General features: G+C 69.2%; 51 protein-coding genes (1 of these 51 running past the window's edge). 24 read left to right on the top strand and 27 right to left on the bottom strand.

Annotated features, from left to right (window positions below; all coding sequences use genetic code 11):
- From QTN24_RS06585 to QTN24_RS06560, 6 genes are all read left to right on the top strand, one after another.
- Positions 1–74 carry the final stretch of an ABC transporter permease subunit gene (locus QTN24_RS06585; RefSeq protein WP_313835956.1) on the top strand. Its footprint begins 811 nt before the window's first position, so only the last 74 of its 885 coding nucleotides appear in the window; its start codon lies off the left edge, out of view; the stop codon is at positions 72–74.
- On the top strand, positions 67–1,125 hold the full coding sequence (locus QTN24_RS06580) for an ABC transporter ATP-binding protein (protein WP_313835954.1): 1,059 nt from the start codon (positions 67–69) through the stop codon (positions 1,123–1,125). The genes QTN24_RS06585 and QTN24_RS06580 overlap by 8 nt, the downstream gene beginning before the upstream one ends.
- Positions 1,122–1,979, top strand: a complete 858-nt coding sequence (locus QTN24_RS06575) for a phosphodiesterase (RefSeq protein ID WP_313835952.1) — start codon at positions 1,122–1,124, stop codon at positions 1,977–1,979. The genes QTN24_RS06580 and QTN24_RS06575 overlap by 4 nt, the downstream gene beginning before the upstream one ends.
- Positions 1,980–2,094: 115 nt before the next feature.
- Positions 2,095–2,790, top strand: coding sequence for a dipeptidase PepE (gene pepE / locus QTN24_RS06570; protein ID WP_313835950.1), 696 nt, complete (start codon positions 2,095–2,097; stop codon positions 2,788–2,790).
- 275 nt (positions 2,791–3,065) lie between these two features.
- Positions 3,066–3,719: a response regulator gene (locus QTN24_RS06565; protein ID WP_124686372.1), complete on the top strand. Its 654-nt coding sequence runs from the start codon at positions 3,066–3,068 to the stop codon at positions 3,717–3,719.
- A 24-nt stretch (positions 3,720–3,743) separates the two neighbouring features.
- Positions 3,744–5,543 (top strand): hybrid sensor histidine kinase/response regulator, encoded by a 1,800-nt coding sequence (locus tag QTN24_RS06560; RefSeq protein ID WP_313835948.1) that lies wholly within the window; start codon positions 3,744–3,746, stop codon positions 5,541–5,543.
- A gap of 18 nt (positions 5,544–5,561) precedes the next feature.
- Here QTN24_RS06560 and QTN24_RS06555 read toward each other — a convergent pair whose 3' ends face one another.
- The 9 genes from QTN24_RS06555 to QTN24_RS06515 form a co-directional block, all read right to left on the bottom strand.
- Positions 5,562–5,729 (bottom strand): hypothetical protein, encoded by a 168-nt coding sequence (locus QTN24_RS06555; protein ID WP_172966180.1) that lies wholly within the window; start codon positions 5,727–5,729, stop codon positions 5,562–5,564.
- A 317-nt stretch (positions 5,730–6,046) separates the two neighbouring features.
- On the bottom strand, positions 6,047–7,162 hold the full coding sequence (locus QTN24_RS06550; protein ID WP_313835944.1) for an NADH:flavin oxidoreductase/NADH oxidase: 1,116 nt from the start codon (positions 7,160–7,162) through the stop codon (positions 6,047–6,049).
- A gap of 110 nt (positions 7,163–7,272) precedes the next feature.
- The gene (locus tag QTN24_RS06545) at positions 7,273–7,911 is read right to left on the bottom strand and encodes a CDP-alcohol phosphatidyltransferase family protein (protein WP_313835942.1); all 639 of its coding nucleotides are present in this window, start codon (positions 7,909–7,911) and stop codon (positions 7,273–7,275) included.
- 48 nt (positions 7,912–7,959) lie between these two features.
- Positions 7,960–8,250 carry an antibiotic biosynthesis monooxygenase family protein gene (locus QTN24_RS06540; protein ID WP_124686368.1) on the bottom strand — a complete coding sequence of 97 codons (291 nt, stop codon included), beginning with the start codon at positions 8,248–8,250 and terminating at the stop codon, positions 7,960–7,962.
- A gap of 88 nt (positions 8,251–8,338) precedes the next feature.
- On the bottom strand, positions 8,339–8,800 hold the full coding sequence (locus tag QTN24_RS06535; RefSeq protein WP_124686367.1) for a DUF2127 domain-containing protein: 462 nt from the start codon (positions 8,798–8,800) through the stop codon (positions 8,339–8,341).
- A 128-nt stretch (positions 8,801–8,928) separates the two neighbouring features.
- A complete protein-coding gene (locus QTN24_RS06530) occupies positions 8,929–10,413 on the bottom strand; it encodes an efflux transporter outer membrane subunit (RefSeq protein ID WP_313835937.1) in 1,485 nt (494 codons plus the stop codon).
- An 11-nt stretch (positions 10,414–10,424) separates the two neighbouring features.
- On the bottom strand, positions 10,425–13,616 hold the full coding sequence (locus tag QTN24_RS06525) for an efflux RND transporter permease subunit (protein WP_313835935.1): 3,192 nt from the start codon (positions 13,614–13,616) through the stop codon (positions 10,425–10,427).
- Between the two features lie 96 nt (positions 13,617–13,712).
- The gene (locus tag QTN24_RS06520) at positions 13,713–14,960 is read right to left on the bottom strand and encodes an efflux RND transporter periplasmic adaptor subunit (RefSeq protein WP_313835933.1); all 1,248 of its coding nucleotides are present in this window, start codon (positions 14,958–14,960) and stop codon (positions 13,713–13,715) included.
- 228 nt (positions 14,961–15,188) lie between these two features.
- Entirely contained in the window at positions 15,189–16,061 is an 873-nt protein-coding gene (locus QTN24_RS06515; protein WP_124686363.1) for an alpha/beta hydrolase, read from the bottom strand.
- Between the two features lie 371 nt (positions 16,062–16,432).
- Here QTN24_RS06515 and QTN24_RS06510 point away from each other — a divergent pair, with 371 nt between their 5' ends.
- The gene (locus QTN24_RS06510; protein ID WP_124686362.1) at positions 16,433–17,359 is read left to right on the top strand and encodes a LysR family transcriptional regulator; all 927 of its coding nucleotides are present in this window, start codon (positions 16,433–16,435) and stop codon (positions 17,357–17,359) included.
- 162 nt (positions 17,360–17,521) lie between these two features.
- On the opposite strand, the gene QTN24_RS06505 is transcribed toward QTN24_RS06510, so the two are convergent.
- Positions 17,522–18,775, bottom strand: a complete 1,254-nt coding sequence (locus QTN24_RS06505) for a M20/M25/M40 family metallo-hydrolase (RefSeq protein ID WP_313835931.1) — start codon at positions 18,773–18,775, stop codon at positions 17,522–17,524.
- A 107-nt stretch (positions 18,776–18,882) separates the two neighbouring features.
- Entirely contained in the window at positions 18,883–19,614 is a 732-nt protein-coding gene (locus QTN24_RS06500; protein ID WP_124686360.1) for a BON domain-containing protein, read from the bottom strand.
- Between the two features lie 378 nt (positions 19,615–19,992).
- Here QTN24_RS06500 and QTN24_RS06495 point away from each other — a divergent pair, with 378 nt between their 5' ends.
- The 5 genes from QTN24_RS06495 to QTN24_RS06475 all read left to right on the top strand — a co-directional run bounded on the left by QTN24_RS06495 (position 19,993) and on the right by QTN24_RS06475 (position 25,266).
- Positions 19,993–20,487, top strand: coding sequence for a spore coat U domain-containing protein (locus tag QTN24_RS06495; RefSeq protein ID WP_124686359.1), 495 nt, complete (start codon positions 19,993–19,995; stop codon positions 20,485–20,487).
- Positions 20,487–21,251, top strand: coding sequence for a molecular chaperone (locus QTN24_RS06490; RefSeq protein ID WP_313835927.1), 765 nt, complete (start codon positions 20,487–20,489; stop codon positions 21,249–21,251). Before QTN24_RS06495 ends, QTN24_RS06490 begins: the two co-directional genes overlap by 1 nt.
- Positions 21,248–23,575: a fimbria/pilus outer membrane usher protein gene (locus QTN24_RS06485; RefSeq protein WP_313835925.1), complete on the top strand. Its 2,328-nt coding sequence runs from the start codon at positions 21,248–21,250 to the stop codon at positions 23,573–23,575. The genes QTN24_RS06490 and QTN24_RS06485 overlap by 4 nt, the downstream gene beginning before the upstream one ends.
- The gene (locus QTN24_RS06480) at positions 23,572–24,522 is read left to right on the top strand and encodes a spore coat U domain-containing protein (RefSeq protein WP_313835923.1); all 951 of its coding nucleotides are present in this window, start codon (positions 23,572–23,574) and stop codon (positions 24,520–24,522) included. Before QTN24_RS06485 ends, QTN24_RS06480 begins: the two co-directional genes overlap by 4 nt.
- Positions 24,523–24,600: 78 nt before the next feature.
- Positions 24,601–25,266 (top strand): SOS response-associated peptidase family protein, encoded by a 666-nt coding sequence (locus QTN24_RS06475; RefSeq protein ID WP_313835922.1) that lies wholly within the window; start codon positions 24,601–24,603, stop codon positions 25,264–25,266.
- Between the two features lie 13 nt (positions 25,267–25,279).
- Here QTN24_RS06475 and QTN24_RS06470 read toward each other — a convergent pair whose 3' ends face one another.
- A complete protein-coding gene (locus QTN24_RS06470) occupies positions 25,280–27,394 on the bottom strand; it encodes a TonB-dependent siderophore receptor (RefSeq protein ID WP_313835920.1) in 2,115 nt (704 codons plus the stop codon).
- A gap of 317 nt (positions 27,395–27,711) precedes the next feature.
- On the opposite strand from QTN24_RS06470, the gene QTN24_RS06465 reads away from it, so the two are divergent.
- Both QTN24_RS06465 and QTN24_RS06460 read left to right on the top strand, forming a co-directional pair.
- A complete protein-coding gene (locus QTN24_RS06465; protein WP_313835918.1) occupies positions 27,712–27,879 on the top strand; it encodes a hypothetical protein in 168 nt (55 codons plus the stop codon).
- A 121-nt stretch (positions 27,880–28,000) separates the two neighbouring features.
- Entirely contained in the window at positions 28,001–29,083 is a 1,083-nt protein-coding gene (locus tag QTN24_RS06460) for a calcium:proton antiporter (RefSeq protein WP_124686353.1), read from the top strand.
- Positions 29,084–29,154: 71 nt separating this feature from the next.
- Here QTN24_RS06460 and pcaD read toward each other — a convergent pair whose 3' ends face one another.
- Genes pcaD through QTN24_RS06440 form a run of 4 tightly spaced genes read right to left on the bottom strand, consistent with a single transcriptional unit; the run spans position 29,155 to position 32,386 of the window.
- Positions 29,155–29,931, bottom strand: coding sequence for a 3-oxoadipate enol-lactonase (gene pcaD, locus QTN24_RS06455; protein ID WP_313835915.1), 777 nt, complete (start codon positions 29,929–29,931; stop codon positions 29,155–29,157).
- Entirely contained in the window at positions 29,921–30,913 is a 993-nt protein-coding gene (locus QTN24_RS06450; RefSeq protein WP_313835913.1) for a tripartite tricarboxylate transporter substrate binding protein, read from the bottom strand. The genes pcaD and QTN24_RS06450 overlap by 11 nt, the downstream gene beginning before the upstream one ends.
- A 39-nt stretch (positions 30,914–30,952) precedes the next feature.
- Complete coding sequence (gene catC, locus QTN24_RS06445; protein ID WP_124686350.1) at positions 30,953–31,231, bottom strand: muconolactone Delta-isomerase; 279 nt, start codon at positions 31,229–31,231, stop codon at positions 30,953–30,955.
- A gap of 30 nt (positions 31,232–31,261) precedes the next feature.
- Entirely contained in the window at positions 31,262–32,386 is a 1,125-nt protein-coding gene (locus QTN24_RS06440; protein WP_313835911.1) for a muconate/chloromuconate family cycloisomerase, read from the bottom strand.
- 134 nt (positions 32,387–32,520) lie between these two features.
- On the opposite strand from QTN24_RS06440, the gene QTN24_RS06435 reads away from it, so the two are divergent.
- On the top strand, positions 32,521–33,408 hold the full coding sequence (locus tag QTN24_RS06435; protein ID WP_313835910.1) for a LysR family transcriptional regulator: 888 nt from the start codon (positions 32,521–32,523) through the stop codon (positions 33,406–33,408).
- Between the two features lie 151 nt (positions 33,409–33,559).
- On the opposite strand, the gene QTN24_RS06430 is transcribed toward QTN24_RS06435, so the two are convergent.
- From QTN24_RS06430 to QTN24_RS06420, 3 genes are all read right to left on the bottom strand, one after another.
- Positions 33,560–34,714 carry an OpgC domain-containing protein gene (locus QTN24_RS06430; protein ID WP_313836373.1) on the bottom strand — a complete coding sequence of 385 codons (1,155 nt, stop codon included), beginning with the start codon at positions 34,712–34,714 and terminating at the stop codon, positions 33,560–33,562.
- 130 nt (positions 34,715–34,844) lie between these two features.
- Positions 34,845–35,417 carry a helix-turn-helix domain-containing protein gene (locus tag QTN24_RS06425; protein ID WP_313835909.1) on the bottom strand — a complete coding sequence of 191 codons (573 nt, stop codon included), beginning with the start codon at positions 35,415–35,417 and terminating at the stop codon, positions 34,845–34,847.
- A gap of 57 nt (positions 35,418–35,474) precedes the next feature.
- On the bottom strand, positions 35,475–36,332 hold the full coding sequence (locus QTN24_RS06420) for a class II glutamine amidotransferase (RefSeq protein WP_313835907.1): 858 nt from the start codon (positions 36,330–36,332) through the stop codon (positions 35,475–35,477).
- A gap of 191 nt (positions 36,333–36,523) precedes the next feature.
- On the opposite strand from QTN24_RS06420, the gene clsB reads away from it, so the two are divergent.
- Both clsB and QTN24_RS06410 read left to right on the top strand, forming a co-directional pair.
- Complete coding sequence (gene clsB, locus QTN24_RS06415; protein ID WP_124686344.1) at positions 36,524–37,795, top strand: cardiolipin synthase ClsB; 1,272 nt, start codon at positions 36,524–36,526, stop codon at positions 37,793–37,795.
- Positions 37,792–38,811 carry a lysylphosphatidylglycerol synthase domain-containing protein gene (locus QTN24_RS06410; RefSeq protein WP_124686343.1) on the top strand — a complete coding sequence of 340 codons (1,020 nt, stop codon included), beginning with the start codon at positions 37,792–37,794 and terminating at the stop codon, positions 38,809–38,811. Before clsB ends, QTN24_RS06410 begins: the two co-directional genes overlap by 4 nt.
- Here the strand turns inward: QTN24_RS06410 and QTN24_RS06405 are convergent.
- The 3 genes from QTN24_RS06405 to QTN24_RS06395 all read right to left on the bottom strand — a co-directional run bounded on the left by QTN24_RS06405 (position 38,777) and on the right by QTN24_RS06395 (position 41,734).
- Positions 38,777–39,217: a M23 family metallopeptidase gene (locus QTN24_RS06405; protein WP_253700371.1), complete on the bottom strand. Its 441-nt coding sequence runs from the start codon at positions 39,215–39,217 to the stop codon at positions 38,777–38,779. The genes QTN24_RS06410 and QTN24_RS06405 overlap by 35 nt on opposite strands.
- Positions 39,218–39,405: 188 nt before the next feature.
- Positions 39,406–40,812 carry a dihydrolipoyl dehydrogenase gene (locus QTN24_RS06400; RefSeq protein ID WP_313835904.1) on the bottom strand — a complete coding sequence of 469 codons (1,407 nt, stop codon included), beginning with the start codon at positions 40,810–40,812 and terminating at the stop codon, positions 39,406–39,408.
- Between the two features lie 190 nt (positions 40,813–41,002).
- Complete coding sequence (locus QTN24_RS06395; RefSeq protein ID WP_124686340.1) at positions 41,003–41,734, bottom strand: glutathione peroxidase; 732 nt, start codon at positions 41,732–41,734, stop codon at positions 41,003–41,005.
- Positions 41,735–41,971: 237 nt separating this feature from the next.
- On the opposite strand from QTN24_RS06395, the gene QTN24_RS06390 reads away from it, so the two are divergent.
- Positions 41,972–43,708, top strand: a complete 1,737-nt coding sequence (locus tag QTN24_RS06390; protein ID WP_313835900.1) for a dipeptidase — start codon at positions 41,972–41,974, stop codon at positions 43,706–43,708.
- 283 nt (positions 43,709–43,991) lie between these two features.
- On the opposite strand, the gene QTN24_RS06385 is transcribed toward QTN24_RS06390, so the two are convergent.
- From QTN24_RS06385 to QTN24_RS06370, 4 genes are all read right to left on the bottom strand, one after another.
- Positions 43,992–44,471: a DUF1348 family protein gene (locus QTN24_RS06385; protein ID WP_124686338.1), complete on the bottom strand. Its 480-nt coding sequence runs from the start codon at positions 44,469–44,471 to the stop codon at positions 43,992–43,994.
- 126 nt (positions 44,472–44,597) lie between these two features.
- Complete coding sequence (locus QTN24_RS06380) at positions 44,598–45,674, bottom strand: alpha/beta fold hydrolase (protein WP_313835898.1); 1,077 nt, start codon at positions 45,672–45,674, stop codon at positions 44,598–44,600.
- 382 nt (positions 45,675–46,056) lie between these two features.
- The gene (locus QTN24_RS06375; protein WP_124686336.1) at positions 46,057–46,308 is read right to left on the bottom strand and encodes a hypothetical protein; all 252 of its coding nucleotides are present in this window, start codon (positions 46,306–46,308) and stop codon (positions 46,057–46,059) included.
- A gap of 272 nt (positions 46,309–46,580) precedes the next feature.
- Positions 46,581–48,335 carry an FAD-dependent oxidoreductase gene (locus tag QTN24_RS06370; RefSeq protein ID WP_124686335.1) on the bottom strand — a complete coding sequence of 585 codons (1,755 nt, stop codon included), beginning with the start codon at positions 48,333–48,335 and terminating at the stop codon, positions 46,581–46,583.
- A 356-nt stretch (positions 48,336–48,691) separates the two neighbouring features.
- Between QTN24_RS06370 and QTN24_RS06365 the strand changes: the two genes are divergently transcribed.
- The 6 genes from QTN24_RS06365 to QTN24_RS06340 all read left to right on the top strand — a co-directional run bounded on the left by QTN24_RS06365 (position 48,692) and on the right by QTN24_RS06340 (position 54,419).
- Entirely contained in the window at positions 48,692–50,218 is a 1,527-nt protein-coding gene (locus QTN24_RS06365; RefSeq protein WP_313835896.1) for an acetyl-CoA hydrolase/transferase family protein, read from the top strand.
- A gap of 270 nt (positions 50,219–50,488) precedes the next feature.
- Positions 50,489–50,761 (top strand): hypothetical protein, encoded by a 273-nt coding sequence (locus tag QTN24_RS06360; RefSeq protein WP_313835894.1) that lies wholly within the window; start codon positions 50,489–50,491, stop codon positions 50,759–50,761.
- Positions 50,762–50,770: 9 nt separating this feature from the next.
- Positions 50,771–51,295, top strand: coding sequence for a helix-turn-helix transcriptional regulator (locus QTN24_RS06355; protein ID WP_124686333.1), 525 nt, complete (start codon positions 50,771–50,773; stop codon positions 51,293–51,295).
- Positions 51,296–51,404: 109 nt separating this feature from the next.
- The gene (locus QTN24_RS06350; protein WP_313835889.1) at positions 51,405–52,361 is read left to right on the top strand and encodes a patatin-like phospholipase family protein; all 957 of its coding nucleotides are present in this window, start codon (positions 51,405–51,407) and stop codon (positions 52,359–52,361) included.
- Between the two features lie 236 nt (positions 52,362–52,597).
- On the top strand, positions 52,598–52,975 hold the full coding sequence (locus QTN24_RS06345) for a hypothetical protein (protein WP_313835887.1): 378 nt from the start codon (positions 52,598–52,600) through the stop codon (positions 52,973–52,975).
- 232 nt (positions 52,976–53,207) lie between these two features.
- Positions 53,208–54,419, top strand: a complete 1,212-nt coding sequence (locus tag QTN24_RS06340) for a BON domain-containing protein (RefSeq protein WP_313835886.1) — start codon at positions 53,208–53,210, stop codon at positions 54,417–54,419.
- 133 nt (positions 54,420–54,552) lie between these two features.
- Here QTN24_RS06340 and QTN24_RS06335 read toward each other — a convergent pair whose 3' ends face one another.
- Positions 54,553–56,496 (bottom strand): methyl-accepting chemotaxis protein, encoded by a 1,944-nt coding sequence (locus QTN24_RS06335; protein ID WP_313835884.1) that lies wholly within the window; start codon positions 56,494–56,496, stop codon positions 54,553–54,555.
- Between the last annotated feature and the right edge of the window lie 395 nt (positions 56,497–56,891).

Raw genomic sequence — 56,891 nt, 5'->3', positions numbered from 1 at the left:
TGCCTGCCGACGCCGCCGTCCTGCCGCCCGCCGCCCCGCCCGTCACCCCTGTTGCCGAACGCCGCCATGCATGAACCGACCCCCATCCGCCTGCGCCAGTGCGCCAAGACGTTTGCCGACGGCACGCTCGCGCTGCACCCGCTTGACCTGGACATCGGCGCCGCCGAGACCGTGGTGCTGCTGGGGCCGTCCGGCTGCGGCAAGACCACCACGCTGCGCATCATCGCCGGGCTGGAGCAGCCCGACGCGGGCGGCGACGTCTGGTTTGGCGACACCCGCGTGACCGACCTGCCGATCGAGCAGCGCGGCGTGGGCATGGTGTTCCAGAACTACGCGCTGTTTCCGAACATGAGCGTGGCCGAGAACATTGCCTACGGCCTGCGCGTGCGCCGCGTGGATGGCGCAACCCGCCGCCGCCGCGTGGACGAGATGCTGGCCATGATGCACCTGGAGCCGTTTGCCGACCGGCGCATCGACCAGTTGTCGGGCGGCCAGCGCCAGCGCGTGGCGCTGGCCCGCGCCATCGCCGTGCAGCCGCGCGTGCTGCTGCTGGACGAGCCGCTGACCGCGCTGGACGCCAAGCTGCGCGACACGCTGCGCGCCGACATCAACCAGCTCCTGCGCAGCCTGCACATCACCGCCGTCTACGTGACCCACGACCAGGCCGAGGCCATGGCGCTGGGCGACCGCATCATCGTGATGGACAAGGGCCGCATCGCGCAGGTGGGCACGCCGCAGGACATCTACCGCGCGCCGGCCAACGCGTTCGTGGCCGATTTCATCGGCACCATGAACCACCTGCCCGGCACGGCCGAGGCCGGCCGCTGGCGCGTGCCGGGCGGGACGGTGCCGATGGGCCCGCCCGATGACGCGCCGGTGTCCGCCAACGCGCGGCTCATGTTCCGGCCCGAGGACGTGGCAGTGGTACACGCCGATGACGCCCACGTGGAAGGCGTGGTCGTGACGGCGCTGTTCCTGGGCAACCACACGCGGCTGCTGGTGGACGTGGGCGCCGCCGCGCCGCTGATCGTCGACACCGCGCGCCGCGACGCGTGGGCAGCCGGCGCGCGCGTGGGCCTGCGCATCGATACCAACCACCTGATCACGCTCGCCGAAGCCGCATGACCCCCGCATCCTCCGCACCCGCCTGCCTGGTGGCGCAACTGACCGACCTTCACATCAAGGCGGGCGGCAAGCTGTCTTACCGGATGGTGGACACCGCCGGCGCGCTGCACGCCGCCATCGACACGCTGCTGGCCGCGCCGCAACTGCCCGACGTGGTGGTGGTCACCGGCGACCTCGTCGACTTTGGCGATCCGCACGAATACCGCTTTCTGCGCGACATCCTGCAACGGCTGCCGATGCCGGTGAAGCTGCTGCCGGGCAATCACGACCACCGTACGTCGCTGCGTGCCGTGTTCCACGACCACGACTACCTGTTCGCGCACGGCGATGCCGAGGCGCCGGTGCACTACGCGATCGACGCGGGCCCGCTGCGGCTGGTCGGTTTCGACTGCACGGTGCCCGGCCAGCCGGGCGGCCATGCCACGCCCGACGGGCTGGCCTGGCTCGACGCCACGCTGGCGGCGGCGCCGGGCCGGCCCACGCTGGTGATGCTGCACCATCCGCCGTTCCATACCGGCATTGGCCACATGGACGCCCAGGGGCTGGGCAACGCGGCCGGGCTGGAAGCGGTGATTGCGCGGCACACGCACGTGGAGCGCGTGATCTGCGGCCATCTGCACCGCCATATCACGCGGCGCTTTGGCGGCACCATCGCCATGACCGCGCCGGGCCCCGCGCACCAGGTGGCGCTGGACCTGGACCCGCAGGCCGCGTCGCGCTTCCGCATGGAGCCGCCCGGCTACCTGCTGCACTGGTGGCATCCCGCGCACGGGCTGGTCACGCACCTGGCGGCCATTGGCGACCACGGCCCTCTGCACCCGTTCTTCGACGCCCAGGGCAAGCTGATCGACTAGCCGGCCGCCCGCACGGCGGGCCCGCACCGAAGTGGCATTGCGGTACCATCCCCGGTTTCATTTTCCCGATGCCGGACCGGGGCGCCGCCCGCCGGCCCGCGCTTTTTTCCCTGCCATGGACCTGCTTCTGCTCAGCAATTCGACGTCGGACGAGGGCTACCTCGTCCATGCCCGCCAAGCCATCGAAAGTTTGGCCGATGGCCGCACCCAGGCGCTGTTCGTGCCCTACGCCGGGGTGACGCGCGACTGGGACGGCTATGCCGCGCAGGTGCGCGACGCGCTGGCGCCGGCCGGCATCGCGGTGGCGAGCCTGCACGAGCAGGCCGACCCGCAGGCGGCCGTGGCTGCCGCGACGCTGATCGTGGTGGGCGGCGGCAACACGTTCCGCCTGCTGCAGGTGCTGCGCCAGCAGGGCTTGCTGGCGCCGATCGCGGCGCGGGTACGCAGCGGCGCCGCGCGCTACATCGGCTGGAGCGCCGGCTCGAACCTGGCCGCGCCGACCATCCGCACCACCAACGACATGCCGGTGGTGGACCCAGGCGGCTTCGACGCGCTCGGCCTTGTGCCGTTCCAGATCAATCCGCACTACTACAACGTGGAGATCGAAGGCTTCCGCGGCGAAACGCGCGACCAGCGGCTGGCCGAGTTCACCACGCTGTCGCCGGACACGCCCGTGCTGGGCCTGCCCGAAGGCGACTGGGTGCGCGTGTCGGGCAACACCTTTGCGCTGCACGGGCCGCACGCGGCACGCTGGTTCCTGGGCGAGCGGCGCTGGGACGTGACCGCCGGGCCGCTGGCACTGCCGGGCTGACCCGCACGCGACGGACAAAAAAATACCCGCAGCCGGGAGGAGCGGGTACAGAAGTGGTATGGACAAGTCGCGGAATTCGTCCACGGGAAAAATGCTGTCATCGCATCATTGCGCTGCCAATAATCTTTCCGGACTAGTCAGGGGCTGTCACGTATTTGTCGCGTACCTGACACGTATGGCAGCTTCGCCACATCGGCGGTTTGGGCGCATGGACAACGCGGCGGGAATCCAGTCCAATCGAGCACTTGCCGCCCCTGCCCTGCCCCGCCTGCCCCATGTCGCGTGCCCGCCTGCTGTTGATCGATGACCACACCCTGTTTCGCACCGGGCTGAAACTGCTGCTGGCCGACAGCCCCAGCGTGGCGACGATCATCGAGGCCGGATCGGTGATGGAGGCCGTCGAGGCGCACGGCAGCCAGCCGGTGGACATCCTGCTGCTCGATATCCAGATGCCGGGCCTGAACGGCATCGAGGGCGTCAAGGTGCTGCGGCGCCACTTTCCGGCCGCGCGGATCGTGATCGTGTCGGGCACGTCACATATCGACGCCATCCCGCCCGAGGCGCGCCGCGAGATTGCCGGATTCCTGCCGAAGTCGGCCGACGCGCTCGACATCGAGCGCGCCATCGCCAGTTGCCTGGCCGGCGGCACGCATTTCTCGGCCGACGGCCTCGGCCACGGCGCGGACCCCGGCGCCAGCGGTGACCCGCCGCCGGCCTACGAGCCAAGCCAGCTCACGCCGCGCCAGCTGGAGGTGCTATCGCAGTTGAGCCTGGGGCGGTCGAACAAGGTCATCGCCTACCACATGGGGTTGTCCGAGAACACCGTGCGCGTGCATGTGGCGGCCATCCTGAACCACCTTGGCGTGGTCAGCCGCGTCGAAGCCATCCTGGAGGCCCAGCGCCGCGGGCTGGTGCAGACCCGGCGCTAGCCCGCCACCGATCCCGCCGCGACCATGGCGCTGCCCTTCCTGCCCCACTACGACGAGCCGCGGCTGCTGTCCGCGCAGATGGAGCTGATCGACCAGAGCTTCGGCATGGCGATGCTGGGCTGCACGCTGGCGGCGATCTTCCTGGGTACCGGCCTGGCGCTGACCGACGGCCATCCCGGCGCGCTGCCGTGGGCGGCGGCCGTGACCATGGTCTGCGCCATCGCGCATTTCGGCCGGCGCGCCGTGCCGGACCGCCTGAGCGAGGCGCGCTGCGGCCTGTACGCGCGCGGCATGACGGTCGTGCTGGTGCTGATCGGGTGCCTTTGGGGGCTGGCCGGCTGGCTCTACCTCGACATCCGGTCGCCGGCCGTGGTGATCTGCGTGCTGTCGCTGATCGCCGGCATGAGCGCGGCGGCGCTGGCCGTGTTCTCGGCCTGCCTGCCGGTGGCCGTGGGCTTCTTCATCCCGGCCATCATGCCGGTGTGGGCCGTGTTCATCGTCACGCACGATATCGCCTACCTGCCGATGTTCCTGGCCACGCCGCTCTACCTGTTCGTGCTGATCGTGTTCGCGCGCAACTACTCGCGCATGGCGCGCCACTCGCTGGCGCTACGGTTCGAGAACGTCGAGCTGATCTCGCAACTGCGCGACCAGACCGCGCGCGCCGGGCAGGCCCAGCGCGAGGCCGAGGAGGCCAATCGCGCCAAGTCGGTGTTCCTGGCATCGGCCAGCCACGACCTGCGCCAGCCGCTGCATGCGCTGGGGCTGTTCCTGGTCTCGCTGGCCCGCACGCCGCTCGACGCGCGGCAGCGGCAACTGCTGGACCACATCGAAGCCTCGTCGGGCGCCGCGCGCGAGATGCTGAACACGTTGCTCGATTTTTCGAAGCTGGACGCCGGCGTGGTCACGTCGCGGCCCCGCCCGTTCCGGCTCCAGCCGCTGCTGCACAAGCTGGAGAACGAATTCGCGCCGCAGGCCAATGCGCGCGGGCTGGTCTACCGCACGCGCGACACCACGGCCACGCTGTTCGGCGACCCGACGCTGACCGAGCTGATCCTGCGCAACCTGATTGCCAACGCCATCCGCTACACCCGCGCCGGTGGCGTGCTGGTGGCCTGCCGCGCGCGGCGCTTCCACGTGTCGATCGAGGTCTGGGACACCGGCGTGGGCATCCCGGCCGAGCACCACCGGGCGATCTTCCGCGAGTTCCACCAGCTCGGGAATCCGGAGCGCGACCAGCGCAAGGGGCTGGGCCTGGGGCTGGCCATCGTCGACGGGCTGGCGCGCACCATGCGCACGGTGGTGACGCTGGGCTCCACGCCGGGCCGTGGCTCGGTGTTCCGGCTGCGGATGCCGCTGGCGTGGGCCGCGCCCGAGGAAGCCGCGGAGCCGGGGCTGGCGATGCGGTGCGACGGGCTGCGCGTGCTGGTGATCGACGACGATCCGGCCATCCGCGAGGCCATGGCCGGGCTGCTGGCGGTCTGGCACTGCGACAGCCGCACGGCCGAGACCGAGGAACAGGCGCTGGCGCTGGCCGCGACCTTCGCGCCGGACCTGATCCTGGCCGACTACCGGCTGCGCGGCCATCGCACCGGGCTGGAAGCCATCGCCGCCATCCGGGCGCAGGCCGGGCGCGACGTGCCCGCCATCGTCATCACCGGCGACACGGCGGCCGACCCGCTGCGCAACGTCCATGCTGGCGGCGTGGCGCTACTGCACAAGCCAGTGGTACCGGGCGAACTGCAGGCGGCCATCGCCGCACTGCTGCACGAGGCTTCCGCCCACGCCGACGCCCCGGCCGAATGGAAACCGGCCGAACGATAAGCAGGACATGGGGGGTCGTCAGCCGATCATCCGCATCGGCAACAGCGCGTAGGCCAGCACCAGCACGCCGACGATGGCCGGCGACACGTACTTCAGCGCAAGGCTCTGCGACTGCACGCCCAGATAGGCGTACATACAGACGAGGATCATGGCGCAGCCAAAGACCAGGCCGTCATAGACTTGCATGGATGTCTCCCAGAGTGCGTTCTTCGACTACTTCTGTGATGACGGGCGTGCTCTTCGGGGGCGCCCGGGTACTGCCCACTGCAATCTATTGCGACCGATGGTCGCGCCATCGGAGGGACGCGGCAATCATGGTAATCCCTCCATTTCTGGCGTTTTAACAATGCTGCGGCGCGGGATGGGAGGCCGGGTGGATACCGCTCGGGGCGGCGGGGGAAGTCAAGGGGAATCTGGAGCGGGGGCGTTCAGGCTTTCGTATTGCCGGGGCCCCTCACCCGCGTGGCGGGCGAGGGGTTGCAGCCATCGGCGGACGGGGGTGTCTATCGCTGGCCGAAATGGGCGTCGCGGAACAGCTTTTCCAGGCCGCGCGGCTGCGAGCGCCAGTACTGCTTTGGCGCGTCGACCTGGGCGCCCAGCCTGGCGGCGGCATGCCACGGCCAGCGCGGGTCGTACAGCATCGCGCGGGCAATCGAGATCATGTCGGCCTCGTCGTTGGCGATGATCGCCTCGGCCTGCTCGGGCTCGGTGATCAGGCCCACGGCCAGCGTCGGCAGGCCCACCTCGGCCTTCACGCGCTGGGCGTACGGCACCTGGTAGCCCGGGCCGATCTTGATTGCCTGCTGCGGCGACACGCCGCCGGTGCTCACATGCACCGCCGCGCAGCCGCGCGCCTTGAGCGCATGGGACAGCGCGATCGTGCCGTCGATGTCCCAGCCATTCGGCACCCAGTCCGTGGCCGACACGCGCATCCAGACCGGCCGTTCGGCGGGATACGCCTCGCGCACGGCATCGAACACCTCCAGCGGAAAGCGCATGCGGTTTTCCAGGCTGCCGCCGTACTCGTCGGTGCGATGGTTGGCAATCGGCGACAGGAACTGGTGCAGCAGGTAGCCATGCGCGCCGTGCACCTCGATGCCGTCCACTCCCAGCCGCGCGGCACGCCGGGCGGCCGCCACGAAGTCGTCGCGGATCTTGCGCAGGCCGGCCTTGTCCAGCGCGGTAGGCGGCGCCTCGTCGGCCGCATGCGGCACGGCCGAAGGCGCCACGGTCTGCCAGCCGGCCGGCGCGTCCGGACGGATCTGCGCCCCGCCGTCCCACGGCGCCTGGCTGGACGCCTTGCGCCCGGCATGGCCAAGCTGCACGGCCACGGCAATCGGCGAGTAGCGGCGCACGGCATCGAGCACGCGGCCCAGCGCGGCTTCGTTGGCGTCGCTGTAGAGCCCCAGGTCGGCCGGCGAAATGCGGCCCTCCGGCGACACGGCCGTCGCCTCCACGATCATCAGCCCCGCGCCCGAAAGCGCCAGACTGCCAAGGTGGATCATGTGCCAGTCGGTGGCCGAACCCTGTTCCGCCGAGTACTGACACATCGGCGCAATGGCGATCCGGTTGGACAGCGCGAGTTCGCCGATCCGGTAGGGGTCGAAGAGATGGGGCATGGGGTTCCTTGTCGTCTTGCTGGCCGCCGGGACACGGCCAATGTCCCGGGGAATTGTAGGCGGCCGCGGAAATCCGTGCAGACGGCGCCGCGCCCTGCCCCGCCGCTGCGTCAGAACTTCGGAATCCTCAGCGTCTTGCTGATCATCAGGCTGCCGCTCAGCACGAACAGCAGCGCCAGCGGGTGGAACGTGCCACCGGCGATGTCCCATGCGCCGCCGGGCAAGGCGTCGCCGATCAGGCCGCGCGATGCGCACCAGGCCAGTACGCCGGTCAGCACCACGCTGGTCGGGATGGGCGTGCCTTCGAAGTACTTGACCTTACCCTGCGCGGAGCCCTCGGCCAGCGTTTCGGCCGTGACGTTGAAGCGGGCCAGGCGGCTGACGCCGCAGCAGACGAAGTAGATCAGCGCTGCGAGGTCCCAGCCGCCGCGCATGCCGGCCGCAAAGGCCAGCGTGGCGGGGCCGACGCCGAACGAGATGATGTCGGACAGCGAATCGAGCTCGCGGCCCAGCGCGGAATGCGCGTGGCGCCAGCGGGCGATGCGGCCGTCGAGCACGTCGAAGATGAACGCGGCCGGCGCCAGTGCCGCCGCGATGTAAAAATACCGGAGCGTGGGGTCCGCGACGAAGTACATCGCGTAGAAGACGGAGCCCATGCCGCACGCGGCGTTGGCAAGCGTGAAGAAGTCCGCAAGCTGCAAGTCGCGCAGCATCGAGAAATGCCTGGGGCGCTGCTGAGGGGTGGACATGCGGCGGACTCCTTTGTGCGTTGGCGCCCGGGCCGGGCGCCCGGACGGTCAGAGTACGGTGTTCACGTGATGCACGGCCGGCGGCGCGGCAAAGCAGTCGCTGACCAGCTTGCGCCACTCCTGGAACTCGTCAGATTCGCGGAAGTGGACCATGTGGTCTTCCACGGTTTCCCAGGCCACCACCAGCGCATACTGCGACGGCTGCTCGATCGAGCGCTGCAGGTTCAGGCCGTGGCAACCGCGGGAACGCAGGAACAGCGGCTTGGCCTTGGCCACGTTGGCCTCGAACTGCGCTTCCATGCCGGGCTTGATCGTGATCTGTGCAATTTCGTGAATCATGATGGGTCTTCTCTGGGTGGCTTGATATCGGTGCCTGTCTGACAGCGCGGCACGCGCGTTCTACCTTAGCAGATTTGCGCCAGGCGGCTTACTTGACCGTCCGCCGCGCCAGGCTTTGCACCAGGTAGGCCACCACCAGCGCATTGGCCACCGCCAGCCCCACATGGAGCCACGTGGGGTGGCGCACGGCCTCGTACACCTCTACCGGGATATAGATGCCGCCGGACCACACGCCGATCCAGTTGCCCCAGGCCCGGCCGTGCCACAGGCCGTAGGCTTCGGCAAAGCGCATCAGCGCGTACACGGCGGCGGAGCCACCGATGGCCCAGAGCCGGCCGTCGGCGGGATGGTTCAGCAGCGCCAGGAAGATCTTCGGGTAGTGGCCGGCGGGATTCAGGTGCAGCCGCGCGACGATGGACTCGGCCACCGCCTGAGCGTCGCTGTGCAGCAGCGCCACCAGGCCAAGACCGGCCAGGATGACCAGCGCGCCCTTGGCGGCTTCGAACAACGCAATGCTTTTGAGCCCCAGCGGGGAACCGGCGTGTGCCATGGCGGCGGGGTGGGAGTGGGGAAGCCGGTATTGTGCAGGATTGGCGGCGGCCTGCCATCGGGAAAATGGCAGGCGCCCCTCTCCCGACGGCGCGGGAGAGGGGCGAACGCGGACAGGTCAGGCCGCGCTCAGTTCTTCGCCACGGTCTCGGGCGTCGGGCCCCAGCCGCCGCCGAGGCTGCGCACCAGCGCCACCGTGGCGGCGGCGCGCAGGCCGGCTACCGCGTTGGCATCCCGCTGCGACTGCAGCACGGTACGGTCCGCGTCGATCACGGTCAGGTAGTCGACCGCGCCGGCATCGTAGCGGCTGCGCGAGATGCGCTGCGCGCGGCGGGCGCCGGCCAGCGCGCCATCGAGCGCCGTAGCCTGCTGGCTGAGCCAGCGTACGTCGGCCAGGCTGTCCTCGACCTCGCGGAACGCCACCAGCACGGTCTGCTGGTAGCGCGCCACGCTTTCCTCGTGCGCGGCGCGGGCGCCGGCCAAGTTCGAGCTGTTGCGGCCCCCGTCGAAGATGGTCTGCGCCACCGTCGTGCCCACCAGCGGCCCGAGCATCCAGGTGCGCGACGACCACTTGAACAGGTTCGACAGGTCCGCCGATTCGAAGCCGAACAGCGCCGTCAGCGAGATGCGCGGGAAGAACGCGGCCTTGGCGATGCCGATGCGCGCGTTGGCTGCCGCCATCTGGCGCTCGGCCGCCGCGATGTCGGGACGCCGCTCCAGCAGCTCGGACGGCAGCCCGGCCGGCACGGCCACCGGTGCGGTATCGAACGGCCGCGCGGCCAGTCCGAACTGCGAAGGTGCCACGCCGGTCAGCACGGCCAGCGCATGCTCCTGGTTGGCCCGGCGGCGCTCGATGCTGGCCAGGTCCGCACGCGCGGTGCCGAGTTCCGATTCGGCGCGGGCCGGATCGAGGTCGGTGGTCTCGCCGGCCTCGTACCGCTTGCGCAGCAGCGACAGCGAATCCTCGCGCAGCTTGATCGTGGCGTGCAGCAGCTCGCGGTCGCTGTCCAGCGTGCGCAGCGCGAAGTACGCCTGCGCCGTATCGGCCTGCAGCGCGAGCTGCACCGACCGGTACAGGTCTTCCGCGCCCTTCTCTTCCGCCCGCGCCGCGTTGACGCTGCTGGCCACGCGGCCGAACAGGTCCAGCTCGTAGTTGGCAAACAGCCGCGCCTTGTACACCGTCTGCGGCGACACGCGCGTGCCATCGGGCAGGCCCTGCGAGGCCGCCGACGGCTGCGTGCGCGTCGGGTCCAGCCCGGCGCTCAGTTGCGGGTACATGTCCGCCTCGGTGGCGCCGGTGAACGCCCGCGCCTGCTTCAGGCGGGCCGCCGCGGCGGCCAGGTCCTGGTTGTGGGCGTTGGCCGCGTCGATCAGGCGGTCCAGCTCGGCGTCGCCGAACACCTTCCACCAGTCGCCGCGCTGCTGGCCCTCGGCCGGCGTGGCGGTCTTCCACTGCGCACCCTCGGCGGCGGCCGCGTCGGCCTCCTTGAAGGTGGCGGCGGTGGGCGTCTCGGGCACCTTGTAGGTCGGTGCCAGCGAGCAGCCGGCCAGCACCAGGGCGGCAGCCAGCGTGGCCAGCCTCGGCAGGTAATGCTTCATCACGTTGTCTTGCATGTCGATCCCCATCACTCAGCCGACGGTACGGCGTGCGACGCCGACACATCGGTCGATACGGCCTCGCGGCGCTGCTTGCGCGTGGCCAGCAGCCGCAGGGCCACGTAGAACACCGGCGTCAGGAACAGGCCGAAGAACGTCACGCCCAGCATCCCCGCGAACACGGCCACGCCCATGGCATGGCGCATTTCCGCGCCGGCGCCGGTGGAGATCACCAGCGGCACCACGCCCATGATGAACGCGAACGACGTCATCAGGATGGGGCGCAGACGCAGGCGGCTGGCCTCGATCGCGGCCTGCACCACGGTACGGCCCTGGTGCTCCAGCTCGCGGGCGAATTCCACGATCAGGATCGCGTTCTTCGCGGACAGCCCCACCAGCACGATGAAACCGATCTGCGTGAAGATGTTGTTGTCCCCACGCGTGAGCCACACGCCGGTCATGGCAGCCAGCAGGCTCATCGGCACGATCAGGATCACCGCCAGCGGCAGCGTCAGGCTTTCGTACTGCGCGGCCAGCACCAGGAACACCAGCAGCACGCACAGCGGGAAGATCCAGACGCCCGCGTTGCCGGCCAGGATGTCCTGGTAGGTCAGCTCGGTCCACTCGAAGCCGATGCCCTTGGGCAGCGTTTCCGCGGCAATGCGCTCGGCGGCGGCCTGGGCCTGGCCCGACGAGAAGCCCGGCGCCGGGCCACCGTTCATGTCGGCGGCCGTGAAGCCGTTGTAGCGCGTCACGCTGTCGGGGCCAAAGCTCTGCTTGACCTTCACCAGCGACGACAGCGGCACCATTTCGCCGGAAGCGCTGCGCGCCTTCAACTGCAGGATGTCCTCCGCATGCTGGCGGAACTGCGCGTCGGCCTGGACCTTGACCTGGTACGTGCGGCCGAACTTGTTGAAGTCGTTCACGTACGACGAGCCCAGGTAGGTCTGCAGCGTCTCGAACACGTCGGTCACGGGCACGCCAAGCTGCTTGGCCTTGGTACGGTCAAGCTGCACGTCAAGCTGCGGCACGTTCACCTGGTAGTTGCTGAAGATGCCGGCCAGCTCGGGCGTGGCGCGCGCCTTGGTCATGAACGCGTTGGTCGCGTTGAACAACTCGTCATAGCCCAGCGCGGCACGGTCCTCGATCATCATCTTGAACCCGCCGATGGTGCCCAGGCCCTGTACCGGCGGCGGCGGGAACACGGCGATGAACGCGTCCTGGAGCGACCCGTACTGCTTGTTCAGGTCTGCCGCGATGGCGTTGCCGGACAGCTCGGCGCTCTTGCGTTCGTCGAACGGGTTCAGCGTGACGAACACGATGCCGGCGCTGGGGCTGTTGGTGAAGCCATTGATCGACAGGCCCGGGAACGCCACGGCCGACTCCACGCCCGGATGCTTGAGCGCGATGTCCGACATGCGGCGGATCACGTCTTCGGTGCGGTCCAGCGTGGCGCCGTCGGGCAGCTTGGCAAAGCTCACCAGGTACTGCTTGTCCTGCGCCGGCACAAAGCCCTTCGGCACCATCTGGAACACGCCCCACGTGGCCACCAGCATCACGGCGTAGACGCCGAACACCGAGCCCTTGCGGCGGATCACGCCCTTCACGCCGCGGCCGTAGCTTTCCGAGCTACGCCCAAAGAAGCGGTTGAAGCGGGCGAAGAACTTGCCGAACACCTTGTCCATGCCGCGCGTCAGCCAGTCCTTCGGGGCGTCGTGGCCCTTGAGCAGCAGCGCGGACAGCGCCGGCGACAGCGTCAGCGAGTTGAACGCCGAGATGATCGTCGAGATCGAGATCGTCAGCGCGAACTGCTTGTAGAACTGGCCGGTCAGGCCCGTCATGAACGCCAGCGGCACGAACACGGCGATCAGCGTCAGCGCGATGGCGATGATCGGGCCGCTCACCTCGCGCATGGCCTTGTACGTCGCTTCCTTCGGCGACAGGCCCTCCTCGATGTTCCGCTCGACGTTTTCCACCACCACGATCGCGTCGTCCACCACGATACCGATCGCCAGCACCAGCCCGAACAGGCTCAGCGCGTTGATCGAGAAGCCGAACGCGTGCATCAGCCCGAACGTACCGACGATCGACACCGGCACGGCCAGCAGCGGGATGATCGATGCGCGCCACGTCTGCAGGAACAGGATCACCACCAGCACGACCAGCGCGATGGCCTCGAACAGCGTGTGGACCACGGCCTCGATCGAATGGCGCACGAACTGCGTGGGGTCATAGACGATGCTGTAGTCCACGCCTTCCGGCATGTTGGCCTTCAGCTCGGCCATGGTCTTGCGTACGTCGTTGGAGATCTGGATCGCGTTGGAGCCCGGCGACTGGAAGATCGGCAGCGCCACGGCGGACTTGTTGTCCAGCAGCGAGCGCAGCGCGTATTCCGAGGCGCCCAGTTCGATGCGGGCGATGTCCTTGAGGTAGGTAACCACGCCGTCGGGCGACGTCTTGACGATGATGTCGCCAAACTCCTCGACGGTCTGCAGCCGGCCCTGCGCGTTCACGGAAAGCTGCAGGTCGGTGCCCGGCAGCGACGGCGACTGGCCGATCACGCCGGCCGCCACCTGCACGTTCTGCTCGCGGATGGCGCGCACCACGTCGGACGCGGCCAGGCCGCGCTCGGCGATCTTCTCCGGGTTCACCCAGACGCGCATCGAGTAGTCGCCCGCGCCGAACATCTGCACCTGGCCCACGCCCTGGATCCGCGCCAGGCGGTCCTTCACGTTGATCAGCGCGTAGTTGCGCAGGTACGTCATGTCGTAGCGGTCGTTCGGCGACGTCAGGTGCACCACCATGGTCAGGTCAGGCGAGCTCTTGACCGTGGTGATGCCCAGCCGGCGCACGTCTTCCGGCAGGCGCGGCTCGGCCTGCGAGACGCGGTTCTGCACGAGCTGCTGGGCCTTGTCGGGGTCGGTGCCCAGCTTGAACGTCACCGTCAGCGTCAGGTTGCCGTCGCTGTTGGCCTGCGAGTTCATGTACAGCATGTCCTCGACGCCGTTGATCTGCTCTTCCAGCGGCGTGGCCACGGTCTCGGCGATCACCTTCGGGTTGGCGCCCGGGAACTGCGCGCGCACCACCACCGACGGCGGCACCACTTCCGGGTACTCCGAGATCGGTAACTTGAACATCGAGATGGCGCCGATCAGGAAGATCAGCACCGACAGCACGCCCGCAAAGATCGGGCGATCGATAAAGAATTTCGAGAGATTCATCTTGGTCTCGGCGAAAGCAGTCCCCCTGGCTGTCCGCTCGCAAGCGGACGCCATACAGCTTCAGGGGGAAATTTCAGTTTGGTGCCGGGGCGGCGCTCAGCCCACCTTGGCCTTGCCCGCCTTGTCGGCACGCCCCTCGTCCGCGGCCTGCTTGCGGTCGGGGGTGGTGCCGCGCGGCTCCAGTTCGCTGCGGTACGCCATGGCCACGGCCTTGGGCGCCACGGTGTCGCCGGGGCGCACGCGCATCAGGCCGTTCACGACGATGTTCTCGCCCGGTTGCAGCCCCTTGCGGATCACGCGCAGCCCTTCGTACGTGGGCCCGAGTTCCACTTCGCGGTAGACAAGCTTGTTGGCCTTGTCCACCACCAGCACGAACTTCTTGCCCTGGTCCGTGCCGATGGCGCGGTCGTTGATCAGCACGGCCGGATGCGGCGAACCGCCACCGAGCTTGACCTTGGCGTACAGGCCCGGCAGCAGGCGGCCGTCCTCGTTGTCGAACACCGCCCGCACGCGGATGGTGCCGCTGCGCGTGTCGAGCCGGTTGTCGATCGAGTGGATCTTGCCCTTGTGCGGGTTGCCGTCCTCGTTGGCCAGGCCCAGGAACACCGGCAGGTCGTTCTTGCCGCCGCCGGCGCCCGGCGCCGTGTAGCGCAGGTAGCTCTGCTCGTCGACGTCGAAGCTTGCATAGACCGGCGAGACCGACACCACCGACGTCAGCGGCGGCGATGCCGCGCCAGCCGCCACGAGGTTGCCCACCGTGATCTCTGCGCGCGACACCTTGCCCGCCACCGGCGCCACGATGCGCGTGTAGCTCAGGTTCAGCTTGGCCACTTCCAGCGCCGCCTGCGCGCCGCGCACGTCGGCCGACATCTCGCTGGCCGCGTTGATGCGCTCGTCGAACTCGCGGCGCGAGATCGCGTTGTCGTCCAGCAGGCGCTGGGCGCGGGCCTTCTCGGTCTGCGCGTGCGAGGCGCGCACCTGCGCGGCGGCCAGTGCGGCTTCGGCGCGGGCCACTTCGGCCGCGTACGGGCGCGGATCGATCGTGAACAGCGGGTCGCCCTTCTTCACGATCGAGCCTTCGCGGAAGTGCACCGTTTCGATCGTGCCGGAAACGCGCGGACGGATTTCCACGCGGTCCACGGCCTCGATGCGGCCGGAGAACTCATCCCATTCGGTGATGGTCTGGCCCACCGCCGCGGACACTTCCACCGCCGGTGCCGGGGGCGGGGTATTGGCCTGCGCTTCCCCGCCGTGCCAGGGACGCAGTACCGAGGTTGCCACGCCCGCCCCAAGGATTGCCACGATGGCAAAGGCGATCAGCGTGCGTCGAGACTTGTGATTCATCTTTCTTCACTCCGTGTTTTCGTCGGGTTTCTTCAACTGGAAAAGCAAAACTCCGGGCCGAACGTCTCCCGCCGGCTCAAGGGGCCGGAAAAGCGGGAACAGCAAGGGGTACTCCGCCCGGGAACGGGCGAAGCAAAGCCACTACAGGGGTGCCAGCCTCAAAGGGCGCTGGCGGGAGAATCCGGCACCGTCACTGCTTTCACGGCGCCGGCCGGCGTTCGGACCGGATTACGAGGCGTCGTCGGCCTTCGCGAAACTTTCGCGCAGGAACCGCGCACCTTCTTTGACCCATGCCTGACACATCTCATGGGACTGTTCCACCCCGTCGCCACAGGCGCCGGGCATGATCAACGCCTTGGCCGGAATGCCGGCCTTGGCAAGCTTGGCGGCGAAGGCTTCGCCCTCGGCGCGCAGCGCATCCTGCTCTGCCACCTGCACCAGCGTGGGCGGCAGCCCCGCCAGCCGCGACGCCAGCGCCGGCGCCGCGTACGGGTGCACCGTGGCTGCCGGCGTGGGCAGGTAGTCGCGATAGTTGCAGGCCAGCTTGCGCAGCATTTCCATCGGCACCTGCCCGCCGGACGCGTGCTGCAGGCACGGGTCGGTCACGGGCCGGATCAGCCACTGGCCGGCCGGCTGCGGCAGGCCGCGGTCGCGCAGCATCTGGGCCGTGGCGATCGCCAGGTTGCCGCCGGCTTCCTCGCCGACCAGCGCAAAGCGCAGCTTGTCGACCTTGAGCTTGCGCGCCTGCTTGAGCACCCACGCCACGGTACTGACCGCGTCTTCGGGGGCCGCCGGGAACGGGTTTTCGGGCGCCAGCGAATAGTCGGGCGTCACCACCACGGCCGGGACCGACTCCGCCAGATCCCGCACCAGTTCCTTCGCGGCTTCCACGCCGCCGTCGACGAAGCCACCCGCGTGCAGGTAGATCATCCATGGCAACAATGGCGCACCGGCGCTCACGGGCCAATAACCTGCGGGGTAACAGACGCAGACCTTGATCTCCCGCTCGCCGCTGGACACCACGTGCTGGATCACGATGGCCTCGCCCTGTTCTGCGGCCGGTTGTACGGCGGAACTACGGGGAGTCGTGGTCTTGGTCATGGTTGTCCGGGCGACCGGCAATGGCCGTCGATGCTGTATTGCGATGCAGCGAATTATGGTGATTGACAACAACGGGATAAAGCGAGCTATTGCCAATGCACTGTTTCTGCGTTGGAATAATCGTCGAAGTGATCCCACATGGCTTGAAATGGATAGTGGAAATGTGATTCACTCCGGTCCTTCGGCATCTGCGCACTTGGGGAAACAGCGCAAACGCCGGCGCCCCAACCCTCCACCCGTCCCCGCTCCGGCCGCCACTGGCGGACCGCCGGCAGCAAATCCAGGCCGCGCACTTGACATGCAGCGGACCCGATCCCGCCAGACATCCTTCGGAACGTAGCCTCGGTCTTACTCCTTTCGAAAGCAACATCATGGATCGTCTTGTCTCAATGCAGGCATTCACTCGGGTGGTGGATGTCGGCAGCTTTGCGCGCGCGGCGGAGTCTCTTGACCTGCCCAAGGCCACGCTCACCCGGCTCATACAAAACCTGGAAACCCACCTGGGCGTCAAGCTGCTGCACCGGACCACGCGCCGCATCAGCGTGACCACCGACGGCGCCGCCTACTACGAACGCTGCGTCCGCATCCTGGCCGACGTGGAGGAAGCCGAACAGTCGCTGACGCGCCACAACAACTCCCCGCGCGGCACGCTGGCCGTGGACACCACGAGCGGGCTGGCGCAGATGGTATTGATGCCTCAACTGCACGACTTCTTCAACGCCTACCCGGAGCTGAAGCTGGAGCTGACCATCAACGGCAAGCCCATCGACCTGCTCAAGGAAGGCGTGGACGTGGTGCTGCGCGTCGGGACGCTGGACGAGGCCATGGTGGCGCGCCGCATCGGCCAGGTAAAGCTGGCGTTCTATGCGTCGCCAATCTACCTGCGCCGCTTCGGCACGCCGCGCGACCTGACGGAGCTGGCCCAGCACAAGGCCGTGAACTTCCTGTCGAACCGCACCGGACGCGAGACGCCCTGGACGCTGGCGCGCGGCGGCGAGCGCACCGAGGTGCTGCTGCCCTCGGTCATCTCGACCAACGACGCCGACGTCTACCTGGGCTGCGCGGTGGAAGGCCACGGCATCGCGCGCATCTCGCGGGCGATGGCGGAGCCGTACATCCACAGCGGCCGGCTCGTGGAAGTCATGGCTGACTGGCAGACCGACGAACTGCCGATCTCGGCGATGTATCCGCAGAACCGCCACCTGTCGGCCAAGGTGCGGGTATTCGTGAACTGGGCCGCCGAGATCTTCTCGCGGCACCCGCACTTCGGTGCGGCGCCGCAGCAGTTGGCGGCGTAGGTTCACGGGTGGCTCCCCTCTCCCGCCGCGCGGGCGAGGAGTCGTGGATGCGGGCATGGCGTTTCCATCCGCGGCCTGTCTCCTTGGATGCGCTGGCCCTCTCCCCCGGCCCCTCTCCCGCATGCGGGAGAGGGGAGCCACCCCCTTCCCGCAGCCTGTTCCCTATTCCTTCCCGATCTCCTGCAGCATCCGCGTCATCAGGTAGAGCCGCGGCACGATCGAGTCCAGTTCCACGTATTCGTCGCGTGCGTGGTAGCCGAAGCCTGACAGCCCGAAGCTTTCCAGCACCACCGCCTTGCCCGACCGGCCCGCAAAGCCCGCGTCGGTGCCGCCGCCCGTGCCCGGGATCAGGATGAGCTGGCGGCCGTCCAGTTCGGCGTAGATCTGCTGCGCGCGGGCGGCCAGTTGCCTGGAACGCGCGTCGGCCACGTAGGCGGGACGTCCCTCCTCCATCGCCACCGTGGTCTGCGTATCGGGGATCAGATGGCCGGCGGCAACCTTTTCCTGCAGCGCCGCCTGCAGCTTCTGCGCGGCGCCGCCCACGGTCACGCGCACGTCACCGGTGGCGCTGGCCGATTCGGGAATCTGGTTCAGCGGCCCCGTGGTGCGCGCCTGCGTCCAGTTCAGTTGCGCACCGGGAATCTGGCGCGCCGTGTCGCGCGTCTGCTGCATCTGGTAGGCCAGCTCCAGCAGCGCGTTGCGGCCCAGCTCCGGCGCGGCGCCCGCGTGCGATGCGCGGCCCTTGACCTGCATCGTCGCCGTGGCCGTGCCGGCGGCGGCCAGCAGCAGCGATTCGGACTTCGCCACCGACTTGGCCACGTTGGGTTCGCACGACAGCACCACGTCATGCTGGGCGGCCAGCGTGGCGATGGTCTCGCCCGATCCCTGCGAGCCGATTTCCTCGTCCGGGTTCAGCAGCACGGTGATCTGCGCGTAGTCCTTCCAGCCCTGCGCCTTGAGGATGTCCAGCGCGTGCAGGATCACGGCCAGCCCGCCCTTGTCGTCGGCGATGCCTGGCCCGTAGAGCCGGTTGCCATCCTCGCGGATCGGCTGCGTGGCCAGGATGCCGGCCGGGTACACCGTGTCCATATGGCCGATCAGCATGATCCGGCGCTTGCCGGTGCCCGTCAGCGTGGCCTTGACCATCGGCGCGGCGCTGGTCGTCATCGGCAGCCGCTCCACCTTGGCGCCCGCCGCCTGCAGCCGCTGCGTCACGTAGTCGGCCATGCGCGTCAGCCCGGCAATGTTGGCGCTGCCCGATTCGATCGACACCATGTCCTTGAGCGACTGCACGACGGCCGGCTGCGCGGCGCGCGCGGCGTCCAGCAGCGCCGGTTCGGCCTGCGCGGCAAGGGCCCCGTGGCACGCCACGGCGGCAGCAGCGGCGATGGCAAGGTGGCGAAGGGAAAGCGGCATGGTGTCTCCTGTTGTTGGTGTGGGATAGGAGGCTCCAATGTACCGCTTGCGGCATCTTGCAGGGAAGCCCGCGCGTCCACGCGCGCGGGGCGATGCCGGCCCGGACGCTAGCTGCTGAGCGTGATGTGGTTGACCACCTCCTCCACGCCATGCACGTACCAGGCGTCGCGTTCCACCTGGCGGCGCGCGCCCTCGCTCGATGCGTAGCCGTCGAGCGTCACTACCCGCCCGGCCGTGCGCACCCGCAGCCGCGATGCGTCGACGAACGGGTCGGTTTCCAGCACCAGTTGCAGCGCCTCGCTCAGTTCCTCGTCGCTGTCGGCCTCTGCCGGCGCCACCACGATGTCGTTGACCACGTTGCGGCAGCCGCGCGTCCACCACGCCAGCACGCCGGCCAGCCGCATGTGGGACAGGCTGATGACATGCCCGCTCAGCATCACCGCGCCGTCGTGGACGGCCACCTCGATCCAGCCGCTGCGCTCGCCCACGGCCTCGCGCACCGGCTCGGGCTGCCCCTTGACCTTCGCGCAGAGCTTGCAGTTGCGGAAGTCGATCGCATTGGCCAGCCGCTCGCAGACGGCCGCGCGCAGGTCGCCGTCGCCCACCACGGGCCCGGCGTGCGCAATGCGCAGATGGTCGATCACGGTCGATACGCCGTCCACCCGGCGCAGCCGGGCCACGGCGCGGGCCTTGTCCATGACGTCGGGCACCTCGCCCTCAAGGATCAGGGCGCCGTCGGACAGCCGCAGGTGGATGGTGGGATGGATCTGGTGGCCCTGGTATGGCACATGCGCCAGCGCGGCTCGCGCCTGCGTCAGCACCGCTTCGCTACTCAGCATGATGTGTGTCTCCCCCGTTGACGTGGAGATGGCTGGGAAGCGCGCCCCTGCCTGCAAGCGCGCGTGGGGGCGGCATGGCGCCGCACCACAGAGCCATTATAGGAAGGGGGCCGGCGATGTCTGCGCGCCCGGCCATCGACGCGGCGTCGATGTTTCAAACAACCGTTGCGCCGCCGGCGCCACGTGCGGCGGCCCGCGCAACACTGCATCAGGCAGCCTGGAACCCGGTCCTGGCAACGGTTTCCGGCGGTCGGACTGCATTCAATGTCGCTAATGTCTCCGACTCTGCGCGTTAAGCATTGCTGAACATCGTAAAAGCGGATGCCGGGTGACGGCGCCATCGCTAAGATCGGGGCGTCGGTTGCCACGGAGAAGCCCATGACGCCGTCTTGCCACTTTCGCGTCGCAGTGTTCGCCACCCTCGCGGCCCTGCCGGTCTGGCTGGGCGCGGCCACCAAGACCACCACCTTCGCGGTACGGCTGACGCTGACCGCCGATTGCACGATCACCGCCAGCGACCTCGATTTCGGCTCGCAGGGCGTGCTGGCCGCCAATGTCGACCAGACCTCGTCGCTGTCGGTCACGTGCAGCAACAGTGCGCCGTACCAGGTGGGGCTCGACGGCGGCACCGCCGCAGGCAGCAGCATCGCCAACCGGCTGATGGCCGGCACCGGCGCCGCGACCGTGCAATACCAGATCTACCGCGACAGCAGCCGCACGCAGATCTGGGGCAACACGCCCGGCACCGATACCGTGGGCGGCACCGGCAACGGCGCCGCGCAGGCCATCACGATGTACGGCCGCGTGCCGCCGCAATCCACGCCGGCCGCGGGCACCTACACCACCACCGTCACCGCCACCGTCAACTTCTGATGCCGATTGCCGCCCCCGCGTGGCGGCCGGCATCCTGGTCCTGGCCCGCGCTGGCGCTGGCCGTGCCGGGCTTTTGCCTGCCGGTGCATGCCACCTCGCTGCAGATCTCGCCGGTCCGGGTGGACCTGCCGGCCGGCCCGGGCGCTGCCGCGCTGACGCTGCGCAACGCCGCGGGCGCGCCCATCCACGCCCAGGTGCGCGTGTTCCGCTGGACGCAGGCCGACGGCGACGACGTACTGACACCCGCCGACGACGTACTGGCCAGCCCGCCCATCGTGCGCATCGGCGGCAATGGCGAGCAGATGATCCGCGTGGTGCGGCCCGGCAAGACGCCCGCCACGGCCGAGCAGTCGTACCGGCTGCTGATCGACGAGCTGCCGCAGCGCGACGCCCCGGCCGACCAGAGCGGCGTGCGCGTGCAGCTACGCTATTCGGTGCCGGTGTTCGCCGGCACGCCGCCCGATGGCCCCGTGCCGCGCCTGGCCGTGGCGCTCTGGCGCGACGACGGCGAATGGCGGCTGGCCGCGCGCAACGAGGGCGTGCGCCACGTGCGGCTGAGCGCTGTGACGCTGGTCAGCGGCAGCCGCCGCGCCACGGTGACCGAAGGGCTGCTCGGCTACGCGCTGCCGGGCGCCACGCGCGTCTGGAAGGTGCGCCTGCCCGCCGCGTTCGCGCCGGCTGCCGGGATGCGGCTCGAAGCCGACGTCAACGGCGAGACGCAGCGCCTGCCCGTGGCCGCCGGCCGACCCGAAGCGGGCCCATGACATGGCGACGGCGTCCCACGCCCCGCCGCGCGACGCTGTCGCGGCTTGCCATGATCGCCGTCTCGCTGACCGGCGCCGTGGCGAGCAGCCCGCTCCGTGCGCAGACGATCGACAAGGTACCCGGACACACCGCCTACCTGGAGGTCATGGTCAACGGCGAATCAACCGGAAGCGTCGCCCGCTTCGCGGACCGCGACGGCACGCTGCTGACGCCGGTGGACGAACTGCTCGACCTGGGCCTGCGCGCCGACCCGGCGCTGGCCGACGCCCAGGGCATGGTCGCGCTGGACCGCCTGCCCGGCGTGACGTGGCGCTATGACCCCGCGATGCAGCGCGTCTACCCGACCGTGCCCGACAGCCAGCGCATGCCGGCGCAACTGGGCACGCGGGCGCGCGAGCGGCCACCGGTCACGCCCGGCACCGGGTTCGTGCTGAACTACGACGCCTACGCCCAGCCCGATACGGGCCAGCAGCTCGGGCTGTACAGCGAGCAGCGCTTCTTTCATCCCGGCGGGGTGTTCAGCAACACCGGTGTCGCCACCGTGTACGACCGCAGCACGCGCTACGTGCGGCTCGACACCAGCTGGACCCACGCCGACCCCACCGGCATGCAGTCGGTGCTGATCGGCGACATGATCACCGGCGCGCTGCCGTGGTCGCGCCCGGTACGGCTTGGCGGCTTCCAGCTGCGCCGCAACTTCGGGCTGCGGCCGGACCTGATCACCTATCCCCTGCCCGCGCTGGCCGGCTCGGCGGCCGTGCCGGGCGCGGTGGACCTCTACATCAACAACGTCCGCCAGTACTCCGGGCAGGTGCCCAGCGGCCCGTTCGTGATCAACAACGCGCCGGCGCTGAGCGGCGCCGGCCAGGCCACCATCGTCGTGCGCGACGCGCTGGGCCGCGACGTCAGCACCACGGTGCCGCTCTACGTGGATGCGCGGCTGCTGGCGCCGGGCCTGTTCGACTACGCGCTCGAAGTGGGCTTTCTGCGCACGCAGTACGGCGTGGATTCGTTCCGCTACGACAGCGCGCCGGCCGCGAACGGGTCCGTGCGCTACGGCTGGACCGATAGCGTCACGCTGGAAGCGCACGCCGAGGCGTCGCGCGGTGTGGGCATCGGCGGCGCTGGCGTGCTGTTCAAGCTGCCGTTGACCGGCGTGCTGAACGTGGCGGCCAGCGCCAGCGCGGCGGGCGGCGCGCAGCTCGGGCTTGGCTACCAGTGGCGCACGCCGCGCTTCGGCATCGACGTGCAGGGCACGCGCGCGTTCGGCCGCTACGAGGACCTGGCCGCGCGCTCGGGCGCGCCGATGCCGCGGGCGCTGTACCGGGCGACCGTGTCGGTGCCCGTGGCGCGCAACGGCAATATCGCGGCCAGCTACGTGAACCTGTCGGACCCGGTCTACGGCGCGTCGCGCATCGGATCGCTGGCGTGGACGGCACAGTGGAACCGGCGCACGTCGCTCACGGCCAGCGCCTACCGTGACTTCGCGGCCGGGTCGTCGTACGGCGCGTCGCTGACGCTGACCTACCTGATCGACAGCGACACGACGGCGTCGGCCACGGTGGGCCGCGACAGCGGCAATCCCACGGTGATCGGCACGGTCAGCCACGCCACGCCGTACGAAGGCGGCTGGGGCTGGCAGGTAGCCGGCCAGAAAGGCGCGGGCATGTGGCGCGGCTTTGCGCAGGCCAACTTCCGCGGCCGCTACGGCGACGTGTTCGGCGCGGTGCAGGACCTGCAGGGCCGCGTGAGCACGCAGCTTGGCGCCAGCGGGTCGCTGGTGGCGATGGACGGCACGGTGATGGCCGGGCGGCGCATCGACCAGAGCTTTGCGCTGGTGTCGACGGGCGGCGTGGCGGACCTGCCCGTGCTCGTGGAGAACCGCCGGATCGGCAACACCAACCGCTCGGGCCATATCCTGGTGCCCAACCTGCTGGCGTACGACGCCAACCGCGTGGAGATCGACGCGCTGGCGCTGCCCGTCAACACGCGGCTCAGTTCCACGCGGCTGTCGATCGCGCCGGCGCTGCAGTCGGGCGCGCTGGCCACGTTCCGGATCGAATCGTTCCGCGGCGCCCAGGTGGTGTTCGTCGACGGCGAGGAGACGCCGCTGCCGCCCGGCACGGCCATCGTCCATCTGGAAAGCGGCGGCCGCACCGTGGTGGGCTACGACGGGCTGGCGTTCTTCGACGCCCTGGGCGACGACAACACGTTCCGCGCGGAGACCGACGCCGGCGTCTGCACGGCCCGGCTGCACTACCGCGCCAGCGCAGACCCGCTGCCCAGGCTCGGGCCCGTGCGCTGCGCGGCGGAAGCACCATGAAAGCCGGCTGGCTGGCGATGCTGCTGCTGATGGCCGCGCCGGCCGCGCGGGCCGTCTGCACGGCCACGGCGCCGTCGGCTGCGTTCGGCAACTACAGCCCGGTCAGCGGCAGCCCGGTCGACATCCAGGGCACCATCACGGTGAGCTGCACCGGCATTGCGGTGTCGGCGCGCGTGCGGGCGTGCATCAACATCGGCACCGGCTCGGCCGGCACCACCGTGTCGCCGCGCGTGATGGCCAACGGCAGCCGCACGCTCGGCTTCAACCTGTACACGGACAGCGCGCGCACGCAGATCTGGGGGTCGCGCAGCACCGGCACCACGGCGACGCCCGTGATGCTCGACTTTGGCGCGCTGCTGGGCAACGGCAGCGCGTCCGTGAGCTACTACGGGCGCATCCTGGCCAACCAGACGGCGGCCACGGCCGGCGCCTACACGTCCCAGTTCACCGGGCTCAACGCCGAGGTCACCTACGTCGAATACCTGCTGTCGCCGCCCGCGTGCAGCACGCTTGCCACCAACAGCCTGCCGATCACGTTCACCGCCAGCGCCACCGTGGTGGCCGATTGCAATATCTCGGCCACGCCGCTCGATTTCGGCTCGGTCGGCCTACTGACCGGCAACCGCGACGCGGCCAGCACACTGACCGTGCAATGCACCGCCAGCGCACCCTATTCGATCGCGCTCAACGCCGGCACCGGCAACGGCGCCAACGTCGCCGCACGCCGCATGACGCGCAGCGGCGGCCAGCAGACCGTGAGCTACCAGTTGTATTCGGACGCCGCGCGCACGGTGCCGTGGGGCGACGGATCGCGCGGCACATCCACCGTGGGCGGCACCGGCACGGGCACGGCCCAGACACTCAACGTCTACGGCCGGATTCCGCCGCAGGTGACGCCAACGCCCGGCACCTATGCCGACACGGTGACGGCGACGATCACGTACTGACCCCTGGGCCGTCCACGGTTGACCGGCGCCGGGCGTTGCGCCACGATAGGCCCACCCCAGCCACATGAGCGCCCCACCATGTGCGTCAACTACGCCCCCGTCCAGCGGAGCATCCTGCGCGAGATCTTTGGCGTCGAGCCACCGCCCGGCCTGTATCCGTCGGAAACCTGGCCCGACTACGCGGCCCCGATCGTCCGGCAGCGGACCGATGCGGATGCCTGGGAAAGCGTGCTGGCGTCGTTCAGCATGGTGCCGAAAGCGACCATCCCGCCCGGTACGCGCTACTTTCCCACGGCCAACGCGCGGGTCGAGACCATCGGCAAGCTGTCGTCGTTCGCGCGGTTCTGGAAGGCGTGCCAGCTCGCGCTGATCCCGGCCACGGCGTTTTTCGAGCCGAACTACGAAAGCGGCAAGGCGGTGCGCTGGAAGATCGGCCTGCCGGACGGCGAGCCGTTTGCGATTGCGGGGGTATGGCGGGCGTGGCCCGACGGGGCCGTGTCGTTCACGATGCCGACGGTCAACGCCGACCATCATCCGCTGATGCAGCGGTTTCACAAGCCCGGGGACGAAAAGCGCGGCGTGGTGATCCTGCCGCGCGAGGACTGGGACGGCTGGCTCGGTTGCCGCGACCCGGAGGCGGCGCGCACGTTCCTGCGCCTGCTGCCGGCCGACCGCCTGGTGGCGGAGCCGGCCCCGTTGCCGCCCCGGGGGGCGACCAAGGGGCCGCCGCCACCCTCGGACTAGCCGGCCGTCGCCGTCAGAACCCTGCGCGCGCCTGGATGTAGACCATGCGCGGCGCGCCGACCAGGCGACCCGCGTTGCTGTCGGTCGTGCGCGTGTAGTAGCGCTTGTCGAACAGGTTGTTGATGCCGATGGCGATGTCGGTGTTCTTGCGCTGCGGCACCTTGAACATCGCCTGGATGTTCCACGTGCGGAAGCCCGGGATCAGGCCGTTGGCGCCGTCCGGCGTCTCGGCCACCGTGTTGGCCAGGTCGGCGTACTGCTTGCTCTGGTGCGTGGTCGAGACGTTGAACGTCCAGCTCCGCCAGTCGTAGCGCGCGCCCAGCGTGTCGGTGGTGCGCGAGTAGAACGGCACGTCCAGGCCCGCCGTGGTGCCCGACTTCTGGATGGCCCGCGTGTAGGTGTAGTTGGCGTACAGGTTCAGGCCGCCCAGCAGGCTGCCGCGCTCGAACGTGTAGTCGATGGCCGCTTCCACGCCGTCGTGGTCGGTGGCGCCGATGTTCTGGAACGTGGCCGGGAACAGGCCCGGCACCTGCAGGATCTGGTTGTCGAACTTGATCTTGAAGGCCGTCAGCTCGCCCTTGATGCGGTTGTCCGTCCAGCGCGTGCCCACTTCGAACGTCTTGGCCACTTCGGGCTGCAGCGGGTTGTTCGGCGTCTGGGAGTTGAGCTGCGTGTTCTGCACCGGGCCGAACGACGTGCTGTAGTCGGCAAACACGGTCCAGGCGCTGTTGACCAGGTACGACACGTTGATCGACGGCAGCGCCTTGTTGTTCACGCTGTCCCACTGAGTGGCCGTGTTGCGCTGCTGGCGCGTGGTGTCGATGTGCTCGAACCGCACGCCCGGCACGATGCGCCAGTTGCCGTAGGCGATGCGGTCGTCGATGTAGACCGCGTGGGCGTCCGTGGCGTTGTCGAACGTGGTGGTCGGGCCGTTCACGCCGGTGCGGATCGTGGTGCTGAACTGGTTGTCGTCGCCGCGCTCGCGGATGTAGCGGTAGCCGACCGTCACGTCATGCGTGGTCGGGCCCAGCCCGAAGCGCTGCGTGTAGCGCGGCTCCACGCCGAACGTGGTGTAGTTGCGCGGCTGGTGCGCGATGACCGTGGCGCTCTGCTGCAGCGTGCTCTGGCGGTAGCTGTCGTTGAAGAACGTGCGGATCTCGAACTCCTGGTTCGCCGAGATCGTGTTCACGTAGCCCAGGTCGAAGCCGTAGCGGTTGCCGCTCCAGTAGTCGTTCGGGCGCGTGTTCTGGAACGGGTCGGCGTTGAACTGCGCCACGGTCAGGCCGCCCGGCGTGCGGGACTTCACGTCGTAGTACGACAGCTTGCCGTAGACCTGCGACGTGGGCGTGATGTCGTACGCGAACTTGACGGCCAGGTCGTTGACGTCGTCGTCGCTGCCCTTGCGCCATTCGCGGCCGGTCATGCCCGAGTACAGCAGCGCGATGCCCAGGCCGCTGTCCAGCGTGGTGCCGACGAACGCGCTGTACTGGGTGTTGTTGCCGCCGCCTTCGGTGAAGATGTTCTGGCGCACCGACGCGTCGCCGCTGAACACGCCCGGAATCGGCTTGGTGTTGAAGTTGATGATGCCGCCCACGTTCTGCGGCCCGTAGCGCACGGCGCCGCCGCTGCGCACCACGTCGATCGACTCGATGTTGCCCAGGCTGACCGGCGCGAATGAGAGCTGCGGCTGGCCGTACGGCGCCACGGCCATGGGGATACCGTCCAGCAGCACGGTGGAGCGCGGCGTGTAGCGGCCGGTCAGGCCCCGCACGCCGATGTTCAGCGAGATGGCGCTGCCGGCCGTGCCCGAGTTGTCGGTCGACTGCACGCCGGGGATGCGGCGCATCACGTCGCCGATGTTCTGGGCGCCGCTCTGTTCGATCTGCTGCTCGTTGACCACGGTGCGCGCGCCGGGAAAGGTCTTCACGCTGTTCTGCAGGCCGGTACCGAGCCAGTTGCCGGACACCTGGACCGTTTCCAGCATCTTTTCCGAGCCCGCCGCCGGCGCATCGGCCGTCTGGGCGGCCGCCAGTTGCGGCATCAGGCACAGCGTGGAGACGGCCAGCGCCGTGGCGCACAGCGTGAAATGGGGCGCGACGGCTGGCAGTGGTCGGCGGCTCGAACTCATGGTCAATCCCTTGTCACAAGATGCTTACGAAAGGCCATGAATGTAAGTGATAACAGTTCGCGTTTGTAGCCTTGACATCGAATGACGGCCGTAATGTATTGCGGCTGCGACAATGTGTTGCCCGGGCACGACATTTAGCAGAATCTGACCGGTTGGTTGACCGCTCAAACGGTCCGGCTGGAGCACACCCTCGCCATTCGTGCAGCCCTCGGATGGGTGATGGTTGCGCCCCTCCGATAGAGGGTGTCCGCACGATGGCCGGGCACCCATACTGACCTTCCACCGGCCAGAAGAGCCGGACCAACCGGGTCAGAACCATGCATGCAGTCTCCTTCGTCGGATATGGTGTGGCGTTTCTGGTGGTCGTCATCGTGGCGGCCCGCTGGATCTACCGGCACCACCCCGCCCTGCGCGATCTCGATCCGCCCGCGCCCCGCCGCGACAAGCGCGCCGGCGCCCCGGCGCCTGGTCCCGCCGCGGACTGATCGCGCGCCAAATCGCCCCCGGCGGGAACTGCCGCCTGCCTGCGTTGCCTGAACCTCTTGCGCCCGCGTTCCGCGGGGCGCACGCTCGCGCCTGTGAGCCACAAGAACAAAGGGAACAAACATGGCAACTTCCAACAAGCTGCCGGCGTGGACCATCTGGTCGCCGCTGGCCGCCTGGGCCGCCTTCGGCCTGGGCCTTCTGATGACGGGTCAGATCTGGACGATCGCGGTGATGACCATCGCGCTGGCCGGCGCGGTGTTCTCGGCCGTGCATCACGCCGAGGTGGTGGCGCACAAGGTGGGCGAGCCGTTCGGCACGCTGGTGCTGGCCATCGCCGTGACGGTGATCGAGGTAGCGCTGATCGTGTCCGTGATGCTGTCCTCGGGCCCGGAGAAATCGGGCCTGGCGCGCGACACGGTATTCGCCGCCGTGATGATCATCTGCAACGGCATCGTCGGCGTCTGCCTGTTCGTCGGCGCGCTGCACCACCGCGAGCAGGCGTTCCAGGCGCCCGGCGCCAACGCCGCGATGGCCATCCTGGTCACGCTGCTCGGGCTGACCATGGTGCTGCCGAACTTCACCAGCACCACGCCGGGGCCGGCGTTTTCGCCGTCGCAACTGGCGTTCTCGGGGGTGATGTCGCTGCTGCTCTACGGCTGCTTCGTGTTCGTCCAGACCGTGCGGCACCGCGACTACTTCCTGGTGGAAGGCACCCGCGACGAGAACGTCCACGCCCCGCCGCCGCCGGGGCGCGTGGCCGCGGCCAGTGGCGCGCTGCTGCTGGTCTGCCTGGTGGCCGTGGTGGCGCTGGCCAAGCTGCTGTCGCCTTCGGTGGAGAAGGCCGTGGCGGAAGCGGGCCTGCCGGCCGCCGTGGTGGGCGTGGTGATCGCCGCGATGGTGCTGCTGCCCGAAGGGCTGGCCGCGCTACGCGCCGCGCGGTCAGACCGCATCCAGACCAGTCTGAACCTGGCGCTGGGCTCGGCGCTGGCCAGCATCGGCCTGACCATCCCGACCGTGGCCGTGGTCTTCATCTCGCTGGGCCGCACGATCGAGCTCGGGCTCAACCCCAAGGAAATGGTGCTGCTGTTCCTGACGATGATCGTCGCGTCGCTGACGCTGGGCATGGGCCGCACCACGATCCTGCAGGGCGTGGTGCATATGGTGATTTTCGCGGCGTATCTGTTCTTGACGGTGGTGCCGTAGCCGCTGCGGCACGCCCGCTGCCTCTCCGCTCCCGCACGGCGGGAACGGGGAGCACGGCGGGGTTCAAATGCTTACCGCAGCCCCAGGAACCCCACCACCGCATTTCCAAACGCTTCCGGCAATTCCCAGTTCGACAGATGCGCGGCGGGCAGTGCTGCGTATTGCGCGCCCGGGATCGATGCGGCGACTTCGCGGCCCTGGGCGGGCGTGGTGGCCAGGTCGTGTTCGCCGGCGATGACCAGCACCGGAGCGTCGATGGCGCCCAGCAGGCCCCGCAGGTCGGCGTCGCGCACGGCGGCACAGTTGGCCGTGTAGCCGGCCGGGCTCGCGGTTTCGAGCATCCGCCGCACCGGCGCCAGTTCGTCGCGGCGCGTCAGCAGGTAGTGGTCGGTGAACCAGCGGGCCAGCACGCCGTCGACGATGGCCGCCATGCCGTCGCGCTGGACGGTGGCGATGCGCGTGTCCCAGACCGATGCCGGGCCGATCAGCGCGGCCGTGTTGGCCAGCACGAAGCGGCCGAAACGGCTGGCGTGGTGCCGGGCCAGCACCATCCCGGTCATCCCGCCCATCGACAAGCCGCAGAAATGCGCGCGCGCCACGCCCGCGTGGTCCATCACCGCGATCACGTCGGCGGCCAGGTCGGCCATGTCGAACGGCCCGGCCGGCAGCGCCGAACGGCCATGCCCGCGCGTGTCGTAGCGCAGCACGCGGTAGTTCTGGGTCAGCGCCGGCATCTGCGGGTCCCACATTTCCAGCGTGGTGCCGAGCGAATTCGACATGACGAGCACGGGCTTGTCCGCGTCGCCCTCGATCACGTAGTGCATCTGGCGGCCTGGCTCAATCGGCATGGATGCCCCGCTCGCGGATCAGCGCGCCCCACTTGACCGTTTCGCGCGCCAGGTGGTCCTTCAACTGCGCCGGGGAGCTGCCGATCGGCTCGGCGCCGATGCCGGCCAGGCGCTGCAGCACGGCGGGCTTCTTCAGCGCGTCGAGCATGGCCTTGTTCAGCGTCTCCACCACGGCCGGCGGCGTGCGCGCCGGCACGAACGCGGCGAACCATGGCGACAGGTCGTAGCCGGGCACGCCGGCCTCGGCCACGGTCGGCACGTTGGGCAGCGCCGACGACCGCTTGCTGGTGGTCACCGCGATGGCGGTCAGCTTGCCGCTGTCGATATGGGGCTTGGCCGACGTGATGCTGTCGAACATGTAGTCCACCTGGCCGCCCAGCAGGTCGGTCATCGCCGGACCCGAGCCCTTGTACGGGATGTGCAGCATGTCGACCTTGGCCATCGACGTGAACAGCTCGCCCGCCAGGTGGATCGACGTACCGTTGCCGGCCGACGCATACGTGTACTTGCCCGGCTTGTTCTTGGCACTGGCGATGACCTCGGCCACGGTCTTCTGCGGGTTCCGGGCCTTGTTGGTCACCAGCACGTTGGGCACCACGGCCAGCAGCGAGACCGGTGCGAAATCCTTCACCGGGTCGTAGTTGAGCTTGCCGTACAGCGCCGGGTTCACGGCCATGCCGTTGGCCACGATGATCAGCGTGTAGCCGTCGGCCGGCGCACGGGCCACCAGTTCGGCGCCGATGTTGCCGCCGGCGCCGGGCCGGTTTTCCACGACGATGGACTGGCCCAGCGTCTTCGACATTTCCTCGCCCAGCGTGCGGGCGATGTTGTCCATCGCGCCGCCCGCCGGGAACGGCACGACCCAGCGGATCGGGTGGTCGGGATACGCGGCGTGGGCCGGCGCGGCGGCCGCGCACAGCAGCGCGGCGGTCAGGGCGAGTGCGGCCGGCAGGCCAGCCGGGCGTTGCAGCAGGGTAATCATTGTCTCCGTTCCTTCTCTTCTAGGGCGCCGCGGTCCGCTTCAGCGGATCGACGACGGGTGCCGCGCCAGCGGCGTGACGTGGATCTTCATGTACGGGAACAGCGGCAGGCCGGACAGCAGCGTGTGCAGTTCGTCGTTCGACTCCACGTCGAACACGCTGTAGTTGGCGTACTCGCCCACCACGCGGTAGAGCGCCTGCCACTTGCCCTGCCGCTGCAGGTCCTGTGCGTACGCCTTTTCGCGTGCCTTGATCGCGTCGGCCGTGTCGGCCGGCAGGTCGTGCGGAATCTGCACGTCCATCCTGACGAGAAACAGCATCGTGGTCTCCTGTGTCCTGTGTATCGGGAATCAGCCCGCCTTGCGGCGGTAGTGGCGCAGCTTGTCCTCGTCGATCTCCAGGCCCAGCCCCGGGCCGTGCGGCAGGTGCAGCGCGAAATCCTTGAAGACGGGCCGCTCGGCGACGATGTCGTCCTTTACCAGCAGCGGGCCGAACAGTTCGGTGCCCCATGCCAGTTGCGGCAGCGTGCAGAAGCCATGGGCCGCCGCGATGGTGCCCACGGCGCCTTCGAGCATCGTGCCGCCGTACAGCGCGATGCCGGCGGCGTCGCCCACCGCGGCCGTGCGCAGCATGCCGAAGATGCCGCCCGACTTGGCGATCTTGAGCGCGAACACGTCGGCCGCGCCCAGCCGCGCCAGTTCCATCGCGTCCTCAGGGCCGGTCACGGCCTCGTCGGCCATGATCGGCACGACAAAGCGCGCGGCCAGCCGGGCCAGCGCGGTGCGGTGCTCGCGCGGGGTGGGCTGCTCGACGAGGTCGATGCCGGCCGCTTCGAGCATGGCGATGCCCGTGGCCGCGTCGGCCTCGTTCCACGCCTGGTTGACGTCGACGGTCACGCGCGCGCGGTCGCCCAGTGCGCGCTTGATGGCCGACACGTGCGCCACGTCGTCGCGCACGCTGCGGCGGCCGATCTTGAGCTTGAACGTGTTGTGGCGGCGTGCCTCCAGCAGTTGCTCGGCTTCCTCGATGTCGCGGGCCGTGTCGCCGCTGGCCAGCGTCCACAGCACCGGCAGCGTGCTGCGCACCGCGCCGCCCAACAGCGTGGCCACCGGCACGCCCAGCCGCTTGCCCTGTGCGTCGAGCAGCGCCGATTCCAGCGCGCTCTTGGCAAACCGGTTGCCGCGCGCCACCTTGTTCAGGCGGGCCATCGCGGCGTGGATGTTGGTGGCGTCCTGCCCGGCCAGCGCGGGCCCCAGGTAGGTGTCGATCGTCAGCTTGATGCCTTCGGGGCTTTCGTCGCCGTAGGACAGGCCCCCGATCGTGGTGGCCTCGCCGATACCCTCCACGCCGTCGCTGCAGCGCAGGCGCACGATCACCAGCGTCTGCTGCTGCATCGTCGCCATCGCCAGCTGGTGGGCGCGGATCGTCGGCAGGTCCACCAGGACGGCCTCGATGGCGGAAATCGTTGCTGTCATACCCGAAGTCATACCTTTTCCATGCAATAGCGTTCTTGCCTCGCAGTATGGACCTTGACCTTTGGCGCGTCCAAGACCGATGATGTCTCGATCGATACCTTCCGGGTATGCAACTACCCTGCTCGCTCCCCGCCATGGAACTCCGCCACCTCCGCTATTTCCAGACCGTTGCCCAGGAACTCAATGTGACGCGGGCGGCAGAAAAGCTGCACATGGCGCAGCCGCCGCTGTCGCGCCAGATCCGGCAGTTCGAGGAAGAGGTGGGCGTGCCACTGTTCGACCGGGTCGGGCGCGGGCTGAAGCTGACCGAGGCGGGCCGCTTCCTGCTGGAGCAATCGCTGCAACTGACGCAGCGGCTGGAGGAAACGCTGGAAGGGACGCGGCGCATCGGCCGCAACGAGAAGCGCTGGTTCGGCATCGGCTTCGTGCCGTCGGTGCTGTATGGGGTGCTGCCGGAGCTGATCCGCGTGCTGCGCGGCGACGACAGCGAGGTGGAGGTCGGGCTGACCGAGATGATTACCGTCCAGCAGCTCGAAGCGCTGAAGTCCGGCCGCATCGACCTGGCGTTCGGCCGCCTGACGTTCGGCGACGCCGCCATCGTCCAGCAGGTGGTGATGGCCGAGACGCTGGTGGCCGCAATGCCGGTGACCGCGCCGGCGCCGGCCGGACCGTTCGACGCCGCGACGCTGGCGCGCCAGCCGCTGATCCTCTATCCGGCCCGCCCCCGGCCCAGCTACGCCGACCACGTGCTGTCGCTGTTCCGCGCCCAGGGCCTGCAGCCGCGCGTGGTGCAGGAAGCCAACGAACTCCAGACCGCGCTGGGACTGGTGGCCGCAGGGCTGGGCATCACGCTGGTGCCGTCGTCGGTCCAGCGGCTGCATCGGGACGACGTGCGCTACGTGCCGGTCGACGCCCCCGGCTTCGTCTCGCCGGTCATCATGAGCCACCGCGCCGGGGACACGTCGCCGCAACTGGCGCGCGCCGTGGCATGGGTCAGGGCGCAGGCAGGCGATTTATCGTAGGGGAACGGTTTTCCTCCCCTCTCCCGCACGCGGGAGAGGGGTCGGGAGTGAGGGCCAGCGGTTCAAATTGCCACCTGTCGGCAAGCAGATCCTCAACGCCGTCACCCCCAGCCCCTCTCCCGCAGGCGGGAGAGGGGGGCCACACCGCCCCCTACGCCGAGACCATCTTTGCCGACGCGGCCTGCTTTGCCGCCATCTTCCGGGCGTCCTTGCGGCGGCCGTACCAGCCGCCCACCACCAGCAGCACCGCCACGGCGATCAGGTCGCCGGTCAGGGCGACGGGGCGCGTGGGCCGGCCGCCGGCCACGCCGTAGGTCAATCCTTCGATGCCCACCGAGACCACGGCGCCCAGCACGAAGCAGAACAGGCTGTGGCGGCCAATCTGCACCACCGGGCCCATGAAACGCGCCAGCCCGGCGATCCAGCCGGCGCGCACGGCCAGGTAGACCAGCCATGCCAGCCCCAGGAAGCTGACCACGCGCAGCGCCGCCAGGCTTTGCTTGGGCAGCGGAAAGGCCATGGTCGGAATCCACGCGGGCAGCCAGGCTTCGTACAGGTGCGGACGCATCCAAAGGTAGGCGGCCGCCATGCAGACCAGCGCCACGACCACGGCGCCGGCCGTGCAGGCGCGGCGTACCAGCGCCTGCTGCGGCAGCACAAAGTCGGGCCGCAGCCGGGCCAGCAGGCCCATGCCGAACATCAACTGCCAGGCGAACGGGTTGAAGCTCCAGCCGCGTGGTTCGCTGCTGGGCAGCAGCGGCAGCAGCATCGGCGACATGATCCACAGCGCCACGCTGCCGCAGATGAACGCCAGCGGCTGCGCGCGCGCCAAGCGGATGGCCAGCGGCGCCAGGCCGATGAATACCGCGTACATCGGCAGCACGTCGGACACGAACGGCTGGCGCGCCAGCCCGATCACCTCCAGCACGGTGGCCAGCGGCTGCGCCATGAAATCGAGCGCCTCGGTGGCGCGCACGGCTGGCGCGGGGATGCGGCACATCGCCAGCACAAGGCCGAACAGCAGCATCAGCACGCCGGTCAGCACGAACGCCTGGTAGATTTCCCAGCTACGGCGGCGCAGGCGGCGGCGCGCGGCGCTGGCGCCGTGGCGCGCTTCCATCGCCAGGTACGCGGCGCCGGCCGAATAGCCGGCCAGGAAGACGAACACCTCGGCGGCGTCGAAGAGCTGGAAATTGCGGATCGTGTAGTCGGCCAGCACGCTGCCATTGACGTGATCGACCACGATGAAGAGCAGCGCGATCCCGCGAATCAGGTCGATCTCGGTGCGCCGCTGGTTGTTGTTCACTGCGTTCAAGGACGGGCTTCCCAAGGCTTGCCGGCAGCCCAGGGCGCCACGCGGCAATCACGGCCCGAATCTTACCGTGACCTCAGGGTTTACCTTGTATGGCAGTGTTTCAGCGCGTTACGCGATGTTGTCAGGTGGCGTAAGCGGCATGAAGCCGGGCCAGCGAGCGTCGTCCCGCCGCCACGACCGCCGCATCGTGCGTGGTCTGGGCCCGGACGATCATGCCTTCGATGGTCAGGATCGCCTCTTGCGCCACCTGGTCGGGCTGGCGCAGTCCCAGTTCGGCCGCCACGGCGGCCACAAAGTCCTGCAGCGACGCCTTGTGCGACACGGCCTGCTCCAGCAGCCGGGGGTCGTCGCCGGCGCCGCCGCCCGACTCGGCCACCATGTTGATGAACGCACAGCCGCGGAAGTCGTCGGTGCCGAACCACTCGCCCAGCGTATCGGCCAGCACGTCGAGGTTGGCCCGCGCGGCCAGCCGCTGGCGCACGCCGGCCTCGAACCAGTCCATCCAGAACGCATGGCGCCGCTGCAGGTATTCGAAGATCAGGTCGTTCTTCGACGGAAAGTGGCGGTATAGCGACATCTTGGCCACGCCCGACTCGGCAATGATGCGGTCGATGCCCGTGGCGCGGTAGCCGTCGCGGTAGAACAGCCGCGCAGCGGTATCGAGAATGCGCTCGCGGGCGGAAGGGGTGGCCATGGCGGTCTATTCAGTAAGAGGCTGGATACCCGCCATTATAGGAGACAGGTCTGTCTTTCACGCGCGCTGGGCGACGTTCATGTCGGGCAGCCGGGGTTCAAAGCAGCGCTGCTCGATCTGGCCGCCGCGCGCCACCAGGATGGTCGCCTCGGGAATTTCCTCCCACACGCCCTGCACGTCGATCAGCGGCTCGGACAGCACCAGGAAGGCGTCGTCGCCGGCGGCGATGATGCGCGGGTCCTCGGGGTACAGCGCCCGCAACTGCCGGAACGACGTGCTGTGGAACAGCGACCGCGAATCGCGCTCGCTGGAATAGCGCGCCGCCACGATCTGCTGGCCGTCGGTCACGCAGACGGTCATGTTGAGCGGCGATGCCACGTCGTGCCGGTGGCCGACCTCCTCGATCAGGCCCGCCATCTGCTCCAGCGCGCCCTGCGGATCGCGTTCCAGCCCGAAGGTCAGCGCCAGGAAGAACATCACCTCGGAATCGGTCGAGCCTTCGATCCAGCGGAACAGGTGCGGCGCCACGGACATCATCAGGTCGCGCCGCAGCAGCGGATATTCGCGGATCAGCCCGTTGTGGGCAAACAGCCAGCGGCCAAAGCGGAACGGGTGGCAGTTGGTCTCCTGCGTGGGCGTGCCGGTGGCCGCGCGCACGTGCGCCACAAACAGCGGGGCGCGCACGGCCCGGGCGGCCTCGCGCAGGTTGGTGTCGCTCCAGGCCGGATGCAGGCAGCGGTAGCGGAACGGGAGTTCGGAATGCCGGCCGTACCAGCCGACGCCAAAACCGTCGCCATTGGTGGTGGTATGGCCCAGGCGGGCGTTCAGGCTCTGGTCGATCAGCGAATGCTCGGGCTGGAACAGTACGGCCTCTAGCGGCACGGAGCGGCCCGAATAGGCCAGCCAACGGCACATGGTGCTCTCCTCTTGTCGGGTGCGGGGGCGATGTCTTCACTTCAGGATAGCAAGGGGCCGGCCCTGCCTGCCAGCCGGGCAATTCCTACATGGCACGCCCGTTCGGGCAGCGCGTTTTCCACCACGGCGGGGCGGGAACGCCCGCCGGACGCAGGCGGCGCGGCAGGCATCAATCGTGCTAGTTGCCGGAAATGAAATACGAATGGACTACCGGAAACCGGTTCCGGCTGCTGGAAAACGGCGAGGAATACTTCCCCCGCCTGATCGCCGCCATCGACGCCGCCCGCGCCACCGTACTGCTGGAAACGTTCATCCTGTTCGAGGATGACGTCGGCAACCAGTTGGCCGACGCGCTGGCCCGCGCCGCACGCCGCGGCGTGCAGGTGGCGCTGACCGTCGACGGCTTCGGCACGGCCGACCTGTCGACCGACTACATCGCGCGGCTGACCGAGGCCGGCGTGGTGCTGCGCCTGTTCTCGCCGGGCCGGCGGCTGCTTGGCAAGCGCACCAACCTGTTTCGCCGGCTGCACCGCAAGCTCGTGGCCGTGGACGCGTCGCTGGCATTCGTCGGCGGCATCAACCTGTCGGTCGAGCACCTGGTCAAGGCCAGCCCGCTGTCCAAGCAGGACTACGCGGTGGAAGTGCACGGCCCGGCCGCGCAGGTCATCCACAGCTTCATGCTCGAAGCGATCGATGCCGGCGCCACCGGCCCCCACGCGCGCCGGCGCCGCCGCCTGCCGCGTCCGGGCGCGGGCGACGGCTACGACCCGGCGCTGGCCGGCGCGGCGCTGCTGGTCACGCGCGACAACCAGGACCACCGCAACGACATCGAGCGCCATTACCTGATGGCGATCCGCGCCGCGCGGCGCGAGGTGATCATCGCCAACGCCTACTTCCTGCCCGGCTACCGGCTGCTGGAAGCGATCTGCGCGGCGGCCGGGCGCGGCGTGGACGTGTGCCTGATCCTGCAGGGCCGGCCCGACATGCTGTGGGTCAAGCGCACGGTGGACATGCTCTATGCCCGGCTGCGCGAGGCGGGCGTGCGGATCTTCGAATACTGCGAGCGGCCGAACCACAGCAAGGTGGCCGTGGTCGACGACGACTGGGCCACGGTGGGATCGAGCAACCTCGACCCGCTGAGCCTGTCGCTGAACCTGGAGGCCAACCTGATCATCCGCGATGCGGAGTTCGTCGCCACGCTCAAGCACAACCTGCGCGGGCTGATGTCGCGGAGCTGCACCGAGGTGTCGGCGGCGGACCACGCCCATGGCCGCTGGTGGCACCGCATCGCCACGCCGGTGATCTTCCACTTCCTGCGCAAGTTTCCCGCCTGGGCGGGATGGCTGCCCGCGCATACCCCCCGGCTGGTGGCGCCCGAGGTGCCCACGCCGGCCGAACAATCCGCCGCGATGCCGGTGCGGCCCGTGCCGCCCGTGCAGCGCGTGCAAGGGGATGGCCCATGACGACGTCCACCAACCTCCGCCGCTCGCTGCGGCGCGGCATCCGCTGGTCCATCGTCAAGCGCGTGCTCGGCATCGCGTTCGTGGCGGTGGTCGTGTACCTGATCTACCGCAGCCTCAGCGGCGTGGACTGGCCGCAGGTCTGGCAGTCGCTGAAAGCCTACAACGTGGCCACGCTGCTGCCGGTGGTGGGGCTGGCGTGCGTCAGCTTCGCGCTGCATGCGTCGTTCGACATCCTGGGGCGCCGCTACACCGGCCACCACCTGTCCGCGCCGCGCGTGATGGTCATCGCGTTCATCGCCTACGTATTCAACCTGAACGTGGGGGCGATGATCGGCGGGCTGGGCATGCGGCTGCGGCTCTATTCGCGCGCCAACGTCAGCGGGTCGCAGGTGGCGGGCATCTACACCATCGCCATCATCACCAACTGGACGGGCTACATGCTGCTGGCGGGCGTGGTGCTGACGGCGATGCCGCCGACGCTGCCGGCCGACTGGGGCATCACGCCGTGGATGCTGCGCGCGCTGGGCGTGCTGATGCTGGCCTGCGGGCTGGGCTACTGGCTGGCCTGCGCCAAGGCCAGGACGCGCAGCATCCGCTTCAAGCGGCACGTGTTCCGGCTGCCCGGCTTCCGGTTCGCGCTGCTGCAGAACGCGCTGTCGGTGACCAACTGGATCGTGCTGGCCAGCATCCTGAACCTGCTGCTGCCCAAGGAGGTGACGCTCTGGCAGGCGCTGGGCGCGCTGCTGGTGGGCGCCGTGGCCGGCGCGCTGGCGCATATCCCGGCCGGCATCGGCGTGCTGGAAGCGGTGTTCGTGGTGATGCTGCGCCCGGTGGCGCCCGAGCATGTGGTGGTGGCGGCGCTGATCGCCTACCGCGCGCTGTACTACCTGCTGCCGATGGTCATCGCGTCGGCCGCCTATGCGTGGATGGAACTGCGCGGCGCCCGGGCCGGTGCGGTGGAGGCCAAGCCGCGCGGCGACTTCATGGCGAAGCCGTCAGCAGCGGATAGGGATTGATCGCGCCGCCCGCGCCATAGACGCCGTAGTGCAGGTGCGGCGGCGTGCCTCGCGCGTTGCCGGTGTCGCCGACGTAGCCCAGCGGGGTGCCGGGCGCCACACGGTCGCCGGCGCGGATCGGCGCGTAGCCGTCCAGGTGGGCGTAATAGTGCATCTGCCGCCCCGGCCCCATCACCCAGACGACGTTGCCGCCCAGCCGGTTGGTGCCGACCCGCGTGACGATGCCCTCGGTGGCGGACAGCACCGGCCGGCCCCGGCTGGCGAAGATGTCGATGCCCTCATGCTTGCGGCCCCCGCTGCGGGCGCCGCCCCAGGTATCGCGCAGCGCCTTGCGCGAGACGCCCTGCACCGGCACGGGCAGCGACGTCGGCGCGGGCTGCGCGGACAGCCGGGCCGCGTAGATCATCCGGTCGATGGCCGGCGCCAGCCACGGCCACGCGGCCCAGGCGATGGCGACGAGCAGCGCCGGCGCGATCCAGCGGGACAAGGAAAAACGGGGGACGGGAGTCGGTTCCATAGGCCGTTCGATCGGCCGGGCGGCCGGAGATTCCCGCCCCGCCCCGCCCCGCCCTGCCCTGCCCCGTCACGCTGCGCTCAGGCCGCGGCCTTGAGTTGCGTCAGCTGCGCCTGGGCGTCGCGCAGCGCGGTGCGCAGGCCCTCTTCCACCACCGGGTGGTAGAACGGCATCGCCAGCATGTCGGCGATGGTCAGGCCCTGCTGGTACGACCACGCCAGCAGGTGCGCGATGTTCTCGGCGCGCGGGCCCATCCATTCGGCCCCCAGGAAGCGGCCCGTGGCGCGGTCCGCGTACACGTGCATCAGCCCCCGGTTCTTCAGCATCACGCGGCTGCGGCCCTGGTCCTCGAAGCTGACCTCGCCGGTGACAAAGCTGCCCTGGGTCAGGTCGGCAAAGCGCTTGCCGACCATGGCGATCTGCGGGTCCGAGAACACCACGGCGATGGGCGCGCGGCGCTTGAGCGGGCGCAGCTTGGGCCAGTGCGCGGCGTTCTCGCCGGCAATGCGGCCCTCGTCGGCGGCCTCGTGCAGCAGCGGCAGCACGTTGTTGGCGTCGCCGGCGATGAACACGGGCGCGTCGCCACACTGCAGCGTCACCGGATCGAAGACCGGCACGCCGCGGGCGTCCAGCACCAGCGCGGTGTTCTCGATCTGCAGCGTATCGACGTTCGGCCGGCGGCCCGTGGCGGCCAGCACGTAGGCAAAGCGTTCGGTCACCCGGGTGCCAGTCTCGTCGTCGAACGTCAGCACGGCCTCGTCGCCTTCGCGGCGCATGTCGACGACGTTCGCGTCGGGCAGCAGCGAGAATTCGCCCTGGAACGCCTGTGCGGCATAGGCCCGCACGTCCGGGTCCGTCAGCGGGCCCACGCCGCCGCCCACGCCGAACACGCGCACCCGCACGCCCAGCCGGGACAGCGCCTGGCCCAGTTCCAGCCCGATCACGCCGGGGCCGAAGACCGCCACGCTGGCGGGCAGGTCATCCCAGGCAAACACGTCGTCGTTGATGATCAGGCGGTCGCCGAAGACCGCGAACGGCGGCGGCACGGCCGGGCGCGAGCCCGTGGCGATGACCACGCGGCTGGCGCGCACCACGGTGTCGCCGCCCACCTGCAGGATGGTGTTGTCGATGAAGTAGGCGTGGCCGCGCAGGCGGTCTGCCTCGGGGATATTCTCCACACCGCGCACCACGAAGCCGACAAAGCGGTCGCGCTCGCTGCGCACGCGCTGCATGACCTCGCGGCCGTCCACGCGCACCGGGCCATCGACATGGACGCCGAACGGGGCGGTGTGGCGCGCCTCGTGGGCGGCCTCGGCGGCGGCGATCAGCAGCTTCGACGGCATGCAGCCCACGCGGGCGCAGGTGGTGCCGTACTCGCCACCCTCGATGATCACGGCGCGCTTGCCGGCTTCGATGGCGGCGCGGTAGGCGGCCAGGCCGGCCGTTCCCGCGCCAATCACTGCCACGTCGGTCTGAATCGTTTTCATGGTCGTTTTCCTTGTACTGCCGGGCTATCAATCGGCGGATGGGATGGCACGGCCCGCCATGGCGCGGCCAGGCAATGCCATCGGGTCCGGCGACTGCAACGTTGTTGCCGCGATGGGCGGCGGTTGGAGTGCGGGGGGAAAAGGTGCCCAGGACACCGGCCGGGGGAGCCGGGCCCGGGCGGGGGGAGGATCAGGCGCCCAGGTATTGTTCGAGCGCGGCGGCGCCGCCCACGAGCTTGCCGTTGATGAACACCTGCGGCGCGGTCATTTCACCGGACACGGCGCCCAGCACCTTGCCGCGGATCTTGTTGTCCAGCGGCACGTCGATGTACTCGTAGCCCTTGTCCTGCAGCAGTTGCTTGGCCTTGGCGCAGTGCGAGCAGCCAACCTTCGAGAACACCACCACCTGGTCCGGGCGGCGGGCGTCCGGGGCGATGTAGTTCAGCATCGTGTCGGCGTCGGACACCTTGAACGGGTCGCCCGGCTCTTCCGGCTCGATGAACATCTTGTCCACCACGCCGTCCTTGACCAGCATCGAATAGCGCCAGCTACGCTTGCCGAAGCCCAGATCGGCCTTGTCGACCAGCATGCCCATGCCGTCGGTGAACTCGCCGTTGCCGTCGGGGATCATGACGATGTTCTCGGACTCCTGGTCCTTGCTCCACTCGTTCATGACGAAGGTGTCGTTGACCGACACGCAGAGGATGGCGTCCACGCCGGCGGCGCGGAAGGCCGGGGCCAGTTCGTTGTAGCGCGGCAGGTGGGTGGACGAACACGTCGGCGTGAAGGCGCCCGGCAGCGAGAACACCGCTACGGTCTTGCCATGGAACAGCTCGGCCGTGGTCACGTCCTTCCACTCGTTGTTGTCACGCACTCGGAACGTGACGTTGGGAACGCGTTGGCCTTCACGGGATTGCAGCATCGGAAACACTCCTTTGGGTTAGTTGGGCGTCACGTGCGGTGACGACGGAGTGCATTCTCCCTGTCCGAATGTGATGCGGGAAATTTATTGTTTTTACCGCACTCATTGAAACTAACTATTATCAATCGTCGAAAGGCGATTGACCCAGACTATCGGGTGGTGTCCGGGCCGCTTTCGCCGACGTGCCGCCATGGCTATCATGCGCACACACCAAAAACCACGAAGGGACATCCATCCATGACTCGCCTGCCCGTCCGGCTGCCCACGGCTACCCTGCTGGCCGCCGCGCTGCTTGCCATCACCCCCGGCAGCACGATTGCCGCGCCGCTGGCCAAGCCCGAGATCGACAAGCTCGTGGCCAGCGCCACCGCCACGCCGCCCGCCAGCTTCAACGCGTTCCTGGACACGGCCGTCAAGGCCGACCCCAAGCTGACCCGCAGCGTGCGCGCCTACCGCGCCAGCCAGCCGCTGCACGGCGACGACCTGGTCAACATCGGCCGCCTGCTTGGCATCTACAACCGCGTGCACAACCACCAGGCGGTGCTGGACAGCATCAGCGAGATGGTGGCGCTGCGCACCGTGCGCGACGACAAGATGCCGCAGCACGAAAACCCGGCCATCGTCGATTTCGGCACGCTCGTGGCGCGCTTGGCGCGTGACTTCGGTCTGCAGTTCCGCAACGTCGACAACCGCGTGTTCGAGGTGACGCTGCCGGGCCAGGGCAGCGAGACGTTCGGCATCCTCACGCACGCCGACGTGGTGCCCGTGGTGGCCGACGAATGGATGCTCGACGACGGCACGAAGCTCGACCCGTTCAAGGTCACGCGCGTGGGCGACTACCTGTACGGGCGCGGCACGATCGACGACAAGGGGTCGATTGCCGCCGCGCTCTACGCGATGAAGACCGTGCGCGAGAGCGGCGTGCCGCTGGCGCGGACGATCCGGCTGATGATCGAGACCACCGAGGAGACCGGCGGCGACGGCATGAAGTACTACCGCGACAAGACCGCCCTGCCCGAGTACAACATCGTGCTCGACAGCAAGTACCCGGCCGTGGTGGCCGAGAAAGGCTCCGGCGCGCTGACCGTGCGCTTTGCCGACCAGCCGGTGGACGGCAAGACGCCGGCCATCGTCGCCATGGCGGGCGCGGCGTCGGCCAACGCGATCCCGCAGACGGCCACCGCGCGCATCACCGGCGGCGACCTGAACCAGGTGGCGGCCACGCTGGAACGCGCACGCGACGCCTTCATCGCGCAGCACGCCGCGCAGGGCAAGTTCTCGATCGACATCGCGCGCAGCGCCGACGCCGTCGACGTGAAGGTCACGGGCGTCTCGGCCCACGGATCGCGGCCCGAGGAAGGCGTGAACCCGGTACCGCGCCTGGCGATGTTCCTGCAGGCGTCCGGCGTGCCGTTCGCCGACAACCAGTACGCACGCGCCACGCGCTACCTGACGGACCTGTACGGCACCGGCTACCTGGCCGAACAGCTTGGCGTGGGCTATCGCGACGACTTCATGGGCCCGCTGACGGTCTCGCCCACGCTGATCCGCGCACGCAACGGCAAGCTGGAAGTCACCGCCAACGTGCGCATGCCTCGCGGCAGCACACCCGACGCGCTACGCAGCCGCATCGCGGAACGCATCCAGGCGTGGTCGTCGCGGACCGGCACCGCGCTGGAGATCCAGCACGACCAGGGCGACTGGATGGCCCGCGACCCCAAGGGCGCATGGCTGGCCACGCTGCTGAACATCTACGGCGACACCACCGGGCTCGAAGCCAAGCCCGTGCCAACGGCCGGCAGCACCACGGCCAAGCTGATGCCCAACGCCATCAACTTCGGCCCGGCCATGCCCGGCAAGAAGTACACCGCCCACAACGCCAAGGAATACAAGGAAGTCTCCGACCTGAACCTGGACATGCAGATGTTCACGGAGATGCTGGTCCGTGTGGGGAACCTGGAACGGATGCAGTGAGGGGGTGGGTCAGGGAGCGGGGATGGGGGAGCGGGGATGGGGGACGGTTGTCGCTTGTCGATTTTCGATTTCGCTTCCCGCAGACCGGCCCGGTTTGCTCCCCTCTCCCGCCTGCGGGAGAGGGGTTGGGGGTGAGGGCGTTGAGGATCTGCTTGCCGACAGGTCGCAATTTGGACCGCCTGCCCTCACCCCCGGCCCCTCTCCCGCGCGCGGGAGAGGGGAGCAAACAACCAGTGCGGATTCGGGGCAGGGAGAGCAGGCGGCCGCTAGCGGATGGCCCCCCTCAAAACCCCAGTTCGCTCAAGCCCGGGTGATCGTCGGGCCGGCGGCCCAGCGGCCAGTGGTACTTGCGGTCGGCCTCGCGGATCGGGGCGTCGTTGATGCATGCGAAGCGGCGGCGCATCAGGCCGTTTTCGTCGAATTCCCAGTTCTCGTTGCCGTACGAGCGGAACCAGTTGCCCGAGTCGTCGTGCCATTCGTAGGCAAAGCGCACGGCGATGCGGTTGCCGTCGTGGGCCCACAGTTCCTTGATCAGCCGGTAGTCCAGTTCCTTCTGCCACTTGCGCGCCAGGAAGGCGACGATCTGCTCGCGCCCGTTGACGAATTCCGCGCGGTTGCGCCAGGCGCTGTCGACGGTGTAGGCCAGCGCCACGCGGTTGGGATCGCGGCTGTTCCAGCCGTCTTCGGCCGCGCGCACCTTGGCGGCGGCGGTTTCGCGGGTGAACGGGGGCAGCGGCGGGCGGACTTCGGGTTGGCTCGACATCGGCAAGGCTCCAGAAAGGATGAGATTCGTCGGAATGGGATACGTGTCGACCTGATGTAGACAGATCTGTCTCATAGTGTTGGGTAGACAGATCTGTATGTCAAGGACAAATTGCCGTCTGCGCGGCTATACCCGCTGGCGGTCGAAGCCCGATTCGCGCGCCAGGACGATGGCCTGCGAGCGGTTTTCCACTTCGAGCTTCGAGAAAATGCTGGTGATGTGGTTGCGCACGGTCTTCTCGCACAGCCCCAGGTGGGCGGCGATCTGGGCGTTGTCGCGGCCCTGCGCGATCAGCACGACGATGTCGCGCTCGCGCCGCGTCAGCGTGCCGAAGGCCGGGTCGGTCGACGGCGCCGGTGCCGGCAGGAATGCGCGCACTTCCTCGATCCAGCGCTCCCAGGCCGGCTCTGACTCCAGCAGCAGATGGTTGCCACTGTCCAGCGGCACGAACCGCGCGTTGGGGATCATGCTGGCGATCAGCCGGCCTTCGTCGAACGGCACGCGGGCGTCGCGCACGGCGTGCAGCACCAGCGCCGGGCACGCAACCTGGGGCAGCAGCTCCACCACGTCGATGTCGTTGAAGATCCGCATGAAGCGCGCGGCGTTGACCGGCGACGTCGACACGCGCTCCAGTTCGTTGAACCAGCGGTGCTGCTCGGCCGTGCCGCCGGGGATGAACTGCGTGGTGAAGAACTGGCGGAAGGCCGGATTTTCCTGGCCCCAGCCGATCTCGGCCAGCCGGATCATCAGCTCGGCTTCCTCGCACATCTCGGGGCCCTGGTTGCGCTTCAGACGGCCGCGCGCGTAGCCGCCGTGCAGCACCAGGTGGCTGACCCGTTCGGGGTGCGCCACCGCGTAGGCCACGGCAATGGACGCGCCCTGCGAGATGCCGAGCAGCGCAAAGCGGTCCACGTTCATCGCGTCGACGATGGTTTCCAGGTCGCGCAGCCAGGCGTTGAACGACAGGTCGTCCACATGGCGGTCCGACAGCCCGCAGCCGCGTTCGTCGTAGCGGATCAGCGTGTGCTGCTCGGACAGCGCGCAGAGCATGTGGCTCCAGACCGGGCTGCCGACGTCGAACTCCAGGTGGCTCATCCAGTTGGCGGCCTTGACCAGCGGCGTGCCGCTGCCCGTGATGGCATACGCCAGGCGTACGCGGTCCGGGCAGGTGCATAGGCGGATCTGCTGCTTGAGCATCGGCATGGGCGGGTCGCGCGCGGGGCAGGTTACAGGCGGCGCGGCGTGCCGCCGCCGGTGGACGGGCGATGGCGCGCCGCCCGGGGTGGTGCCGGGCGACTCACCTATCTTAGACAACGAACCCCACCTCGCCGACATCGATGAGGACAGTCGGCCGCGCAATGTGCGGAAGGCCAGACGCGGGGCGTGGGCCACGCGCCGGATCGGATACGCCACGGTTGGGGGATGGACGCGCCTTGCCGGCCCGCGCCGGCAAGGCAATCGGCCGCACGGGGCTGCCATGCGGCCGGGAAGGCGGTTCCGGGGCCCGCCGGATCAGCAAGCTCGGCCGTCGTCGGCCGGACATCGTCCGACTGCGGCAGGCCCGGACCGCGTGACGCGCCAGGCGTCAGGCGGCGCGCATCGCGCAGTCGCCCGGGCCGCCCACGCTGCGGGCGCCGTCGGTGTACGCATCGCGCGGGCCCATGCGGTTGCCGCCATCGCTGAACGCATCGCGCGGCCCCATTCGGGCGCCATCGGTGTAAGGATCGAACGCCCCGCGCTTGCAGGCGGACTTGCCCACATGCAGCGCCGAGCCGTTCGCCGGCATGAATGCTTCGCTCCACGCCGCGTGGGCGGCCGGGGCGAATCCGATGGTCAATACGGAAACGGCGGAAACTGTGGAAACGGCAACCAGGGTCTTTGCAACAAACGTACGCATCGCGACTACTCCAACTTTTGAACTCCGATCAGAAGACGAACACGGATGGCCTTGGCCGGGATGGCGCTGGCCGATCCGTGACGACATTGTCGGAAATGGCGCGATGGTGCGTAGGAGACGGGTGTCCCGGTTTTCCGGGCGTTCGCGGGAAAACCCGGTGCCGGGACGTGGGACTTCGGTCCTGCACCGGGGGTAAACCTCGGGGCGGCGCGTCAGACCCGCGCGTGCTGGAGCGTGGCCAGGTAGCGGTGGATCTGCGCGACCACGGCGGCGCCCTCGCCCACGGCCGCCGCCACGCGCTTGGTCGATCCCGAGCGCACGTCGCCGATCGCAAACACGCCGGGCACGCTGGTTTCCAGCGTGTAGTCGGCCCGGTCCGTGCACGAATGGTGCGCCTCGTAGCCGGTCAGGATGAAGCCCTTGTTGTCGGTTTCCACGTGGCACGAGCGCAGCCATTCGGTGTTGGGCGCGGCGCCGATGAACAGGAACACGTGGCGCATCGGCACGGCCACGCAGTCCGGGCCCTGCGCGCGCTCGCGGTAGCGCACCGTGGACAGCCAGCCGTCGCCCTCCATCGCCGTGATCTGCGCGTGGGTGTGCAGGTAGACGTTCGGCAGGCTGCGCAGGCGGTCGATCAGGTAGCGCGACATCGTGGCTTCCAGCCCCTCGCCGCGCACGAGCATGTGCACCTCCGCCGCGTGGGATGCCAGGTACACGGCGGCCTGCCCGGCCGAATTGCCGCCGCCCACCAGCATCGCGTGCTCGTCCTTGCACAGCTTGGCCTCCACCGGCGACGCCCAGTAATAGACGCCGCGCCCCTCGTACTTGTCCAGCGATTCGATCTCGGCACGCCGGTACTGCGCGCCGCTGGCGATGACCACGGTCCGCGTCTGGATGCGCTGGCCGTCGTTCAGTTCCAGCACGATCGGGCTCTCGCCGCAATGCAGCGCGCGGGCTTCGAGCGGAATCGCCAGGTGCGCGCCGAACTTCAGCGCCTGCACGAACGCGCGGCCGGCAAGCGCCTGCCCGGAAATGCCCGTCGGAAAGCCCAGGTAGTTTTCGATGCGCGCACTGGCGCCCGCCTGCCCGCCCGGCGAGCGGCAATCGATCACGGCCACCGATAGCCCTTCGGACGCCGCGTAGACCGCCGTCGCCAGCCCGGCCGGCCCGGCGCCGACCACGATCACGTCGTAGACGTGGTCCGGATCGAACTCGGGCACCAGCCCCAGGCAACTGGCAAGCTGGCCCTCGTCGGGCGCGCGCAGCACGCTGCCGTCGGGGCAGATCACCATCGGGAAGTCGCTGGCCGGCGCCTTGCTCAGGTCGAGCAGGCAGACGGAATCGGTGTCGGTCTCCACGTCGATCACCCGGTGCGGATGCCCGTTGCGCCGCAGGAACGCCTGCAGCGACAGCAGCAGCGGCTGGGTGCCCTTGCCCACCAGCACCGGCCCGCCGCCCTGCTCGATCAGCCCCACCCGCCGCAGGATCAGCGCACGCATGATGCGCTCGCCCAGGTCGGCCTCGGCCACCAGCAACGCGCGCAGGCTGGCCGGCGGGATGACCAGGATCGTGCAGTCCTCCAGCGCCACCGCATCCACCAGCGCGGGCTTGCCGGTCAGTTGCCCGACCTCGGCCAGGAACTGGCCCGGCCCTTCCTCGGTGATCGGCGAGCTATGGCCCAGGCCGTCGCGCCGGTCGATGCGCACCCGGCCAGACAGCACCACGTGCATGCCGCGCCCCGCATCGCCCACGCGGAACACCAGCTCGCCGGCCTGCCACGTGCGCACCTGCCCAAAGCGCTGGATGCGCGCGATCTCGGCCTGCGTCAGCGTGGGAAACATCTGATGGCGCCGTGTCTCCAGATTCGAGAACGGCGCCTCCAGTTCGGCCGCCGGCGCCTGCGCGCCCGGCACCTCGTCGTTGTCTGGCCGGGCGTCGAGTTCCGACGTTGCCTGCGTCATCTCCATGCTGTTCCCCAAGTTCGGTGGTCAAGATTGCCTGGCCCGTACGCCGGCCGCGCTGCAGAAGATAGTAATCCGCCTAGGCAGGAATCACAGACGGACTTTGGGACACGCCGCGCATGCACCGTCCTTGCGCATGGTCATGCGGCGTCCGGGGCGCCCCCTGTATGGTTTCGCACGCTACGCCGCCGGCGTGCCACCGTCATGACGATGAAAAAATCGACTGATTTCCAGAGCTTTAAATCATGGTGAGAATATTAAGCGCTCGCTACACTGTCCTGCGCACCTTCAGGACGCACCGTCCGTCGCGGACCTCCGGGGCCCCGGGCGGCAGACCAGACAGCCCCCAGCAAGGAGACTAGATGTACCGCGATCGCATTCGCCTGGCCGCCCTCCAGGACAGGATCATGTCGGCCGAAGACGCCGCGACGCTGATCAAGGACGGCATGACCGTCGGCATGAGCGGCTTCACCCGCGCCGGGGACTGCAAGGCCGTGCCGCTGGCGCTGGCCCGCCGCGCCGCCACCGATCCGCTGCAGATCACGCTGATCACGGGCGCATCGCTGGGCCACGACACCGACCGGATCCTTGCCGAAAGCAACGTGCTGGCGCGCCGCCTGCCGTTCCAGTCCGACGCCGCCCTGCGCCGCAAGATCAACGACGGCGAGGTCATGTTCATCGACCAGCACCTTGGCGAGACCGCCGAGCAACTGCGCAGCGGCCAGATCGGCCCGGTCGACGTGGCGGTGATCGAGGCCGTTGCCATCACCGAGACCGGCGGCATCGTGCCGACCACGTCGGTCGGCAACTCGGCCAGCTTCGCGCGGATGGCCCGGCAGGTCATCGTCGAGCTGAACCTGAACATGCCGGCCGGGCTGGAAGGGCTGCATGACATCGCCTACCCGGTGCAACGCCCCTACCGCCAGCCGATCCCGCTGATCGCCGTGGAGCAGCGCATCGGCCTGCCCTACATTCCCGTGGACCCGGCCCGCATCGCGGCCATCGTCATCACGGCGCGCGACGACAGCCCGTCGAACGCGCTGCCGCCCGACGCCGAGACCAGCCAGATTGCCGGCCACCTGAACGCGCTGCTGGAGCGCGAAGTGCGCGCGGGGCGGCTGGCGCCGTCGCTGCAACCGCTGCAGGCCGGCATCGGCACGATCGCCAACGCCGTGCTGCACGGGCTGGCCGACTCGCCGTTCCACGACCTGACCATGTATTCGGAGGTCCTGCAGGACAGCACCATCGCGCTGCTCGACGCTGGCAAGATGCGCTTTGCCTCGGCCGCCTCGATGACGCTGTCCGCCCCGGTGTACCACCGCGTCCTGGCCGACATCGACCGGTACCGCCAGAAGCTGCTGCTGCGGCCGCAGGAGATCAGCAACCATCCCGAAGTGCTGCGCCGGCTGGGCCTGATCACGATCAACACGGCGCTGGAATGCGACATCTACGGCAACGTGAACTCCACCCACGTGGGCGGCACGCACATGATGAACGGCATCGGCGGCTCGGGCGACTTCGCGCGCAACGCCTACCTGTCCGTGTTCGTGACCAAATCCGTGGCCAAGGACGGCCGGATCTCCAGCATCGTCCCGATGGTCACGCACGTGGACAACAGCGAGCACGACGTGGACATCCTGGTGACCGAGCACGGCCTGGCCGACCTGCGCGGCCTGGCCCCGCGCGAGCGCGCGCTGCAGGTCATCCAGAACTGCGCCGACCCGGCATACCGCGACGGCCTGCTGGACTACTACCGCCGCGCCTGCCTGCGCGGCGGCCAGACACCCCACGTACTGGAAGAAGCGTTCGCGTGGCACGTCCACTACCGCGAGCACGGCACCATGCCGACGCAGGCGGGCAAGGCAGCCAACGAGGAACTGGCGGCCTGAGGCTTGCCTGCGGGGCGACTCGCAGGTGATGGGTGCGAAAGCCCGAAGCGTTTGCTTCGGGCTTTTTTCTTGATGGCCACGCATGCGGCCGGGGCGATCGCATGGCAGTTAATTGCAGACACATAACCGCGCGAGAGCGTGACAAAGTGTGATGAAAGCCACACATGGCGTCGCCGGGTTGGTAGGCTGCGCGGGCGTCGGTGTGGATCAAGCGCAGCCCATGTTGTCGCTTGACAACCGACCCTTTGCAACCTAACGTGGGTGGGGCTGATGGGTCGAACAAGACATCCCAAGAAAGAAGTCGAAGCGGCTGTCCGGTATGCGGAACAGGAGTTTTGGCGATGCACGGTGGGCGGCGCTCACGCGTGGGGCAAGCTTTACTGTCCGTACCACTGCGCGGCGTGCCGATGTGGTGAATTCTGCATCGTGTCGATCTGGAGCACGCCGCGCGATCCCGCGCAGCATGCCCGGTTCCTGCGTCGCGTGGTGGACAACTGCGTCATCCGTCAGCACTGCAAAGCGCCTCCCGGTGTCTCGCACTGATGGATCGACATGGAATACAACTTCACGCTGAAATACCAACTTTCCGATGACGACAACGATCACGACGAGATCGTGGAACGCCTGGGCGCGGCCGGCTGCGACGACGCCCTGGTCGGCATCGGCATTCCCGGGCGCATCGCCCTGATGTTCGCGCGGGAGGCGGAATCTGCCAACGCGGCGATCGTGACCGCACTGGCCGACGTCCGCGCGGCCGTCCCCGCGGCAAGGCTGGTCGAAGCTACGCCCGATCTGGTGGGCCTGACCGACGTTGCGGAAACCATCGGCGTGTCGCGCCAGAACATGCGCAAGCTCATGACAAGCCATTCGGCGTCGTTTCCGTTGCCGGTGCACGAGGGGTCTGCCTCGGTCTGGCATCTGGCCGACGTACTGCACTGGCTGGCCCAACGTGGCAGCTATGACATCGACCCGATCCTGCTCGATGTGGCGCAGGCCACCATGCAGGTCAATCTTGCCCGCAGCGCAACCCGCCTGCCGCCCGAAGTCCGCCAGCAGCTCGAACCGCTGCTAACCTGACCGGCCCCCTCGCACTTCCCCGAGCTTTTGCCCGGCCGCGAAGTGGCCTATTCTCTCCACACCACGCCAATTCGACCCATTGACGGGCGCGCGCCCGATCTTCGAGACCATGGAAAAGACTGCATTCGTGTTTGCCGGCGGCGGCAGTTTGGGCGCCATCGAGGTCGGCATGCTCCGGGAGCTGGTGAACTGGGGGGTATCGGCCGACCTGGTGATCGGGGCGTCGGCGGGCGCCATCAATGGCGCGTACTTTGCCAGCAATCCGCACGCCGACGGCACGGCGAAACTGGAAGGCCTGTGGCGCAGCATCACGCGCGCGGAGGTGTTGCCGTGGTCGTGGCGCAGCATGCTCGGGATGATCATGGGCAACCGGGGGCATCTGGTGGAGTCGCAGGCGCTGAAGCGGTTGCTGACCCGCCATTTTGGCGAGGCCAGGATCGAGGACGCCCGGCTGCCGTTGCACATCGTGGCCACCGACATGCATAGCGGCGCGGAGGTAGTGCTGTCGTCGGGCAACATGGTCAAGGCGGTGCTGGCCAGCGCCGCCATTCCCGGCGTGTTTCCGCCGGTCGAGATCGACGGCCAGAAGCTGATCGATGGCGGCGTTGCCAACAACACGCCGGTGTCCACGGCGATCCGGCTGGGCGCCACGCGGATCATCGTGCTGCCGGCCGGCTTTGCGTGCGCGGAGCGTCGGCCGCCCAAGGGGGCGATCGAGCACGCGTTCAACGCCCTGTCGCTGCTGGTGGCCCGCCAGCTCGTGCACGACCTGGAACGCTGGGGCGATCACGCGCACATCGCCGTCGTGCCGCCGCTGTGTCCGCTGGACGTCTCGCCGTACGACTACAGCCGCTGCGGCGAACTGATCGACCGCGCGGCCGGGGCCACGCTGGCGTGGCTGCGGGCGGGTGGGCTGGAAAGCCGCCGCGTGCCCGGCGCGCTGGAGCCGCACGAGCACGACGCCGAAAACCCGAGCTGCAGCGCCGACATCGGCATGCCCGCGCCCGGCGCCATCCACACCCATCACGGGCACGACCACTCGACCAGCCAGCGCGGCCTCCACTAGCCCGGCCATCCAGACTGTTGGGCGCCGGCCGACGGTCTGGCGCCCGGTGTTGGCATTCTCTGCCCAGGCATCCCGTTTTTTCGCGTCGAAAGTGGCGTTGGCCGCCTTCCAGGGCCGGGATTGCCGATGGCATGTTCTCTGCAATCTGACGGAGCAGCCGCGGCGCCCGCCGCGGCATCGAGCGCGGCGCCGCCGCCTTGCTGATCCCGAGCGTTCGCGCTCCCCCGGAGACCGTCATGTTGATTCCGCCCCAGCCGCGGCCGGGCGCCGTCGCGCCGCGCCTGCCGCCCGAAGCCCGCTTCTTCCGCTACCGCCTGCGCGGATTCATCCTGCTGTTGCGGGTGCTGCTGCTGTGCTGGCACGCCGGGGCGCACGCCGACCGCCCGCTGCCGAACCCGCCCGCGCAGCCGACGCTGCCCAATTTCCTGGAAGCCACGGCCGTCGACTACGCGCACAGCCAGCTGTTCAATACCGTGGAAGGCATCGCGCCGGTCCGGGAGCCGCGCAGCGCCCGCCCCGAGCCGTCGCCGGGCCCGGCGCCGTCCTCGCCAGCAGCCGGGGCGCCGATGCTGGCCCCGCCATCGGGCAACCTGCGCCGTGTGAACGCTCCGTGACACGCGCCGGTCCCTGCCCCGCCCCGCCGACGTGCAGTCTTTACATGCAGCCGGGCAACGCTTGCATGGCGCCGGCCCCGCCCCTTCGCCCGCCACGCCAGTCTCCACAAGGGCCGGCGGCGACGGTACGGAACTTGCCCCTATCCTGGAATGGCCAGCGACATGGCCAGCCGTGCCCGGCGGGATGCCCGTTGCGGCACGCATGGCAACCGCAACTTTTCAGGAGCGCAACATGGGCGACTACCAAAGCGAGCGATATCGCCGGAACACCCCCTGGCGAACCGAGGACAACCGGCGCGACGACGACCTGGGAGACCCCTGGGACGACAACCGCGGCTCCCGATGGACCCGTGACGACTGGCAGCCCGAATCGTCGGGCGATAGCTGGGACGAGGCGCGCCGCCGCCAGCGGCTGACGCCGGGACAACTGAGCGAAGGCGGCCCCGTGCCGTCGGGCTACCGCAGCGGCAGCGAACAGGGCAGCAACCTGCGCTACGGGCTCAACGGCGGCTACGGCTGGGAGCCGGAGCAGGAAGAAAACTGGCGCCTGCAGGAGCAGTACAAGAGCCGGCAATACGCCAGTGAATATGGCGATTACGGTGACGTGGGCGACACGGGCGGCCAGCGCGGGCAGCAGCAGCGCGACTTCGGCGGCGAAAGTGGCTATGGCGGCTACGGCGGCAACTACGGCTCCGGCTACGGCGGTGGGTCGGGCGAGCGCTACGGCAGCCAGCAGCGCGGCCAGTTCAGCGACAGCGGCTACGGCCAGCAGCGTGGCTTCGGCAATGCGGACCAGGAATGGCTGCGCGAGGCCGAGCGGCGCGCGCCGGCCCATCGGGGCCAGCGTGGCCAGGGCGGGCAGACCGCCTACTTCAACGACCTGCGCAGCGACACCCGCTACTGGACCGAACCGCGCGACGAGTGGGGCGACAACCGCCCGCAGCACGCGCAGCGCTACGGGCGCGACTACATGTCGTCGCGCGGCTACGACGAGGAGCTTGGCTACGGCCAGCGCCGTTCGTCCGGCAACGACTGGCGCGACCGTGACGACGACGACCGCGAGTACCGCGAGGAAGAACACGGCCCGCTCTACAACCTGGGCCACCGCATCGGCCAGGTCATGAGCGAATGGTTCGGCTCGGACTCCGAGGAAAAGCGCACCGGCCCGCGCGGCTACACGCGCACCGACGAGCGCATCCGCGACGAGATCTGCGAGCGCCTGACGTTCACCACCGGGCTCGACGTCCGCGAGGTGTCCGTCGACGTCGACAAGGGCAAGGTCACGCTGAGCGGCACCGTGCAGACGCGCGGCCAGAAGTACGACATCGAGGACCTGGCGGACAACACGTTCGGCGTCACCGAGGTCGAGAACAACATCCGCGTCCAGCGGCCGCAGGATGTCGATAAAGCGGTAAGCGGCGCCGGCGGCTTCAACGGCTGGTGATCGCGGCGGCGGCGCCTTGCCGCCGCCCTGGCCACCGCCTCCGTCCGGAAGGCTGATTGGGACTTGGCGCCTGTGTCACAGCGGGCGCCCTTTTTATGTCCGGGCCGGCACCCCCCGGGTGGCTGTCCGCCGGTCAGGCCGCCAGCCGGAACACGCTGACCGCCTGTTCCATCCGCTCGGCCTGTTCCTGCAGCGCCCGCGCGGCCGCCGCGGCCTCTTCCACCAGCGCGGCGTTCTGCTGCGTCACCTGGTCCATCTGCGTGACGGCCTGGTTCACCTGTGCGATGCCGCCACTCTGCTCGTGCGAGGCACGGCTGATGTCGTCCATCATGCCGGTCATGCGCTGCACGGCCGCCACCACGCCGTTCATGGTCGCCGCCGTGTCGTTGGCCAGCGCCGTGCCGCTGGCCACGCGCCCGGCCGACTGCGAGATCACCGCGCGAATCTCCTTGGCCGACGTCGCGGCACGCTGCGCCAGCGTGCGGACCTCGCCCGCCACCACGGCAAAGCCGCGCCCCAGCTCGCCGGCGCGGGCCGCTTCCACGGCGGCATTGAGCGCCAGGATATTGGTCTGGAAGGCAATGCTGTCGATGACGGCAATGATGTCGACGATGCGGCGCGAATCGGCCTCGATCTCGCTCATGGTCTGGCGCATCCGCACCACGGCCTCGCCGCCGGCCACCGCGACGCTGGCCGCCTCGGCCGCCAGGGTGCTGGCCTGGCTGGCGTTGCCGGCGTTCTGCTGGACGATCGACGTCAGCTCCTCCATGCTCGCTGCCGTCTGTTCCAGCGACGACGCCTGCGCCTCGGTGCGCTGCGACAGGTCGGCGTTGCCCTGCGCGATCTGGCCGGCCGCCACCAGCACGTTCTGCGCGCTGTCGCGCGTGTCGCCGATGATGCCGCGCCACGCGTCCACCAGCGTCATCAGGTGCCGCTTCACGTCGCTCAGTTCGTCACGGCCGTGGGCCGCGATCCGCACGGACAGGTCGCCGCTGTTGATGCGCGCCACAAGGTCGGCCACGTCGCGCACGTCGTCGCGCATGCCCCGGCTGAACCCGGCGAACAGGTACAGCGCGCCGCCGACCGTCGCCAGCGCGATGGTGGCCAGCAGCGCCAGCTTGCGCTGTTCCGCCGCCACGCGCTGGCCCAGCATGGTTTGCGCCAGCGTCGCGAACTCGCGGCTGACGGCCGACACGGCGTCGATCGCGGCCGTGCCTTCGGCGAAGTACGTCTTGGCGTCGATCGTGATGCCAGCCGACCCCAGCATGCTGACCTTGAGCGTGCGATAGAAGTTGTCGACGGCGGCCAGCTGGCGCACCGCCGCGGCCACGCGGTCGCGGTACTGCGGCGCGCCGTGCTCCACGCGCGCCATGTCGCGGCGCACCGTTTCCAGCCCGTCCTGGATCTGGTCGGCCAGCGCCGCCAGGTCGGCCTGCTGGGCGGCGTCGGAGTAGCCACCCTGCGCGATGATGCCGGCGCCGCGCCCGCGTGCCAGCGCGCTGACCTCGGCCAGCTTGGGCATCGGCCCGACCATCAGGTTGACCAGGTAGTAGGAACCGGCCTCGGGATCGAGCGCCAGCGACGACCGGTCGGCCACGTCCGCAATGAACAGGCGGGTCTGCTTGACCAGGTCCGTATGGCGGCCGAACAGCGGCGCGGCGGCCGTGTCCAGCCCGAGCCGGCGAATCTGCTGCCAGCCTTCGTCAAGCTTTCTGGCGTCGGGCACCACGTCGAAGGTCTGCACGGCCGCCGCCTCGGCCAGCAACGCCGCCAGGTGCTGCCCGGCCTTGCCATCGGCGGCATCGAACGTGGGCCGGAAGCTGGCGTTGCCCAGCAGCACGCCGTTGGCCGCGCCACGGCGCACCTGCGTCTCGCGCATGAAATCCAGCGCCAGCCCGGCCAGCTTCAGGCCGCGCTGCTCGTCGCGCGTCTCGTGGATCGACTGCACCGACTGGTTCAGCACGGCGAACAGCGCCCCGCACAGCGGGATCAGGAAGAGCACGGACAACAGCACCAGCTTACGCGAGATGGTCAGCCGCGCCATCAGGCGGATGGCAGGGGTCAGGAAAGCGGTCACGATGCTCCTTGTATCGAAGTCCTTTGCCCGCTGTAACGGCGTCAATGCCGCGGAATGAAGCCGTTTTTCCTGCGATTTCGGAGGGATTTTGATGCTGCACAACCGGGGTGCAGGCAGCGCACAGTGGGGGTGCGGCGGGGCACGGATTTGGCGCTGCGACGAGCGTCTCACGCCGATGGTTGGCTCCCCTCTCCCACTTGTGGGAGAGGGGTCGGGGGAGAGGGCCGGCGGCGCTATATGCGACGGGTCGGCAAGCAGAGCCTCGACGCCCCCGCCCCCCACCCCCCCCCCCCCCGCGGGGGGGGGGGGGCCACCCCCCCCCCCCCCACCCCCAAACACAAACCCGAGCCCCCCCCACCACCCCCCAACGCGGTGCCGCGGAAATTGGGCCCGCC

The sequence above is a fragment of the Cupriavidus sp. SZY C1 genome, assembly GCF_032190535.1.
Classification (GTDB): Bacteria; Pseudomonadota; Gammaproteobacteria; order Burkholderiales; family Burkholderiaceae; genus Cupriavidus; species Cupriavidus pauculus_C.
The sequence above is the reverse complement of the archived record's forward strand: the minus strand, read 5'-3'. Positions and strand labels throughout refer to the sequence as shown.

Coding starts and splice junctions, on each gene's coding strand:
- QTN24_RS06540 (WP_124686368.1), bottom strand. CDS start 8,250: ATGATTCACGAAATTGCACAGATCACGATCAAGCCCGGCATGGAAGCG.
- QTN24_RS06495 (WP_124686359.1), top strand. CDS start 19,993: ATGACGCCGTCTTGCCACTTTCGCGTCGCAGTGTTCGCCACCCTCGCG.
- QTN24_RS06480 (WP_313835923.1), top strand. CDS start 23,572: ATGAAAGCCGGCTGGCTGGCGATGCTGCTGCTGATGGCCGCGCCGGCC.
- QTN24_RS06500 (WP_124686360.1), bottom strand. CDS start 19,614: ATGCTGAGTAGCGAAGCGGTGCTGACGCAGGCGCGAGCCGCGCTGGCG.
- QTN24_RS06530 (WP_313835937.1), bottom strand. CDS start 10,413: ATGCAAGACAACGTGATGAAGCATTACCTGCCGAGGCTGGCCACGCTG.
- pcaD (WP_313835915.1), bottom strand. CDS start 29,931: ATGCCGATTGAGCCAGGCCGCCAGATGCACTACGTGATCGAGGGCGAC.
- QTN24_RS06425 (WP_313835909.1), bottom strand. CDS start 35,417: ATGGCCACCCCTTCCGCCCGCGAGCGCATTCTCGATACCGCTGCGCGG.
- pepE (WP_313835950.1), top strand. CDS start 2,095: ATGGACCTGCTTCTGCTCAGCAATTCGACGTCGGACGAGGGCTACCTC.
- QTN24_RS06485 (WP_313835925.1), top strand. CDS start 21,248: ATGACATGGCGACGGCGTCCCACGCCCCGCCGCGCGACGCTGTCGCGG.
- QTN24_RS06365 (WP_313835896.1), top strand. CDS start 48,692: ATGTACCGCGATCGCATTCGCCTGGCCGCCCTCCAGGACAGGATCATG.
- QTN24_RS06350 (WP_313835889.1), top strand. CDS start 51,405: ATGGAAAAGACTGCATTCGTGTTTGCCGGCGGCGGCAGTTTGGGCGCC.
- QTN24_RS06515 (WP_124686363.1), bottom strand. CDS start 16,061: ATGACCAAGACCACGACTCCCCGTAGTTCCGCCGTACAACCGGCCGCA.
- QTN24_RS06400 (WP_313835904.1), bottom strand. CDS start 40,812: ATGAAAACGATTCAGACCGACGTGGCAGTGATTGGCGCGGGAACGGCC.
- QTN24_RS06435 (WP_313835910.1), top strand. CDS start 32,521: ATGGAACTCCGCCACCTCCGCTATTTCCAGACCGTTGCCCAGGAACTC.
- QTN24_RS06340 (WP_313835886.1), top strand. CDS start 53,208: ATGGGCGACTACCAAAGCGAGCGATATCGCCGGAACACCCCCTGGCGA.
- QTN24_RS06360 (WP_313835894.1), top strand. CDS start 50,489: ATGGGTCGAACAAGACATCCCAAGAAAGAAGTCGAAGCGGCTGTCCGG.
- QTN24_RS06465 (WP_313835918.1), top strand. CDS start 27,712: ATGCATGCAGTCTCCTTCGTCGGATATGGTGTGGCGTTTCTGGTGGTC.
- QTN24_RS06545 (WP_313835942.1), bottom strand. CDS start 7,911: ATGTCCACCCCTCAGCAGCGCCCCAGGCATTTCTCGATGCTGCGCGAC.
- QTN24_RS06550 (WP_313835944.1), bottom strand. CDS start 7,162: ATGCCCCATCTCTTCGACCCCTACCGGATCGGCGAACTCGCGCTGTCC.
- QTN24_RS06405 (WP_253700371.1), bottom strand. CDS start 39,217: ATGATCTACGCGGCCCGGCTGTCCGCGCAGCCCGCGCCGACGTCGCTG.
- QTN24_RS06475 (WP_313835922.1), top strand. CDS start 24,601: ATGTGCGTCAACTACGCCCCCGTCCAGCGGAGCATCCTGCGCGAGATC.
- QTN24_RS06505 (WP_313835931.1), bottom strand. CDS start 18,775: ATGCCGCTTTCCCTTCGCCACCTTGCCATCGCCGCTGCTGCCGCCGTG.
- QTN24_RS06380 (WP_313835898.1), bottom strand. CDS start 45,674: ATGCCGATGCTCAAGCAGCAGATCCGCCTATGCACCTGCCCGGACCGC.
- QTN24_RS06560 (WP_313835948.1), top strand. CDS start 3,744: ATGGCGCTGCCCTTCCTGCCCCACTACGACGAGCCGCGGCTGCTGTCC.
- QTN24_RS06410 (WP_124686343.1), top strand. CDS start 37,792: ATGACGACGTCCACCAACCTCCGCCGCTCGCTGCGGCGCGGCATCCGC.
- QTN24_RS06385 (WP_124686338.1), bottom strand. CDS start 44,471: ATGTCGAGCCAACCCGAAGTCCGCCCGCCGCTGCCCCCGTTCACCCGC.
- QTN24_RS06575 (WP_313835952.1), top strand. CDS start 1,122: ATGACCCCCGCATCCTCCGCACCCGCCTGCCTGGTGGCGCAACTGACC.
- QTN24_RS06395 (WP_124686340.1), bottom strand. CDS start 41,734: ATGCTGCAATCCCGTGAAGGCCAACGCGTTCCCAACGTCACGTTCCGA.
- QTN24_RS06345 (WP_313835887.1), top strand. CDS start 52,598: ATGTTGATTCCGCCCCAGCCGCGGCCGGGCGCCGTCGCGCCGCGCCTG.
- QTN24_RS06470 (WP_313835920.1), bottom strand. CDS start 27,394: ATGAGTTCGAGCCGCCGACCACTGCCAGCCGTCGCGCCCCATTTCACG.
- QTN24_RS06490 (WP_313835927.1), top strand. CDS start 20,487: ATGCCGATTGCCGCCCCCGCGTGGCGGCCGGCATCCTGGTCCTGGCCC.
- QTN24_RS06420 (WP_313835907.1), bottom strand. CDS start 36,332: ATGTGCCGTTGGCTGGCCTATTCGGGCCGCTCCGTGCCGCTAGAGGCC.
- QTN24_RS06565 (WP_124686372.1), top strand. CDS start 3,066: ATGTCGCGTGCCCGCCTGCTGTTGATCGATGACCACACCCTGTTTCGC.
- QTN24_RS06520 (WP_313835933.1), bottom strand. CDS start 14,960: ATGAATCACAAGTCTCGACGCACGCTGATCGCCTTTGCCATCGTGGCA.
- QTN24_RS06555 (WP_172966180.1), bottom strand. CDS start 5,729: ATGCAAGTCTATGACGGCCTGGTCTTTGGCTGCGCCATGATCCTCGTC.
- QTN24_RS06510 (WP_124686362.1), top strand. CDS start 16,433: ATGGATCGTCTTGTCTCAATGCAGGCATTCACTCGGGTGGTGGATGTC.
- QTN24_RS06355 (WP_124686333.1), top strand. CDS start 50,771: ATGGAATACAACTTCACGCTGAAATACCAACTTTCCGATGACGACAAC.
- QTN24_RS06525 (WP_313835935.1), bottom strand. CDS start 13,616: ATGAATCTCTCGAAATTCTTTATCGATCGCCCGATCTTTGCGGGCGTG.
- QTN24_RS06460 (WP_124686353.1), top strand. CDS start 28,001: ATGGCAACTTCCAACAAGCTGCCGGCGTGGACCATCTGGTCGCCGCTG.
- QTN24_RS06450 (WP_313835913.1), bottom strand. CDS start 30,913: ATGATTACCCTGCTGCAACGCCCGGCTGGCCTGCCGGCCGCACTCGCC.
- QTN24_RS06580 (WP_313835954.1), top strand. CDS start 67: ATGCATGAACCGACCCCCATCCGCCTGCGCCAGTGCGCCAAGACGTTT.
- QTN24_RS06390 (WP_313835900.1), top strand. CDS start 41,972: ATGACTCGCCTGCCCGTCCGGCTGCCCACGGCTACCCTGCTGGCCGCC.
- QTN24_RS06535 (WP_124686367.1), bottom strand. CDS start 8,800: ATGGCACACGCCGGTTCCCCGCTGGGGCTCAAAAGCATTGCGTTGTTC.
- catC (WP_124686350.1), bottom strand. CDS start 31,231: ATGCTGTTTCTCGTCAGGATGGACGTGCAGATTCCGCACGACCTGCCG.
- QTN24_RS06370 (WP_124686335.1), bottom strand. CDS start 48,335: ATGGAGATGACGCAGGCAACGTCGGAACTCGACGCCCGGCCAGACAAC.
- QTN24_RS06440 (WP_313835911.1), bottom strand. CDS start 32,386: ATGACAGCAACGATTTCCGCCATCGAGGCCGTCCTGGTGGACCTGCCG.
- clsB (WP_124686344.1), top strand. CDS start 36,524: ATGAAATACGAATGGACTACCGGAAACCGGTTCCGGCTGCTGGAAAAC.